This window comes from Vibrio sp. 1167 (assembly GCF_033340375.1).
Classification (GTDB): Bacteria; Pseudomonadota; Gammaproteobacteria; order Enterobacterales; family Vibrionaceae; genus Vibrio; species Vibrio alginolyticus.
This window is the reverse complement of record NZ_JAWOWK010000012.1, coordinates 57,672-99,601: the sequence shown is the minus strand read 5'-3', so window position 1 is coordinate 99,601 and position 41,930 is coordinate 57,672. Positions and strand designations below refer to the sequence as shown.

The window sequence follows — 41,930 nt, the reverse complement described above, 5'->3', positions numbered from 1 at the left end:
ACTCAGAAGTGAAACGAAATAGCGCCGATGGTAGTGTGGGGCTTCCCCATGTGAGAGTAGGACATCGCCAGGCTTTAGTTTTATTTTCACTTTTTCGAAAAGTGAAGACAAAAGCGGACACTTGCTTATTAAAGCGAGTGATACCACTGCGGAGTGGTAGTTCAGTTGGTTAGAATACCGGCCTGTCACGCCGGGGGTCGCGGGTTCGAGTCCCGTCCACTCCGCCACTTATATTAAGCCTCAGTCGAAAGACTGAGGCTTTTTTCGTTTTGGTTCCCCCGACTTACCTTAAACCCACTTTCGTATTGAAACCTTGCATCGAGAGGCCGGCTTCCCTCTGGCGATGCTTTCTAAGCCCTGTTTGAGTGAAGTGGAACGCAGTTTTGTGTGGTTCCTGCAGTCTCGAGCGCTAGTTTTGAGCCTCTTCATTCACCAAAGCTCCTTTTGTTCGATATTAGAAAATCTAGTTATGTGACAGAGTTTAATTGTTTGAGGTGTCACTTGTTCCAATTTTGAAAACAGGACGACTTTGAATACAAGTTTAGTCTCACTGAGATCAAGAGAGAGGGGGACTAAATTTCTGTTAAGGCTTTGATCTACCTGAATGCTAGCTCAGTTTTATCTTGGTGAGATTGCTAACCTGTTTGGGGTCTGAACGCAATCACCCTAAATGTCTCTTTCTCATAAAAATACAAACTCGCTCATTGCTAAGTATTGTGGAAGTTTAGCTTTGATATTTGCGAGGAGCCTATATTGCCAAGAGAAGAGAAGAGAAGAGAAGAGAAGTGATAAATGGGTAAATTAAAAGGCTCGTCTATGAATACTATCTATCGGCAATAGTTAGTATCTATGAAAATGCAGCGTAGCGATTCTTAGTATATTTGAAGGTATATCAAAGAATAAGGAGCACTCGTCCTTGAAGGGGAGTCTGAAAATTAGTTATGAAAAAAGCAGCTAGGTAGCTGCTTTTTATTTATTAAGTTACGTGTCTTTAAGAGTCCACTGGCTCCGTATGTTCCGGAGTGGTTATTGCTTGGTTGTTCTCTTCCATCTTCTTCTCTTCTGCTTTTGCTTTTTCAATCATTGGGGTGATTGTTGAGCCTTGAATGAGGATAGAGAAAACAACGACGGAGTAGGTCATTACAAGAATAATCTCTTTTACATCGATTAACTTATCTTGAATCACCCAAATACCAGATGGAATGGAAAGTGCCATTGCCAATGCAAGGCCCCCGCGTAAGCCGCCCCACGTCAAAATACGTACTGACCACGGGTTATATTTTCTGTAACGCTTAAAGCCAATGTACGAGAGAAATACGCTTAGATAGCGAGCTGCTAGTACAAGAGGGACTGAAATAGCCATCATAATCCAGTCTTCTTTGTGGAATTCAAATAGCAGCATCGACATGCCGATCAGTAGGAATAACACGCCATTCAAGAACTCATCAACAAGCTCCCAAAAATGGTCAAGGTGATCTTCACTCTCTTTTGAAAAGCCAATAAAGCGTGTCCAGTTGCCAATCATAATACCGGATACAACCATCGCGAGTGGGCCTGATACATGGATGTATTCAGCAAATGCGTAACCTGCTGTTGGGACACCAATGGTAAGTAACAATTCCATTGAGTGATCATCGGTGGCACTGATCAAGTAGTGGAATAGCAAACCGAGGACGAAACCATATGTGATACCACCGATAGCTTCTTGGATGAAGAGCAAGGTGACACTACCTACAGTTGGTGCCTCAGTGCCAAATGCAATCGTAAATAGAGTGACGAAGATAACCAAACCGAAGCCATCATTGAAGAGCGATTCTCCTTCAATCTGAGTGGAGATACGTTTAGGAGCATCTAGTTTTTTCACAATAGCCAATACAGCGATTGGGTCAGTTGGCGATATTAGAGCACCAAATAGTAAGCAGTAGACCAAATCAAATTGGATGCCAATTAACTGACAAAACCCATACAGTGCAAATCCAATAAAGAACGTGGAAAACAGTGTGGCTCCAAGGGCTAAAACAGTGATCTCCCACTTTTGATCTTTAAGGTTCGGGAGTTTGATGCCTAGTCCACCAGCAAATAGTAAGAAGCCAAGAATGCCTTTGAGCAAGAAATCTTCGAAGTTAATCCTTGTGACCGTCTCCGTCGCAATTTCGGTGAGATGGAACCAGTTGTTTTGACCCGCAATTAAGATTAGAAGTGAAAGCACCATTGAACCTGCGGTAATCGCAATGGTGGTTTGCATCTTTCCTATCTTGCTGTTTACAAAAGCAATTAGCATCGCAGCTGCGGATAGAAAACATAAAGTATGATAGACCGACATAGAGCTCTCTATTTGTAACATTTTATGAATGGAATTCTCGGCTGATGCTGCTTAAATAGCAAACATTTTTTCGTGATTATTTTGTAAGTTAAGAAGGAGATAAAATAATCATTAATTCCACGTTTAGACGTCTAGACTCCTGAAGTTTGTGTGATAGGATGGAAAGATAACTAAAGGAATGAGGCTGTACTGTGGGAAGTAACGTAAGACAACAGATTGAAGCTCAATTGAAGCAACGTATTCTTTTGATTGATGGTGGTATGGGAACCATGATTCAAGGGTACAAACTTGAAGAGCAAGACTATCGAGGAACGCGCTTTGCGGATTGGCATTGTGATCTAAAAGGTAACAACGACCTGTTGGTTCTAAGTCAGCCTCAACTTATCAAGGAAATTCACGCTGCATATTTAGAAGCGGGTGCAGATATTCTTGAGACCAACACTTTTAACGCAACAACCATTGCGATGGCTGACTACGAGATGGAAAGCCTAAGTGAAGAAATTAACTTTGCAGCTGCCAAGCTTGCACGTGAAGTTGCAGACGAATGGACCGCAAAAACACCCGATAAACCACGTTATGTCGCAGGGGTTTTAGGGCCAACAAACCGAACTTGTTCTATTTCTCCTGATGTAAATGACCCCGGATATCGAAATGTTTCTTTCGACGAGTTAGTTGAGGCTTACTCTGAATCGACTCGAGCGCTTATTAAAGGTGGTTCAGACCTTATTCTTATCGAGACCATCTTCGATACGCTTAACGCTAAGGCTTGTTCATTTGCTGTTGAAAGTGTGTTTGAAGAGATGGGTATTGAGTTACCTGTGATGATCTCGGGGACTATTACTGATGCTTCCGGTCGGACATTATCCGGTCAAACCACAGAAGCGTTTTACAACTCATTACGTCATGTTAAACCGATTTCGTTTGGTTTGAACTGTGCACTTGGTCCAGATGAGCTGCGTCCTTATGTTGAAGAGCTCTCTCGTATATCAGAATCTTTTGTTTCCGCTCACCCAAATGCTGGGCTTCCGAATGCATTCGGCGAATACGATTTGTCGCCAGAAGATATGGCTAAGCATGTTAAAGAGTGGGCTCAAAGTGGCTTTTTAAACTTGATTGGTGGGTGTTGTGGTACAACTCCTGAGCACATTCGCCAAATGGCACTCGCGGTTGAAAATATCGCCCCTCGTCAATTACCTGAACTTCCCGTTGCTTGTCGCTTGTCTGGCCTAGAGCCACTCGCTATTGATAAAGACTCTTTATTTATCAATGTCGGTGAGCGTACGAATGTAACCGGTTCTGCGCGTTTTAAGCGCTTAATTAAAGAAGAGCTGTACGATGAAGCGCTCGATGTGGCTCGTCAACAAGTTGAAAATGGCGCTCAAATTATCGATATCAACATGGATGAAGGCATGTTGGATGCACAAGCTTGTATGGTTCGCTTTTTAAACCTTTGTGCGTCAGAACCTGAAATCTCAAAAGTACCAATCATGGTTGACTCTTCCAAGTGGGAGGTTATTGAAGCCGGTCTTAAGTGCATCCAAGGCAAAGGCATTGTTAACTCGATCTCTCTCAAAGAAGGCAAAGAGAAATTCGTTGAACAAGCTAAGTTGATCCGCCGTTACGGTGCGGCTGTGATTGTGATGGCGTTTGATGAGATTGGGCAAGCAGATACACGTGAGCGCAAAGTAGAAATTTGTACCAACGCTTACCGAATTCTTGTTGATGAAGTGGGCTTTCCACCAGAAGACATCATTTTTGACCCAAACATTTTTGCCATTGCTACGGGGATCGAGGAGCATAATAACTACGCGGTGGATTTCATTGAAGCCGTTGGCGATATCAAACGTGATTTACCACATGCGATGATCTCGGGTGGTGTTTCTAACGTCTCATTCTCTTTCCGTGGCAATAACTATGTACGTGAAGCGATTCACGCGGTGTTCCTCTACCACTGTTTTAAAAATGGTATGGATATGGGGATTGTGAATGCGGGTCAGTTAGAAATCTACGATAACGTGCCTGAAAAATTGCGTGAGGCTGTGGAAGATGTCGTTCTTAACCGTCATGATGACGCCACTGAGAGATTGTTAGATATCGCGGCGGAATATGCAGGCAAAGGGGTAGGTAAAGAGGAGGATGCCTCTGCACTTGAGTGGAGAACTTGGCCTGTTGAAAAGCGCTTAGAGCACGCGTTAGTGAAAGGAATAACTGAGTTCATCGTTGATGATACCGAAGAGGCTCGTGTCAACGCTTCAAAGCCATTAGAGGTGATTGAAGGCCCACTAATGGATGGGATGAACGTCGTCGGAGACTTGTTTGGTGAAGGTAAAATGTTCCTTCCTCAGGTCGTAAAATCTGCACGAGTGATGAAGCAAGCAGTCGCGCATCTGGAGCCCTACATCAATGCAGAAAAGCAGGTGGGACAAACAAACGGTAAGATTTTGCTAGCGACGGTCAAAGGTGATGTACATGATATCGGGAAAAATATCGTTGGCGTTGTATTGCAGTGCAATAACTACGAAATTATCGATCTTGGTGTCATGGTTCCTTGCGAAAAGATCTTAAAAGTAGCGCAAGAAGAAAACGTCGATATTATTGGTTTATCAGGGTTGATCACGCCTTCATTAGACGAAATGGTGCATGTTGCAAAAGAGATGGAGCGTCTCGACTTTAACTTACCTCTTCTCATCGGTGGCGCAACAACGTCAAAAGCCCATACAGCAGTTAAGATTGAGCAAAATTACAAGCATCCAGTGGTTTACGTGAACAACGCCTCACGTGCAGTGGGCGTATGTACTTCTCTTCTGTCAGATGAACGTCGCCCTGAGTTTGTTGAAAAACTTGAAGCTGATTACGAACGAGTACGTGATCAACATAATCGAAAGAAACCGAGAACCAAACCAGTGACATTAGAAGCGGCTCGAGCGAATAAAGTTGCTATCGATTGGGAAGCTTACACCCCTCCAGTGCCTGTTAAGCCTGGCATTCATATCTTCGATGATTTTGATGTGGCTATATTACGTCAATACATCGATTGGACACCATTCTTTATGACTTGGTCACTTGTGGGTAAGTATCCAACAATTTTCCAACATGAAGAAGTTGGTGAAGAAGCAAAACGTTTATTCGAAGATGCCAACGAGTTACTTGATCGAGTTGAGCGAGAAGGCCTGTTAAAAGCGCGTGGAATGTGTGGCTTATTCCCTGCTGCGAGCGTGGGGGACGACATTGAAGTTTATGCTGATGAAACTCGTACCGACGTTGTGAAAGTATTACGTAACTTGCGACAACAGACCGAGAAACCAAAAGGATTCAACTATTGTTTATCCGACTACATCGCACCTAAAGAGTCGGGTAAACATGATTGGATAGGGGCATTTGCTGTCACTGGTGGTATTGGTGAACGAGAGCTTGCTGATGAATACAAAGCACAGGGAGATGATTACAACGCAATTATGATTCAAGCGGTGGCGGATCGCCTAGCCGAAGCGTTTGCTGAGTATTTGCATGAGCGTGTCCGTAAAGAAATTTGGGGTTATGCAGCTGATGAAGATTTATCTAACGATGATCTCATTCGTGAAAAATACCAAGGTATTCGCCCTGCGCCGGGTTATCCCGCGTGTCCTGAACATACTGAAAAAGGACCGCTTTGGGAGTTACTTAATGTGGAAGAGAACATTGGTATGACTCTAACCTCCAGCTATGCAATGTATCCGGGCGCGTCAGTCTCTGGTTGGTATTTCTCTCATCCTGACTCACGTTACTTTGCGATCGCACAGATCCAAGAAGATCAGCTAGAGAGTTACGCCGATCGTAAGGGGTGGGATAGGATCGAGGCTGAAAAATGGTTAGGGCCAAACATTAACGGTTAAATTGATGTTTACCTCGTCCAAATGTAACAACTAATGAAACGACAAAGGGCTGCAAATACGCAGCCCTTTGTTTTATTGAGTTGAACTTACTTCTCAAACAACTCAGTGTGGAGTTTTTGTATGGCTTGTTTCGATACCGATTCATGGAGCAAGAAGCATAAGTTGTGAGGGCTAGCGCCATAACAAATCATGCGTAGGTTAAAATCTTCTAGCGTGCCAAAAACCTGTTTCGCGTAGCCTTTACTCTCACTCATGTTGTTTCCAATGAGAGCAACGAGGCATAGGTCATGTTCAACTTCTACCTTACATAACTCTTCTAACTCTTCTCGTGCAGCTTGCGGCAGCTGTGGTGCTCCGCCAGAGGTATCAGTTTGATCAAGTGTTAACGATACACTGATTTCAGATGTCGTGATCAAATCGACAGAGATCTTATGCTTTGCAAGGATCTCAAAGACCTTTGCTAAAAAACCGTATGCGTGGAACATATTGGCGCTGCGTAGCGTTACCATGGTTTGGTTACAACGCAAAGCTAGCGCACGGAATAACGGTGAGCTTTCGACTTGGTGGCGAATCCAAGTTCCCCCTTTTTCTGGCTCTTTCGATGACCCTACAAATACCGGAATGTCGTGGCGCAATGCAGGTACTAGCGTAGAAGGGTGAAGGATTTTAGCGCCAAAGTTAGCCATTTCTGAAGCTTCACTAAAGCTGATCTCGGGAATTGGTGAGGCTTTTGGTGCAATTCGCGGGTCTGTTGTGTAGATTCCCGGAACATCAGTCCAGATTTCTAGCCCTGCCGCTTTAACGCTCTCAGCAATTAAGGCGGCGCTGTAATCGCTGCCCCCTCGACCTAATGTTGTTGTATTACCGGCTTCGTCAGATCCTATGAAGCCTTGAGTAACAACAACGGATTGTTGGCAAAGTGGTACGAGTTTATCTTGCGCAAGCGTCGAAATTGCTTCAATGTTTGGCTCCGCGCGACCAAAGTTGTCATCAGTACGCAGCACATCGCGGATATCAAAGCGCACTGCTTGAATGCCTCGCTCACACATTAACTGAGTTAGAATGTGCGTCGACATGAGTTCACCACATGCGACTAAATGATCGGTTAACTTCGCACTAGCTTGGATAGATGCAGCCTCGGCCAGGCTGGTTACGGTATCTAATATGCCATACACCTCGGCAGCAGTTTTCGTGCTGTCTTCGAGCTGAGTTAAAATGGCGTCATGAATGTTGGCCAGATTTTGCAGCAGCTCAGTACGGTGCGTTTGATCCTGAACGCCGTTGGCGAGTTCTACCAATAGGTTGGTGACGCCAGAGCAAGCGCTGCTCACGACCAGGCGAGTATTTGGATTGTTTTCGATAATGGTGGCGCAACGACTCATTGCCTCAAAGTTGGCAACACTGGTTCCACCGAATTTAGCTACGTTAAATGCGCTCACTGCGTTCTCCCACGACTTCCTAAAAAATTGTACATCCAATGTTTAGTGAGAAAAGGAACAGAGCAAAAAGAGAGGTATTTAGAATGCTATTTGAAAAATTTACCCTCAGAAGCCCTTCATCAGACTGCGCTGATGACAGTTGATGGGATTCAGCCCAATTCAACCGACAAGTCAAATCCTGCAACTTTGACTTACCTCGGCACTACTCCCCCTCAATGATTGGTGTTGGAATTGCGGTTCCACAAATCATCTACCTGGGTAGCGCTCCTCTTCTACATAAAGCTCAAACATTGAACGGTTTTGAGGCCTTAATGTCAATCAATATTTCAACCTTTATGGTGTTTTTTATTAACGATTTTGTGACACTGGTTTGACCTCCATACTTACGGCTAATTGCTGATAGAGGAAAAATCTATTAGGGTGAAGAACCCTACACCTGAGCCATGTTATTGAATAGAACTTTTAGAATGCTCAGGATAAAAGATAATCAAGGAGCTGACATGTCGATCCAAAGCTTTATTCCACCTCACCGTATTTTAATGGGACCTGGTCCTTCTGATATTTATCCTCAAGTGTTACAAGCACTAAGCCGTCCTACTGTAGGTCACCTTGATCCTCTGTTTATCGGTATGATGGATGAGCTCAAGCAGCTATTGAAGTATGCCTTTCAAACTGACAATGAGTTCACTATTGCGGTTTCAGCGCCAGGTAGTGCAGGGATGGAAACCTGCTTTGTAAACTTGATCGAGAAAGGCGATAAAGTGATCGTCTGCCGTAATGGTGTATTTGGTGAACGCATGCGCGAAAATGTCGTCCGTGCTGGTGGTGAAGTTGTTATCGTCGATGATGAATGGGGGACGCCTGTTTCCATTGATAAAGTCGAGCAAGCATTCGAACAGCACCCAGATACAAAAGTTCTTGCTTTTGTGCATGCGGAAACCTCAACTGGTGCAGTCAGTGATGCTCAAGCATTGGGTAAGCTGGCGAAACAGCATAATGCATTATCTATTGTTGATGCGGTGACATCGCTTGGTGGTGTGCCGTTAAAAGTGGATGAATGGCAACTGGATGCGGTTTACTCTGGTAGTCAAAAATGTTTGTCATGTGTACCTGGGCTCTCACCAGTGACGTTTTCTCCTGCCGCGATTGAAAAGATTCAAGCAAGAACAACACCAGTACAGAGTTGGTTCCTCGATCAGAGTTTAGTTTTGGGGTATTGGAGTGGAGAAGGTAAGCGTAGTTACCATCATACGGCGCCAGTTAATAGCTTGTATGCGCTTCATGAAGCTTTATTGATACTGAAAAATGAAGGATTAGAAAACGCTTGGGCTCGTCACCAACTGATGCATGAAAAACTCAAAAATGGCTTACAAAAGTTAGGCTTTGAATTTGTTGTGGACGAAGCCCATCGGTTGCCACAATTAAATGCGATTTACGTGCCTGAAGGAATTGATGAAGCAAAAGTTCGTGCTCACTTGCTAGAAACCTATAACCTAGAAATTGGTGCAGGCCTTGGGGCATTAGCTGGTAAAGCGTGGCGTATTGGCTTAATGGGTTACGGCGCTCGATCTGAAAACGTTGCGCTGTGCTTAAAAGCGTTAGAAGAGTCACTCACTGAATAAAATCATACAGCAATGAGATAAAGAAAAGCGAAGGTCATCCCTTCGCTTTTTTGTACTTATTACTCTGCACCTGAAGTGGGGGCTGGTGAGGCAGAGATTGCTTGAGAAGGTGGTTGGTAATTGACGTCACTGAAATCAATCTTCGGGAACAAAAACTGCGCTTCAGCTCTAATTTGCTCCGCTTTACTTGAGTCATCTAAGCCTTGGTAGGCCAAAATCAAATTATTATAAAATGCAGGGCGAGGCTTATCTTTGATGATTTTTAGCGACCAATCGATATAAGGCTGAATCAAGGTTGCGTCTTGTTGGTACAGCCCAAGGTTTAAAAACGTGCTATAGACATCCCAATCAAACCTGTCTTTCCAAACCACAGGGTTACTGACTTGATTCAGAATATCAGGGTTAGTTGGTCTAGTGGTCTCAAACTTCGTCAATACATAGTTCGTATGTAATGCGCTTACCATGTAAAACGTAAACGCAACGGGAAGTACCAAACTAAAAACACGCAGCAAGCTTTTGGTCACATTACTAAAGCCGACTTGTCGATAACGAGAGACGCGCTGATCTACCCAGTACAGCAGGATAACGAAGATTAACCAATGCACTAGAGAGTGGTAGAAAGGGTATTCCAGTTGCGAGTGCAATACGATAGGTATAAACAAGGCCAGCAACGCAAGACGAGTTCCGCGTTTGGCTTGATAGATTCGATACAGTACCAGTGCCATCGCTAAGAAGATGCCGAGTATTGGCAGCAAGCCACCTTCTACTCCCCAGTAAAGTAGCTCATTATGCGGATGATCCATGGCTGGCAAACCAGCTGGGTAATTCTCATTTAGGGCATGTTGACGAGCCGTATACAGCATGTACTCAGATTCAAACTTACCATATCCATAACCAGTAAAAGGCTTTTCAATCACCATGTCTAATGTTTGCGGAAAAGTATACGCTCGAGGAGACTCCATATTTACTTTTTCTGCGGCTAACCCACCTCCATCAGGAAAGGCAAGATGCATGACAACGACTGAGAATAAGAGCCCACTTACAAGTGACACAACCCAGCGGATAAAGCGCCCTTTGGTTGCAAAACGGTACATGTATGGAATGACCAACAACACGGCGATAACCGAGGCTAACCAACCAGTGCGTGAAGCCAACGCCACAATTAGTGGTAAAGTTAAAACTGGCACGGCATAGAGAAGGTAAACATCGCTTAACTTACGGTCGTATTTGTAGGGCTGACGTGCAAGTAAATAGCTGGCAATCACCAACCCTGTCGCAAGAAAGCTGGCCATTACATTGGGCTGTTGGAAAATACCATAAGGACGATTGGCCACCGTGTCGTAACCAAACGGATTGCCTGGTTTGAGATACAGATATTGTGTCAGACCAAAAATGGCTTCGATAACAACCGCAAGGACAATGAACCATAATAGGCGTTGGCGATGTTTATTACTGAAATGAAATTGTTGTAAAACAATAAAGAACAGGACACCACACCACAGGCCTATGAGCTTATTGGCTGCCAAGCTGCTATTCGCATTTGGGTACAGAATGGGCACTGTCATGATAAGAGCACTAATGAACAAGCCGATGGTTAGTTTTGAGTAACGTAGCACTCGATTATTCGCGAGTTGGTAACACCCAATGCCTAATGCAAAGCTAAAAGCAATCCAAGTTGTCGCATTGAACGAAAGCGAAAGCCCCGAACCGCCGGGGTTGGGCATGAAAAAGTGCATTGCCAACACAAATAGTGTTGCCAAGGCAATGAGAAACTTGCGATTGAGGGGAACCTGTACTTTTTCGGGAGAAAGCTTTGTTCCACTTACATGTATAGTAGCCATAGTTATTGCGTTGTTTTGAATGAAAAAAGACCAGCACTTGCTGGTCTCGGTACTTTACCTGTTTTTTCTACTTCAACATAGGCTTAAGGAAGTGAGCTGTGTGCGATCCCTCGATTTGCGACACATCTTCCGGTGTGCCTTGAGCGATTATCTCGCCGCCACCTTGACCCCCTTCAGGACCAAGATCGATAATCCAGTCCGCAGTCTTAATGACGTCCAGGTTATGCTCGATCACCACGACAGTATTTCCGTGGTCGCGAAGTCTGTGCAGTACAGTGAGCAACTGCTGGATATCATGGAAGTGCAAGCCGGTTGTTGGTTCATCCAAAATGTACAAGGTTTTTCCTGTATCACGTTTGGATAGCTCTCGCGCCAATTTAACACGCTGTGCTTCACCACCGGAGAGTGTTGTTGCCGCTTGACCCAATCGTATGTACGACAAACCCACATCCATCAGTGTTTGTAGTTTGCGAGCGATGGCAGGAACTGGATCGAAGAAGGTGCGTGCATCTTCGACCGTCATTTCTAGCACTTCATCAATAGTTTTACCTTTGTAACGTACTTCGAGAGTTTCACGGTTGTAGCGTTTACCTTTACACACATCACATGGCACATAAACATCTGGTAGGAAATGCATTTCTACTTTGATAACACCGTCACCCTGACAGGCCTCACAACGACCACCGCGTACGTTAAAACTAAAACGGCCCGGCTTGTAACCGCGAGAACGCGACTCCTGTGTGCCTGCAAACAGTTCACGGATTGGTGTAAAGATCCCCGTATAGGTTGCAGGGTTAGAGCGAGGTGTACGGCCAATTGGGCTTTGATCGATATCGATGACTTTATCGAAGTGCTCTAGACCTTTAATCGATTTATAAGGTGAAGGCTGAGCCGTTGTCGCTCCGTTAAGTTGGGTATGCGCAATTTTAAAGAAAGTATCATTAATCAGCGTTGATTTACCTGAGCCAGATACCCCTGTAATACAGCTGAATAACCCAACAGGAATTGAAAGGTTAACGTTTTTAAGGTTATTACCTGTTGCGCCTAATAGCTCAACCGTTTTTTTCGGATCTCGCGGCGTGCGATCTTTCGGTACTGTGATTTCTTTAACACCACTTAAGTACTGACCTGTCAGAGAATTCGGATTCGCGACTATCTCTTCCATGGTGCCTTCCGCAACAACATTACCACCATGTACGCCAGCACCAGGACCAATATCTATGACATGATCTGCACAGCGAATCGCATCTTCATCGTGTTCTACCACAAGTACGGTATTACCTAAATCGCGCAAATGAGTCAGTGTTTTTAGGAGTCGTTCGTTATCACGCTGGTGGAGGCCAATCGACGGTTCATCTAAGACGTACATGACACCAACAAGACCTGCACCAATTTGGCTTGCTAAACGAATACGTTGAGCTTCACCGCCTGATAAGGTTTCTGCACTGCGTGATAAGTTTAGGTAGTTCAAACCGACGTTAACTAAGAATTGCAGGCGGTCGTTGATTTCCTTCATCACTTTTTCAGCGATTTGGGCGCGTTGACCTTCCAGTTTCAAGGAATGGAAGAATTCCAATGCATCAGCAATGCTGAGTTCAACAATCTCAGGTAGTGTCGTATCAGCAATAAACACGTTACGTGCTTCAAGGCGTAGACGAGTACCGCCACAGCTTGAACAAGATTTAGTGGAGATGTATTTTGCAAGCTCTTCACGGACAGAGTTGGATTCTGTATCACGATAGCGACGTTCTAGGGTATTCAGAATACCTTCGAATGGATGGCGTTTAACGCGAATATCGCCACGATCGTTGATGTATTTAAACTCAATCTCAGTACGACCTGAGCCCTTTAGAATGACATCTTGCGTTTTCTTTGGCAGAGAATTAAAAGGGGCATGGAGGTCAAAACCATAATGATCGGCCAATGAGGTGAGCATTTGGAAGTAGTAGTAGTTCTTTTGATCCCAACCGCGAATCGCACCTTGTGCCAAGCTTAATGAATCATCTTGAATGACTCGGCTTGGATCGAAGTATTGCTGCACACCCAAACCATCACAAGTGCCACATGCACCAGCAGGGTTGTTGAATGAGAAAAGTCGCGGCTCTAACTCTTGCATGCTGTAACCACATTGTGGACAAGCGAAGTTGGCGGAGAAAATAATCTCTTCACCGTCGCCATCCATTGGCGCGACAACTGCAATTCCGCCTGATAATTCGAGTGTTGTCTCGAAAGATTCGGCCAAGCGCTGTTGTAAGTCTGGACGAACTTTAAAGCGGTCTACCACAACTTCAATGGTGTGCTTTTTATGTAGTTCAAGGGTTGGAGGATCGGAAAGATCGCAAGTTTCTCCATCAATACGCGCACGAATAAAGCCTTGAGCCTCTAAGTTCTCAAGCGTTTTAACATGCTCACCTTTACGTTCTTTGACAATAGGTGCCAATAGCATCATTTTGCTGCCTTCCGGCATCTCTAGGACTTTGTCCACCATTTGGCTGATGGTTTGCGCAGCAAGAGGAGCATGATGCGTTGGACAGCGGGGTTCGCCCACACGAGCATACAATAGACGTAAGTAGTCGTAGACTTCGGTAATTGTACCGACGGTTGAACGCGGGTTATGAGAAGTAGACTTCTGTTCAATAGAAATCGCGGGTGATAACCCTTCAATGTGGTCGACATCGGGTTTTTCCATCAGAGACAAAAACTGACGAGCGTAGGCAGAGAGAGACTCTACGTAGCGTCGTTGGCCTTCTGCATACAATGTATCGAAAGCGAGAGAGGATTTACCGGAGCCACTTAGTCCAGTAATGACAATCAGTTTATCGCGAGGGATTGTAAGATTAATGTCTTTAAGGTTATGGGTTCGGGCACCGCGAACTTCTATTTTATCCATCGTTTTTGCTCTATGTATAACCAAGTGGGGCAAGTATTACATAGTGTGAGAAATGTGCAAAGAAAATTACTGGATAAAAAAACAGTAAAGTAAAAAGCCCAGCGTTGTGCTGGGCTTTCGATACAGTAATTTCGTACTACGACGATGCTTTATACAGCTTTTTGTGTTGCGTGCTTACCTAGCTCAGAGGTTTTTTCATCTTTTAGATACAGGTTTTCAAAACAATAGTTAGTTGCTTCGATGTAACCTTCAACGCTACCACAGTCAAAGCGTTTGCCCTTGAATTTGTAAGCCAACACACAGCCCGCTTTTGCTTGCTTCAGCAGCGCGTCAGTGATTTGAATTTCACCACCTTTACCAGGTTCGGTGTTTTCAATCAGTTCAAAAATATCGGGAGTCAGGATGTAGCGGCCAATGATAGCAAGGTTGCTAGGCGCCGTGCCTTTCTCTGGTTTTTCTACCATGTCGTCTACGCGATAGATGTCGTCTTTGATCATTTCACCAGAGATAACGCCGTATTTGTGCGTTTCTTCGGCTGGTACTTCTTGTACTGCAACGATAGAACAGCGGAACTGCTTAAATAGTGCCACCATCTGAGCCAGTACGCCCTCTTGCTCGTTCACACAAAGGTCATCAGCAAGAACAACAGCAAATGGCTCATCGCCTACCAATTCTCGTCCAGTTAGAATCGCGTGGCCCAAGCCTTTCATTTCGCGTTGACGTATATAAGTGAAGTTTGCAGATTCAATGATTTCACGGATATCTACCAACAGCTCTTCTTTGTTGGTACCGCTAATCTGATGTTCCAGTTCGTAGTTCTTATCAAAGTGGTCCATGATCGAGTGCTTGCCACGACCTGTCACAATACACATGCCGTTCATACCAGCTTGGATTGCTTCTTCGACACCGTATTCAATAAGCGGTTTGTTAACGACTGGCATCATCTCTTTTGGCATAGATTTCGTTGCCGGTAGGAAGCGTGTGCCATAGCCTGCAGCAGGGAACAGACATTTTTTTATCATTGGGGGAATATCCTATCTCGTTTTTATCAAGAATCTGCGCATAACTTTAACACGAGAGGTATCAATGAATCATGAATAAAGTAGGAAAAAATGTGAGACTCGGTGCGGAAAAAAGATGAGCGACTCGTCATTTCAGTTATCAGAGCCGCTAACATTGCATCACGACATTAAGTTTTGGTCTGCCCAGGCGATTGCCTGTACTCGGTTCTTTACGGATAGCTTTTTGAATATCTGATACAAGTGCGATTTGATGGTGAATTCACTGACGAATAACTCTTCGGCCATCTGACTGTTCGAGGCGCCAGCTTGTAGGCAACGCAGTACTTGTAGCTCACGAATGGTTAGGTCTACCGTAGCTGGTGCAGTATGAGTATTAATGACATTGCGGTAATAGTGTAAAAGTTGACTGGTTACATTACGCGGCAGCCAGTTTTGACCGTTAACAATGCCTTTTAACCCTTCTCCAATTTGCTCTAGCGTATCTTCAGAATAAAACACACCTTTTAATTGACCAAATGAAAGAAGTTCATCTGTGGTTAGTCTTTTAGGCACGTTGAAGACAACGGTTTCAAAGTTTTTCCATACAAGAGGCAAATTTTTGATCGATTGAACAAGTGATTTATGTTCACTGAAGTCGATCAGTAGAATTTTATTACGGTGTTGTGGCTTGGCTTCCATGAGTGCTGCGGTTGAAATCACCGGGATGCTCATATCAACGTACTTTTCGAGTGCCGCCACTTTTTTTTGCGCATTATCTTCCATACTGATCAGAAATAGCTTTCTTGCGTAAGCCGACTTTCTCACGTGTTCCAATCTCCCTGGGTTCAATAGAAGCCATAAACTGGCATTAAAGAGAGGCCATAACCATCGCTTTACTGAATAAATGCGTTCGAATTCAAAGCTTCACGAAACGATGTCTGCAACGCGAATCAAAAATGCTACACACGTAAGTTGAAATACGATTTGGGTTCTAGAGGATGACTCAATAGATCACAATGGTATTAGACTTTAATCAAAACATTAAAGCGTGCTATTCTAATGCGCTAAAATTTTATATATCCAGAGTGAAACGGAGCACATCATGGCCAGCCGTGGAATTAACAAAGTTATTTTGGTGGGGAATCTAGGTAACGACCCTGAAATTCGTTACATGCCGAATGGCGGTGCAGTAGCAAACATTACTATTGCGACTTCTGATTCATGGCGTGATAAAGCGACTGGCGAACAGCGCGAAAAAACGGAATGGCACCGTGTTGTGTTGTTCGGCAAACTTGCGGAAGTAGCAGGTGAGTACTTGCGTAAAGGCTCTCAAGTTTACATTGAAGGGCAACTGCAAACTCGCAAATGGCAAGATCAAAGTGGCCAAGATCGCTACTCAACTGAGGTAGTTGTTCAAGGCTTCAATGGTGTTATGCAAATGCTTGGCGGTCGTGCTCAAGGTGGCGGCGCACCAATGGGCGGTCAACAGCAGCAACAAGGTGGATGGGGTCAGCCTCAACAGCCAGCTCAGCAGCAGTACAATGCGCCTCAGCAACAGCAACCACAACAACAGGCTCCGCAGCAATCACAGCAGCAGTACAATGAGCCACCAATGGATTTTGACGACGATATCCCGTTCTAAATTCTGCTTATGCTTGAATCGAAAAGGCCGCGAATATCGCGGCCTTTTTTATTGTCGCAATCTAATGATCTCACAGGCTTATCTTGGCAAGGTTAGGCGTAACAATAAAACTTATCAATGAGTGTGATTTTCTTTATGCTCCAGCCTCTCACTATCAGACTAATCCGATTGTTTGATGAACTCTTATCAAGTATAAATATTTCAATAAGGTATATGATGAATAAAAAAGGAATTTGGTATTCATGAGGTATACCCCAACTCTTAAGTTAAGCACACGGCTGGTGGCCTTTGTCACCATGATCGTTATCTGCGCCATGTTTATCTTGTTTGTCGGTGGCACCCTCTCTTTTAAACGTCTTGGGCAGGAATATCTCACCCATTATTTAGAAGGGATCGTAGAGGTGGTCGACAAGGAGATGGAAGATCCTGACGCCGCTTATTCTATGCAGCGCTGGATGCCGAAAATGCTGCAGGCTTCCAATATTGTGGAAATGACGTTGTCGACCAACAACGCCGTTGTTTATCGCTTCAAAGATACTTCTCATCAAATGGAAGCGTCAGTCTTGTTTGAGGCTGAGTACCAGCTGACTCACAATCAAGATTACACGATTCACTTTAAAGCAATTCCCCCTTACTTAGGTTACAGCTACTCAATGCAGGCGCTTTGGTCGATCACGCTTGCCGTTATATTGATCATCTTCTGCTTAATGCGCGGCGTGGCATGGCTTAAGGAACAATTAGAAGGCTCCGAAATGCTCGAAGAGCGAGGCAGAATGATCCTGGCTGGTAGGGTAGAGCAGTATGCCAAAGGTGACAAAAAAGAATGGCCTTACACCGCCAGTGAAGCGCTCGATGTATTAATCGAAGAGTTACAAGATGCGCGTCAAGAGCGAAGCCGATTTGATACCTTTATTCGAACTCAAACCTTCCTTGATAAGCTAACCGGTACCGCTAACCGAGTGTTATTTGATAGCAAGTTGGAATCGGCGTTACTAGAAAGTGGGGCTCGCGGCGCCGTGTTGCTAGTGCGTATTCAAGACTGGAAACTGGTTGAAGAAGAGCAAGATAAGCAAATTACGGATGAGTTTATTGTTGAAGTTGGGAGTTTATTGTCCAATTTAGTTCAACGATACCCAGATGTTGTATTTTCCCGTTATTACGATGCTGATTTTGCGCTTTTTCTACCGCACCAAAGTGCGAAAGATGTGGCTAACCTCGCCTCGCAATGCATTCGCCAGTTAGAAAAGTTAATGCCGCCAGAGCCACTTGATCCAGACAACTGGTGCCATATTGGCATCACCACTTATAAAGAAGGTGAGCGACACAGCCAAATCATTGATGAAGCCGAGACTGCTTTGCGTAGTGCGCAACTACAAAATAACAATAATTGGAGTCGCTTCAAAAAATGGAACCACGATGAAGAAGCTCGCGGAAGTGTGAGGTGGAGAACGTTATTTGACACAGCACTTACACCTGAAAGTGTGATACTCTACGCACAATCTGTGCATCCAATAAGTGACGCGACGCATAAAAAATCATTATATGAAGAGTTAACATGTCGGATTCGCGATCCTGAGAATGGGATTGTTAAAGCGTCTCGGTTCATTTCTGCGATCAGACAGGTTGGTTATGAAGCGCAAATGGATAAGTCAGTTATTAATAAATTCTTAAGAGAGTTTAAGGATAATTTTGATAACTCAAGATCGTATGCGCTCAATTTGAATGTAACGCCATTTTCTAACCGAGAGTACTTTAAATGGTTTCGTGATGAACTCTTACAGTTGTCACGTGAGCAGAGAAAGTGTCTCAGTTTTGAGTTTGTTGAAGCACAATTTGTAAGACACTTAGACTTTATGCGACCAGTCGCTAAAATGCTGGCCGGTTTGGGGTGCCACTTAATGGTTGGGCAGGCTGGGCGTACCATCGTCAGCACTCACTATTTAAAAGAAGTGGACATTCGTTATCTTAAACTTCATCGCAGTTTAGTAGCAAAAATCGACCAACGACATGAAAACCAGCTATTTGTCCGCAGTATGCTAGGTGCGGCGGCAAACAGTAAAACTAAAATTATAGCAGTGGGAATTGAGAATCAGAACGAGCTCAACACATTAATTGAGCTCGGGGTTTATGGTGGGCAAGGGCGTTACTTTTCTGCGGAGCAGCAGTTTCTTCCTCGTCCCCAAGCGTTGCCGAATTCTCAATCAGAATCCCAAGTTAAATTGGGAAGACGAAATCGCTGGCGGAAAAAATAAAGATAATAATCATGGATTTCAAAGCACTATTCGACAAGCTTAAGCGATCATCTAGTGGTGATCGCTCCTGCTTTTTGGTTATTCAGCCAGACGCCGTTTATTTATCATCTTCAATCAAAAGTAGTCGTCCATACCAATTTGATATTTCTGAGTCCAATTGGGAAAAAGCCGTTGAGCAAGCATTGAGCGTTGCAGCGAGTGCGTATGATTCATTAACGGTTATTCTTTCTCATAACTATTACCAGATGTACCAAATCGACAAACCGGTCATGCCGCGTCAAGAATGGCCAGCCGCATTACCGTTTTTGTTGAAAGAACTGATCTCTGAGCGTGCTATCGACATTATTGCCGATGCGGTCGAGTTACCGAATTCAACCAAAGTGCAAGCATACGTCTTATCGCGAAAAATATTGGATAAGATTGTGTTACTGGCCAGTCGAGCCCAATTACCATTAGAAGCCATTCTTCCAGAAGACGATATTTGGGGAGAGACTGCTGGTGAACTAGGAAACTTCCTATTATTACAACGCAGTGTGCGTGGTCATTTCCGTATAAGCGCTTTTGTCGAAAATACTATTGCGTTCCACCGCTCTATTCGCAGTGTGACGCCACCGTTAACGGGGGTTCCGTCTAGCGATTTACAGATGGACAGTCTGTCGTTAGAACTGCAACGTTCGATTGACTATCTTTCATCTCAGTTACGCCATGTGCAATTACATCAATTGAAAGTGTGCTGTGATGAAGAGGATGAGAGCGAGCTTGTTCAGGCTCTGAACTACCGTTTAAGTACTAAGGTTTCACCGTTATTACCACCAGAACATGAGCTATCAGGGCATGTTTTGGCTGACACTGCGGCTACTTCAAATACTCGACGCGTCAACTTATATCCCGATTACTTAAAACCGAAAAAAGAGCTCCTGACGCTAAAAAATATCGCGTTATCTTGGGGCGTTGCGGCGGCTGCAATTCTATTTTCTTACGGTTATGTCACTTGGCAGAGCAGCGGTTTGGAAGATGAGATTGCTATTGTAAAAAGTAAAGGCGATATCATGAAGTCAGAGCTTGAACGTTATCAAGTCAAGCTACGTAAACATCAACCTGACAATAATAAGCTGGCAGCTAAAGCCCGCTTAGAGCGTGAAGTCAAGGCGAAGCGAGACTCGCTTAAAGCTGTCGGGAAATACGATGACTCGCAGCGCACGGGTTACTCTGGCGTGATGCAATCATTAGCGAAGCTAGGAAACCAAGAAATTTCTTTGTCCGAAATTCGAATCAATACCCATACCTTAGACCTGAAGGGGCTAGCGAAAAAACCGAGCTCAGTGCCAAATTGGGTTAGCCAATTTAAAAACGAAATTAGCTTGGTTGGTCGAACGTTTGACGACGTCAAAATAGGTCGAAATGATAAGGATATTGTGACGTTTGAACTAAAAACGCGCGAGGATAAAGAGAAATGAACGAATTCTGGCTCTCATTAGAAGGGCGCTTTGGCGAAATGAGTACGCGTGAAAAAGTGCTCACTGCATTGTGTGGTTTAGTTGTCGTGATCATGTTGCTCTTTACGCTGGTATTGGAGCCAAAGCTTAACGAGATCATCAGTAATGAGAGGCAACTAAGTAATTTAAAGCAAGCCAATCAAAAGATTGAAATCGATACGCTACGTATTCAGGCGCAACTTAAGAAAGATCCAAATGCTGAGATTGATCGCGCGATATCTAATCTGTTAGCTGAGAGTCAGCATCTTTCGATGCAATTAGCGGAGATCATCGAGCATCTTATTACACCTTCGCAAATGGCTGAGCTGCTTGAAAATGTGTTGGAGCAGCAAAGTGGCATTCACCTTTTGTCTCTGCAAACCTTGCCATCTGAGCCAATAACGGAAGATAAAGAAGCATCGCAATACTCTGGTTACTACGTGCATCCTGTTCGTATGGAACTGACTGGTGACTATTTTTCTATTGCTAATTATCTGAATAAATTGGAGAGCCTTCCTGCGAGTTATTACTGGCGCAGCTTTAGTTATAAAGTCGAAGAGTACCCGAAAGCGAAGCTTGTGTTAGAAGTCTACACACTAGGATCTAGAGAGGAGTTTATTGGTGGTTAACAAACTCATCATCTCATTGCTTGTTATGGCAGCGGCAGGAACCGCTTGGGCAAACCAAGACCCAACGGCCCCACTTGGTTGGGAAAAACCAGCGGTTGAAACGTCAGCGAAACCAAAAGTTAAACGGTACCGACTGCCTAAGCTCAACAGTATTGTGTGTAAGCCAAGTACTGATTGTATCGCGATTATGGATAACAAACTTGTCGAAAAAGGCGAGCTATTTAAGGGTTATCGTGTCGCGAGCATTAATAGTGAATTTGTAACTTTAAAGCGTGGTAACCGTCAGTGGGACCTAGAGCTTTTTGATTTAAACGTAAAACAATAATAACCAGAGCCCGATCAGATATGCGCAAATTAGTTGTAGGAATAACGATTGCTTCTTTAATGGGATGTTCAATGGGTCATCGGAATCCAGTGGAAGTTAAAGAAGCGCTCAATGAATCGATCAATCAAGCGAACAGCCGCACATTGGAAGAAATCCCTTCTTCTGTTGAGGCAGACTTGATGCCAAATTTAGACTCGAACGTTGCATCAGAGCAAGGCACCTCGAAGCGTTTTCGTATTCAAGCGAATGCGGTCGATGCAAGAAGCTTTTTCGCCTCGTTGGTGAAAGGCACAGAGTACAGCGTGGCGATTCACCCGTCGGTACAAGGTAATATCACTGTCAACTTGTCAGATGTGACATTGGATGAAGTTCTGAATGTCGTACAGAATATGTATGGCTATGACGTGGTGAAGTCTGGCAAAGTTATTCAAATCTACCCAGCAGGTATGCGTACTGTGACCATTCCAGTCGATTACCTGCAGTTCAAGCGTTCTGGTCGCTCATTAACCAGCATTGTTACGGGCTCTGTAACCTCGGCTGGTACGTCTAATTCTGGTGGTAGCTCAGACAGTTCTGACTCGTCAGACTCTAACAATGGAAACAACAACGATAGCTCGACCACATCTACGGGTGGTACACGCATTGAAACCATCACTGAGAGTGACTTCTGGCCTATGCTGCAGCAAGCTGTTGCGAATCTAATTGGTTCAGGCAAAGGGCAAAGTGTGGTTGTAACGCCACAAGCGGGAGTTATTACGGTTCGAGCATTTCCAGATGATATTCGCGAAGTACGCGAGTTCTTAGGTGTATCGCAGGAGCGCATGCAGCGCCAGGTCATTCTTGAAGCTAAAATCCTAGAAGTGACGTTGAATGATGGCTACCAACAAGGCATCAACTGGTCAAACTTATCGGCGTCAATTGGTAACTCGGGTAGTATCGTAGTCAACCGCCCTGCGTCGACATTACCACCATTGGATGCGATTGGCACGCTATTGGGCGGTCAAACTAACGTGACTATTTCGGATGGTAACTTCAATGCTGTATTGAGCTTCATGTCTACGCAAGGTGACTTGAACGTCCTTTCGAGCCCTCGTATTACCGCTGCCAACAACCAAAAATCTGTCATCAAAGTGGGTACCGATGAGTACTTTGTTACCGAGCTATCGAGCAATGCAGGCAACGGTGAAAACTCAAATGCAGTTCCTGAAGTGGAATTGACGCCATTCTTCTCGGGTATTTCCCTCGATGTAACTCCGCAAATTGATAACAAAGGCAATGTGTTCCTGCATGTTCACCCCGCAGTTATTGAAGTCACGGAAGAAGTGAAGCAATTGAACTTGGGCGGAGATTTCCAAAACATCCAACTACCATTAGCGAAAAGCTCTATTCGTGAATCAGACTCGGTTATTCGTGCTAAAGATGGCGATGTTGTGGTTATCGGCGGGTTGATGAAACAGCAAAATCGTGAGCTTGTTTCTAAAGTCCCATTTTTGGGCGATGTACCAGCACTGGGGCATTTGTTCCGCAACGTGAATAACGTAACTGAGAAAACAGAATTGGTCATCTTGCTAAAACCGACCGTAGTTGGCGTGAACTCTTGGCAGAAAGAGCTAGAGCGCTCTCGTGATCTGCTGCAAGAGTGGTTCCCAGATGCGCAATAAGCGCTGGGAAAGGTTCTGTTTTTCAATAGGTTTGTGATTCGAGTATGTACTTGTCACACTTTGGATTCCGAGTTCAGCCTTTTTCGTTAACCCCAAATACAGAAATGTTCTTGGGGTTAGTCCCTCACTATGAGGCGATCCAAACCATCCTAGCTGCCGTGCAAATGGGAGAAGGGGTGATTAAGGTGACGGGAGAAGTCGGCACTGGAAAAACCATGGTATGCCGTAAGCTGATCGAGCAGATTGAATCTGAAGTTGAGCTTATTTACTTACCCAATCCAGTGTTGAATGGGGAACAGTTGCAGTTTGCTGTCGCCAGAGAGTTGGGTATCGAGAACGATGATCCGCTGCGTATCGTTTCCCTCATTCAAGAGCACTTGATTCAAGTACATGCCTTGGGAAAGAAAGCCGTCTTGATCGTTGATGAAGCGCAAGCTCTTTCCCCACAAGCTTTAGAAACATTGCGTCTATTTGGCAACCTAGAAACGGAACAAGATAAGCTCATTCAATTGGTGTTATTCGGACAACCAGAGTTGGATGAAAGATTGGCTAACCATGAGCTAAGGCAGTTTCGTCAACGCATTACGTTTAGCTGCCAGTTACGTCCTCTCTCTATCGATGAAGGCGTGGCTTACATCAATAATCGTTTAGATAAAGCAGGCAATGGGGCGCACATTTTTTCTATTGAACAGAAAAAAGCGATTTGGCGTTCATCCATGGGGATTCCGCGCTTGATAAACCAAATTAGCCACAAGTCGTTGCTTGCTGCATTTAATGAGCGTTGCACACTATTGAAAAATCATCACGTTTACGCCGCTATGCACGATACGTTTGATGCCCGTAAACCTAAGTTTAAAACACCCGTATTTTGGGGATGGAGTCAACCTTGAGTGCCATCAATAAAGCATTATCAGAACTTGCTGAAAAAACATCGCCGTCAGAGCTTACTCGTGCGGAGATTCCAAGTGTCTCACGCAGTAAACCTTGGCTTTGGCTTGTGGCCGGTTTTTCGTTAAGCCTTGCGGTCGGAAGCTGGGCGGTTTCTCGCGGTCCTGTTCCTTCAGGCGAGCTATCACAATTTCAAATCGACGCTATGCCATTGTCGTCTGTGAATGTCTCACCAATTGTTTCATCGGAGCGCACTCACTCGCCAACGAGTAAAATGACGCCCGATACAACTCAAGTGGTTTACACTAAACCAGCCACACAGCAGGTAGCGCAACAGCCTCACATACAAGAGACTGATAGGTTCACGCCAAGATCTGAGATAAATATCGCCTCTGAAGATGCAGTTTTACTCGCACAGTTAGCAACGATGCCGAGCGAGGAGCAATACGATCACGTAACCCACACGACATCAGAAAACAGCTCAATGCGTATTGAGCAGGTTGAGCTTACTCACCGCCAATTATCTCTTAAAGCGGTTAGCCGAGCGGAAAAGGCACTCGATGCTAACGATATGCAAACGGCGTTATCGGCTTATGCCGAGGCGTTGCGTTATGAGCCAATGAATGCAGACACGCGTCAAAAGTTATCAGCGTTGTACTTTGGTAAAGGTGACACGCGTAAAGCATATGAGATTATTCAAGAAGGCATCAACCTAGATACGAACAACCAAGTACTTCGTTTGGCCTTGTCTAAGTTGTTAGTGAAAGCTAATCAACCTGAAGCGGCGCTGAGCCCGCTTGTTCATTTACCTCCAGTACCAAGTCGAGATTACTTGGCGATGCGTGCGGCATTGGCACAAAAACACAAGCAAAATGACATTGCGCTTGAGAGCTATCAACTCCTCACTCAGCGTGAACCGGAAAACGCGCGCTGGTGGTTAGGTTTGGCTATTCAACAAGAGCGTGCCCTGGCTTTTACTACCGCGATCAACTCTTACAACCAAGCTCTGGGTAAAGTTGGCATTTCGAATCAATCGCAAGCATTTATCCGTGACCGTTTGAGCATCTTGAAAGAGTTGGAGAGCGCACAATGAAAATTCAGTTGAGAAAACGCTTGGGCGATCTTCTGGTTGAGGAAGGTATCGTCTCTGAAGAACAAATCCAGCAAGCACTAAACGCACAACGCAGTACCGGGCAGAAGCTAGGGGATGCGTTAATTGACCTTGGCTTTATTACCGAAAAGCAAATGTTGGACTTCTTGTCTCAGCAGCTTGGTTTGCCACTGATCGATCTTGGTCGTGCGCCTGTGGATGCCGAAGCCGTGCAGATTCTACCTGAGGTACACGCACGTCGCTTACGTGCGATGGTCGTTGCTCGAAATGGGGACACACTGCGCGTTGCTATGAGTGACCCTGCGGATTTGTTCATCCAAGAATCATTGATGAACTTGTTGGGCCAATACAACCTTGAGTTCATTGTGGCTTCAGAGCGTCAGCTCATTTCAAGCTTTGACCGCTATTACCGCCGTACTAAAGAGATTGCCTCCTTTGCTGAGCAGCTGCATGAAGAGCATAAAGATGTACAAAGCTTTGACTACGGTATTGATGAAGCCGATAGTGAAGAGGTTACCGTTGTAAAGCTGGTTAATTCCATGTTTGAAGATGCGGTACAGGTTGGAGCTTCGGATATTCATATTGAGCCAGACGATCAAGTATTGCGTTTGCGCCAGCGTATTGATGGCGTATTGCATGAAACGCTCTTAAATGAAGTGAACATTGCATCGGCTTTGGTTCTTCGACTGAAGTTGATGGCACACCTAGATATTTCTGAAAAGCGCTTGCCACAAGATGGCCGATTCAATATCAAAGTTCGTGGCCAATCAATTGATATTCGTATGTCGACGTTACCAACGCAGTACGGAGAATCTGTAGTAATGCGTCTGCTTAACCAGTCTGCTGGTTTGCGTCCGTTAGAAGAGTCGGGCTTGCCGCCAGACTTGCTTGCTCGCTTACGTCGACAGCTGGCGCGTCCGCACGGCATGATTTTGGTTACCGGGCCGACAGGTTCCGGTAAAACCACCACGCTTTACGGCGCATTGAGTGAGCTCAACGAACCTGGGAAAAAGATCATTACAGCAGAGGACCCGGTTGAATATCGTCTGCCTCGCATCACTCAGGTACAGGTTAACAGTAAGATCGATCTAACTTTCTCGCGTGTTCTTAGAACCTTTTTACGTCAAGACCCAGACATCATTCTTGTTGGTGAGATGCGTGACCAAGAGACGGTAGAAATTGGTCTGCGAGCTGCACTAACGGGTCACTTAGTATTGAGTACTCTTCACACCAACGATGCTGTCGACAGTGCGTTACGTATGATCGATATGGGTGCGCCGGGTTACTTGGTTGCTAGTGCAGTCAGAGCCGTGGTGGCGCAGCGTCTTGTGCGCCGAGTTTGCCCAGATTGTAAAACAGAAGACCACTTAGATGAGTCTCGCCAGCAGTGGTTAGCTGGGCGTTTCCCAAATCAAGTTAGCACCATTTTTTATAAAGGCGCAGGTTGCCAAAACTGTAACTTGACTGGTTATCGAGGCCGAATCGGTGTGTTTGAAATGCTCGAACTTGAGCAAGAGATGATGGATAAATTGCGAGCCAATGATGCGGTTGGCTTTGCGCAAGCCGCGCGCCGCTCAGAAAACTATAAGCCACTGCTTGCTTCTGCAATGGAACTGGCGCTACAAGGCACCGTCAGTTTGGATGAAGTGATGACCCTAGGTGAGGGTGATGCTTCTGGTAAGACTGATCCCATTTTCATATAGGTAAGTGAATGCCAACTTTTCGTTATCAAGGCCGCACGCTAGACGGCTCATCCACTAACGGCAAAATCGAAGCAGTGAACTCTGAAGCTGCAGCGGAAGCATTGATGAATAAAGGGGTCATCCCGCTCAATGTACGGTTAGAGAAAGAGTCGGCAAAAAGCCAAGTGAGCTTGTCTAAGCTGTTTGTGCCTGCTATTCCGTTGGAAGTAATTATTCTTTTCTCTCGCCAGTTGTTTAGTTTGACTAAAGCTGGCGTGCCTTTGCTGCGCTCTATGCGTGGCTTGTTGCAAAATTGCGAAAACAAACAGCTCAAAGAGGCGCTAGAAGATGTCGTTTCTGAACTGAGTAATGGCCGAGGTTTGTCTTCTGCGATGCAGCAACACAGTAAAGTATTCAGCCCACTGTTCGTTTCTATGATCAACGTCGGTGAGAATACGGGTCGGCTTGACCAAGCGCTATTGCAACTGGCGAATTACTACGAACAGGAACTTGAGACTCGCAAACGCATTAAAGCGGCGATGCGTTATCCGACGTTTGTCATTATCTTTATCACCATCGCCATGTTTGTATTGAATATCTTGGTGATCCCTGAGTTTGCATCGATGTTCGCGCGCTTTGGGGTTGAGCTACCATTGCCGACGCGTATTTTGATCGCGACTTCTAATTTCTTTGTTAATTATTGGGTGTTGCTGGTTGTGGCAATGATTGGCGCGTTTACTGTATTCAGAGCGTGGGTGGCGACGGCTGATGGTCGGGAGAAGTTCGATAAGTTTCGGCTTCGGCTGCCAATTGTAGGCGATATCGTTAATCGTGCGCAGCTTTCTCGTTTTGCCAGAACCTTCTCGTTGATGCTGAAATCAGGGGTGCCACTTAACCAGTCTTTGGCTTTGGCCGGGGAAGCCTTAGGGAACCGTTTTTTAGAAAACCGAATTCTTGAGATGAAGTCCGCAATTGAAGCGGGTAGCACCATTTCAGTGACGGCCATCAACAGTAAAATATTCACCCCATTGGTGATTCAGATGATTGCAGTAGGTGAAGAAACTGGTCGTATTGATGAGTTGCTGCTGGAGGTGTCGGATTTTTACGATCGAGAAGTCGATTACGATCTAAAAACGCTGACCGCAAGAATAGAACCATTACTTTTGGTGATTGTCGCAGGCATGGTCATGGTGCTGGCATTGGGTATCTTCTTACCAATGTGGGGAATGCTCGACATCATCAAAGGCGGCTAATAGGTGGTTGAAAATCAAAGCCGAGCAACGCTTATTGTGTTTGGGGTTATTGCTACGATTATGGCGGTGGGTTTGGCGGTCAAATTACGTCCTGTGACCGAGCAAGCACAAGTAACTGGGGCTAAGTTGGCGAGAGTTTGGATGCAAGATAGTGTTCAGCGTTATCGTCAAGCTTGGCTAGTACAAGGCGAGCCAGAGCATATGCTGATGGATGGTTTTAACCTTACTATGACTGAGGACGGGTTAGTGTCTCCCTTTACTCAGCAAGGTGTATTAGATTGTGGTTATTGGCTAGCGGTGCATTACCCCCAACGTAAAATAATGACCAACAAGTTAATAGATATCAGTGGAGCCATCAAAACTGATCGTTATGTCTGTCACTACACTTATGAAAATGGTCAGTCGATTGTAGTTATCTCAACTGCTAATCAACTGAAAATAGACGTCGAAATGTCGGCGGAGTGAATTTTTTGACACCTAATCACTATAATTGGTAATGAAAGTCGGTATAATGCAATCATTACCATAAGTAACAGGCTGTAATCGTGGGTAAACAATAATGTGTTTTTCTCATTGCAGCATGAACTGAATAATGGCGAATCGTCATTCTGCTCAAGCGGTAGATACAGTATCCACTTCACGGTCAGTTTTAGTGAACGTTGCTGCCCCAAACCGTTTTGACAATATCCAAAATGGTCGCGTGACCTAAACGAAACTTTGCAGTTGTACTGCATGCTTACATAGAGAGAGTAAACAATGAAAAGACAAGGTGGTTTCACCCTTATCGAATTGGTAGTGGTAATTGTAATCCTAGGTATTCTAGCGGTAACTGCAGCGCCACGTTTCCTTAACCTGCAAGATGATGCTCGTAAATCTTCACTTCAAGGCCTAAAAGGCGCTATTGATGGTGCGGCAGGCATTGTTTATGGTAAGGCTGCAATTGATGGTATTGAAGCTAAAGCAGCAGGTGATGATGTTAAAGTTGATGATATTACGGTTGCGTATGGTTTTCCTACGGCAGATGAGACAGGTATTATGAAAGCGGTTAATGGTCTAGATGCAGCCACTGGTGACTGGAAAAAGGTGTCAAGCGTGACAGATGAGGGTAGTGAGAGTATTACATTTAGTTTCAAAGGAGCAGCTGATAATACAGCGACATGTGTGGTGAAATATAATCAAGCACAAAGTTCTGCTGCTGCTTCAACTGAGCTTGTGTTAGGCTCTGGCTGTGGCGCTTAATCTAATTGAAAAGGCCAGCTAGTCTGGCCTTTTTCTCTTTATTTTGATTAATCTCGGAATAGTTCATATGCGTAAAACATCGGGTCTTAGTGCGATAGAGTTTGTCGTTGTGCTGATTATCTTAGGTGTGATCGGTTATGTGGTATTACCAAGATTTATCAGCTTCGAGCCAGAAACTTACGAAGCAAAGTGGGAGCAAACTAAGCAAACCGCCGAGCACGTTTCTGAAACGCTGAGCAATAAAGAAACTTACGATCGGATTGAAGAAGAGATTGGCCGTTCAAAAGGGCAAAATAACTAGACATTGGTTGTTTGTTCGTCTGTTCACACTTCGAATCGAAAAGTTACAAACCTATCATTAATCTCATAATTTCATCGTATACTTATTTCGCTTGTTCTAAGCCTAAGGTTGGGTTATGAAAATTCGCAGCTCTGCATTAGGATTCACTTTAATGGAGTTAATCCTCGTGATTGTTCTCCTCTCTATCCTTTCACTTTTTGCAGCCAGCCGTTTTATGGGCTCTGGCAGTTTTTCTGCATATGCATTACAAGAACGTGTGATTTCTGTGATTCGCCAAGTGCAGGTGAATCGTATGCAGTCGAATGTTGAGAAACCTGATGATAACTTTCGTTTGCAAGTTTCTAGCTCATGTGTTGGTTCAGTTGCTGCCTGCGCACTAATAGGTAGTGCACAAGATGCCCGTAGTGACGTGGTTATCGATAAGTCCGCAAAGTTTTCCGTTATCAGCGGTGCCGCAAATACAATTAATTTTAACCTTCTCGGCAATCCTGTAAGTGGTGCTGTAAACATCTTAATTGAAGATAAACATGGTCGAAGCCGCTGCCAAGTTGAAATTAATACTCAAGGCTATGTTTCTAAAGGTACATGCTCATGAAGAAATCTAGTGGCATGACGTTAATAGAAATGATCATCGCGATTGTTTTAATGGGCATTGCGATGGTGGCGTTTACTTCTTTTCTTGTCCCTCAAATTCGAGATTCCGCCATTCCTCATTATCAAACTCGTGCCGCTGCATTAGGCCAAGGTTTTATGTCTCAGATATTGGCGCGAGGCTTCGATGAAAACAGCGACTTTGATGGTGGTTTAGTCCGCTGTGGTGAGACTGTCCTTGGTGGTAAGGATTGTTCCACAAGTCTTGGGGCAGATAGCGATGAATCAAACCCAGCTAGTTTTAATGATGTCGATGACTATATCGGTTGCTGGTATACGAAAAGCACAAAGGCTAAATGTAACTCTACGCCGTTATATGAGCTGAGTAACGTTCTTGGTACGTCTATGGAAAGTGATTACAAGAACTTTCGAGTAGAAGTGAAAGTGCAATACGTTAAATCAGACGGTACGGGTGTAAATAATCCTTCACTGGAAGAGATCACGGCTTATAAACGAGTCACTATGACTATTTACGCCGGACAAACACAGCCTTTAACACTGTCTGCGATAAGGGGAAACTACTAATGAAAAATCGTGGTTTCACTTTAATAGAAATGGTCATCACTATTGTGGTTGGTAGTTTTATCATGCTCGGAATTGCTGGCTATTTGCAGTTAGGAGCAAAGGGCTATGCCGACACTATCGATAGGCAGAAACTACAAACTCAGGCTCAGTTCGTTATTGAGAAAATGTCTCGAGAAATTCGTCATGCGGTGCCGAATAGCTTTTTTATTAATGAGAGTGAAAAAAACTGCCTGATGTTTATGCCGATAGAGCATTCTGGTTTTTATGCGATTTCTGGAAATGATATACAGTTTGTGGTTGGCTTTTTTGGTGACAATGCTCCCGAGCTTGATAGTGGCTTGAAAATGGTGATTAACCCAACACGGCTAAGTGATTTAACCTCATCCACTCATAGTGTTGATGTTGGAGCGCTTTCTCCAGATTCGGATAAAGCATATAAGATTATTGATGGCGCTAGTTTAGTAACCAGTCGCTCCGTTTCTAATCGACACTATCTCTATGATCCATCTAAGTCAGTGAAATATTGCTTTGTAGGCCCACAGATACAGCGTAACGGCGAAATAATTGCCGACAATCTTATTTATGTTGATGATCAATCTCAGAGTTATTTCAAATATGACGATAAATTGCTTCATCGAGGCGGGCTCGTGCATCTGAGGTTCGTGTTTGAACAGTCCGGTGAAAGTAGTGTGTACCAACAAGATGTGCAGGTGCTGAATGTTCCATAATAAGCAAAAAGGCAATGTGTTAATTGTGACGCTCTTTGTCATTATCGTAATGGGGTATTTGGCTGCGTCACTAATGAAAGTGACTTGGTCTAATCAAAGTGGTTTAACGCGTGAGTTTTTGGGTACAAAGGCATGGTTTACTGCTCAATCGAGTAATGACTGGGTGTTAACTCAGTTTTTCCCTTTAGATGAATCTGCTGCTGTTGCAACCCGTTGCGATGCTATCGAGGCAGAAAGCGTTAAGCCCGACAGCGGCTTGTTCGATCAGGCATGCAAAGTGACAACGATTGAATGTCAGAAGGCAGGTAAGCTACCAGGTGACTTTCCTGGTAAAGAAGTGGAGCTATATGTGGTTAAAAGTGTGGCTGTTTGTGGTTCTGGAGTGTCTAAAGTTCAACGTCAGCAAGAAGTTTGGGTAAGGGAGTAAAATACAATGAAAAAAATAATAACATCGTTACTTACGGTAGCGCTTTTCCTTTTTTCGTCAATCAGTTTTGCTGCAGTAAATAACAACCCTCAGTTTGAATTTGGCACTGTGCCAGCAGATAAATGTACTGTAGCAGGGCCAAGTGTGACTTGTGACATCGAGTTTCAGAATTCTTACTCACAACCTCCTCTGGTTTTTGTTATGCCGACGATCGATGCGAGTCGCTCTAACTTTGATAGCAAGACCACAGAATACCCTTCAGATTTGAAAATCTGGTCTATCAGTTCATCCAAAGCAACAATAAAGCAGTTATTACCTCCTCACAGAGCCGCTTGCCGCTATCTAAAATACAATCGTAAAAACGATAAATGGCAATGTAAAAACACTGGCGAGAGAATAACTTATGTTGATGCACCTATGAATGATATTGACTACTTGGTAATGGAACCAGGCGTTATTAAGTTTGATAGTGGTGCCATGCTTGTTGCAGGCAAAGTGAGCTCTAAACATACATTTTCTAATAAGCCTGATGGGACAAATAACATCAGCAAGCAGGTTAATTTTATTAACTTTGGTTTGAACACTGCTTTTTCAAAGCCACCAGGTGTTTTGGTTCAAATTCAAACTCGAAACAATATGGTTGGTAGCCAACCACTTTGGCTAAATACGATCGCTCTAGATCCTACTCGTACAGGCTTTTCATTAATCATTGACCGCTCTGAAGTGACAAAAAATGCGGTACTTGATCAACCTGAAGAAGTGGCGTTTGTGGCAGGCTATGGTGAAGGTTTTACTCAAGGGCGAAAATTTTGGCTAGGTAATGGTTCAACCCGTAATACGCTTAGCGCTCTGAATGATAATGTCATTAAACCAGTTACTGAGGGCTGTAAGCAGCTTAGCTACTTCCCGGTTACTGGCTTCAAATCTGCTCCGGTTTTATTGGCGTCTAAGCGTACTCGAAATGGTAATAACGGTGGTTGGCTAAGGCGTTGTTCTGTGACTAAAACCAGCGTTGCTTTGATTAATGAAGAAGATATGGATAGAGATGCTGAACGTGGTCACGTTGTTGAGCCGTTTTCATACTTCTTATTCGATAAGCCTCCTACAAGTGAAATTTGTGAGTTGTTTCCATCTCCAGTTCAAACTTGGACTGGCAATTCTAATGCGCTTCTAAAGATGAAAAATAATGCTCGGATTTCAGGGGCCCCTTATGTGAACGGTAAGCGTTACGTTGGTTTTCCTCAGTCGAAAATTACTTTAGAAAATAATGCATCATGTGACGATGAAGGTTGTTTTGGTAATGAAGGACTGATGATTAAACGGTTGGAATTAGAGAGTTTTAAGACTAGCTCTAAAGAGGTTGTTGTCGATCATCAGGAGAGTAAAACATTTTCTAGTTATGAGGTACTGGAAAAACTAGAAGTGAAAAACAATGCTAAAGTTACATTTAAAACGGGAACTTACTGGATAGAAGAGCTAAAGGTTGATAACAGCGCACAAATAAATATTCCAGACTCACAAAAAGTGCAAATTCATGTGAAAAAGCTGGAGCTGAAAAACAATGCGAAATTTTATACAGTCGGAAAAGCCGAGCTGATAATCATTGGTCATGGTAACGATAAAATTACTCTTGATAACAGTGCTGAATTGACAGGACTGCTCTATACAGAAGCAAGTGTAGAGTTAAAAAACAATGCAGTAGTTTATGGTGCGGTTACTGCTCGAAGTATTTCGATGGATAACTCGGCAAGTATCATTGCTACAGACAACCACTGTTTTACACCTTCAGATGATTATGAAGTAACGCTATCACCAGCAGCACAATATGCGTTGATGTGCGGAACAGAACAACCTAGTTTTGCAATAGAAACCAAGAACAATGGCTATGCGGAAAGCACTGGCGTTACTGTGCAGGTTTACCCTGATGCAGATAATTTTTCTATAGATGTTGTAGAAAGCACTGGTACTGGCTCTTATCCTAACTTTACGACAAGCAATGTGTCTTCGAAACTTGGTAAGTTGAAACTGCAAGTGAGCGTTAAAGATCAAAGTAGTATTGATCTTGATGAAGAATATACGTTAAAAGTTACAGTGGACAATGACTCATCAAAAACGCAGACATCAACTTTCAAGTTTGTGCCATTTAAATTTTCAGCTGACGACCAGTATGTAATCGCAGGAAAGCTGAAAGAGGTTGAAGTAAAGGCTCAGGCATGCAATGACGATAATGAAGTTGACGATATTGACTATGACGGTAAGCCGGATGTTTCATATCAATGGGTACGCCCTGCATCAGGTGCTGTTGGCTCTTTAACTTACTCCCCATCATTTTCCAGTGGAAAATCTTCTAAAGGTTTAACTCTGGAAGATTCAGGTGAAATGTTAGTTACTCTGACTGATGATAACTTCACTTGTAGTGGTGATGATTGTCCGATTGAAGGTGACGGAAATACGAAGACACTAAAAGGCCAGTTCACCGTCTATTCACGTCCTTGGACATTTGCGATTTGTTCTCCGGATGATACGAATATGGATGGCAGTATTACGGATTCCAGTAGTGCAGCATTTACCGCAGCAGGGAACTCTTTTGAACTCTCTGTCCGTCCATTGCGCTGGGTGTCAGATGGTGATGACAGTGATCCCGAAGATGGAACAACAGAAATAGAAATATCCGGCTATTGTAGTTCACCCGTCACTCAGAATTTCTTTATTGCGGGTAGTGCGATCACATCAACGGTCGGATTGACGCATTCAGTCGCTGAGCCTGATGGTGGAGATGATGGTTCTCTTTCTGGCACTTTGGTCTATAGCAATAGCGCGGGAACCAATAATACCTATCTGTTGTACAGTAGGCTTTCATGGAGCGAAGTAGGGGTATTGAAAGTAACCGCAGATACTCAGGCAAATTATTTGGGTATGAATGTTAACCCCGGCTATCGTGATATCGGACGTTTTTATCCTGCCTGGTTGAGCTTAGTAAGCAATAACTGGGATTATGCGTCTGACCATGATGGCTTCATGTACATGAGTCAGCCTATCAGTTATGACTTTGTGGTCGAAGCACAAAATATGGATGGCGAAGCTACTACCAATTACAGTAGTTTCAGCTCTGATTTAATTGCTGATGTCCAACTGCTGGCTGTGGACACGGATGATAACGAAGACATTAGCGATCGGGTGGAAAATTATTATCTAAACTACTGGGATGGCAGTGACTCATGGTCAGGATCACAGCTGTCAGTATCAAACCAGTCTTTCCAATTTAATAAATCAGAAACCAATAGTTCTCCGTTAACGACTGAAGCAGATGGGCCATTTACAAATGGATTTGGATTACTAGTGGCAGATAAAGTGGATGATGTCGACTTTCTTACTTCAGAAGATACCAACCTCGAATTAAATGACGATATTGGTAAGTCTTTTCCAACTCAACCAGATATTCGCTATGGCCGAATGGCAATGGATGATGTCGGTGGTACTTCTGTCAGTACCATCAATATTCCTCTGCGTACAGAATACTGGAATGGTTCTCGCTTTATCACTAATACTGATGACTCTGCTTCTGATTATTCTTCTGATGAAGACTATGTTTGTTATCAAGAGGTGTGGTCTGAAGCTTCTGGTTCAGACGGTTCGTTGAATGGAGTAACAAAGACAGTTGATTCAGGTGTCAACGACGAACTTTATGCTACTCCATATTCCGAAGATTATAGTAGCTCAATACGCCAACAATTACGCTTCTGGCTGAGAATGGATGATACTAGTACGACATCTCCGCAAACGTTGGAAACTGATTATGTTACTTGTGGAAGTAGCTACATGAGTCAACCTTGGCTCCAATATAACTGGAGAGGGAAAGGAGATGAAGACCCATCCTCCGTCGTCACCTTTGGTATTCATCGAGGTAACGATCGCGTGATTTACCGTGGTGAGCCAGGGTTAACCGGACAGTAACAACTTAGGTTTTTGCCCTTAAGTTAGGAAACTGCAAGAAATTGAGGCTTTCTGCTCATGTTTGTGTACCAATACCTTGCTGTGACAGCGAGGCATTGGTACATTTAGAGCAATTTTTGTCTTCTATATTTTTGCAGGATGAGCGAAGAGTATGTTTAAGAAACTTCGTGGCATGTTTTCTAACGATCTATCTATCGATTTAGGTACAGCCAACACTCTAATTTACGTAAAAGGGCAAGGAATTGTCCTTGATGAACCTTCTGTAGTTGCTATTCGTCAAGATCGTGTAGGTTCTGCAAAAAGCGTTGCTGCAGTCGGTCACGCAGCAAAACAGATGCTTGGTCGTACACCTGGCAACATTTCCGCTATTCGCCCAATGAAAGACGGCGTAATCGCTGACTTCTACGTAACCGAAAAAATGCTTCAGCACTTTATCAAGCAAGTGCACGATAACAGTATCCTAAAGCCAAGCCCACGTGTTCTTGTTTGTGTTCCTTGTGGTTCTACTCAAGTTGAGCGTCGCGCAATTCGTGAATCAGCACTTGGTGCTGGTGCGCGTGAAGTTTACCTAATCGACGAGCCAATGGCGGCGGCAATTGGTGCTGGTTTACGCGTATCTGAGCCGACAGGTTCAATGGTGGTCGATATCGGTGGTGGTACAACTGAAGTTGCCGTTATCTCTCTAAACGGTGTGGTTTACTCATCGTCTGTGCGTATCGGTGGTGACCGCTTTGATGAAGCTGTGATCAACTACGTACGTCGTAACTACGGCAGCTTGATTGGTGAAGCAACGGCTGAAAAGATCAAACACGAAATCGGTTCTGCTTACCCTGGTGATGAAGTTCAAGAGATTGAAGTTCGCGGTCGTAACCTTGCAGAGGGTGTACCACGCAGCTTTAGCTTGAACTCAAACGAGATCCTAGAAGCGCTTCAAGAGCCGCTATCTGGCATCGTATCAGCAGTCATGGTTGCACTAGAACAGTGTCCACCAGAGCTTGCTTCAGACATTTCTGAAAACGGTATGGTACTAACCGGTGGTGGTGCACTACTTAAAGACCTAGACCGTCTACTAATGGAAGAAACTGGTATTCCTGTGGTTATCGCGGAAGATCCACTAACGTGTGTTGCGCGTGGTGGCGGTAAAGCACTAGAAATGATCGACATGCACGGTGGCGATCTGTTCTCTGAAGAATAAAGGTTTAGGTGAAGCTCATGTCGGGCTTCACCTTCATTTCTGCTCTCTCTGTAATTCAAACATGCTCCATACCTAAAAGTATTTAGTTAAGTATTTTTAGGTTGCCAAGTAAGGCTCAATAATCATGGAAGCAATCAGGTCAAAAACAAGATGAAACCGATTTTCGGCAGAGGTCCGTCTCTGCAATTACGTCTGTTTTTTGCTGTCATCGTGTCGGCGAGCTTAATGCTGGCCGATAGTCGTCTAGATACGTTTTCCAACGTTCGATACCTACTAAACAGTATGGTTGCACCGATTCAGTACGCAGCGAATTTGCCTCGTAGTATGTTCGATGGCGTATTTGAACGTTTTAATTCTCATCAGGCATTGGTTGAAGGCAATCGCAGCTTAAAGCGAGAAGTGCTACGCCTGAAAAGCGAGCTTATCTTGCTCGACCAATATAAAGAAGAAAACCAACGCTTACGTAAGTTGTTAGGATCTTCATTTGTCCGTGATGAAAAGAAAGTCGTGACAGAAGTAATGGCGGTTGATACTTCACCTTATCGTCATCAAGTGGTGATCGATAAAGGCCGTATTGATGGTGTTTACGTTGGTCAGCCTGTTATCAATGAGAAAGGCATCGTTGGTCAGGTCACGTTTGTCGCAGCGCACAACGCACGTGTTCTGCTGCTAACGGACGCGAAAAATGCAATTCCTGTCCAGGTGATCCGCAATGATATCCGAGTGATCGCATCGGGCAATGGTGAAATGGATGAAATCCAACTGGAGCACATTCCAACCAGCACAGATATTCAGGTTGGTGATTTATTGGTGACATCCGGTTTAGGTGGTATTTACCCTGAAGGATATCCAGTCGCGACGGTTACCAATGTGGATCACGATACGCGTCAAGAGTTCGCCTCAATCAAGGCTGAGCCGGTTGTGGAGTTTGATCGCTTACGCTACCTACTGCTGATTTGGCCGAATGAAGACCGTCAACACAAAGTACTGCGGTCCAATGTAGATGAAGGGTTAGAGCAAGAACAAGAGGTAACCGATGGCCAATAATGTATTGAGTAGCCGAATGGTGATTGGCGTCAGTTTCTTCGTTGCGCTGGTACTGCAAACCATTCCATGGCCAGGTGTGTTAGATGTGTTACGTCCGTCATGGTTGTTCCTTGTCACGTGTTATTGGGTGTTGGCACTACCGCACCGAGTGAACGTCGGAACTGCGCTAGTGTTGGGCTTATTGTGGGATATCTTGATCGGCTCAACGCTTGGAATTCGTGGCATGATGATGTCGATCGTTATCTACCTTGTGGCGCTGAATTTCCTGTTGATTCGCAACATGGCATTGTGGCAACAGTCGATTTTAATTGCCTTTTTTACTGCGTTATTGGAAGTTTTGATATTCTGTGGGGAATATTTGAACCAGGACGTAGTATTTAATCCATTATCTCTGTGGACGGCGGCAATAAACTGTATACTTTGGCCATGGATGTTTTTATTAATGCGACGAGTTCGTCGTGCATGGCACGTAAGGTAAAGCGGTGAAGAAAAGCTTATCTCTCGTTCTCGCATCGGGTTCTCCGAGAAGAAAAGAGCTGCTTGCTCAACTGGGTTATGATTTTGAGATCGTATTGCCTGATATTGAGGAAGCCAAACAGGCTCATGAGCAAGCACGAGATTACGTGTTGCGTCTTTCTTTGGAAAAAGCTCAGGCAGGCTTAGCGTTGGCTAAGCCTGATTCCGTTGTATTGGGCTCTGATACGGTCGTAGTATGCGATGACCGTGTGCTAGAAAAACCAAAAAGTTTTGAAGATTCAAAGCGTATGCTTACTGACTTATCGGGTCGTCGTCATCAAGTGATGACTGCGGTGAGCGTTGTATCATCGGAACAACAACATTCAGTGGTCGTTACCACTGACGTGTGGTTCAAACCACTGACTCACGAAGAAATCGAACAATATTGGCAGTCAGGAGAGCCATGCGATAAAGCTGGAAGTTATGGTATTCAGGGACTCGGAGGGCGATTTGTCACCCGAATCGAAGGCAGTTATCACGCTGTAGTAGGCTTACCTTTGTTCGAAACCGATCAGCTAATTCAAGAATTTTTATAATTGTTTTGAGGTGTGCACATGAGTGCAGAATTGCTGCTTAACGTGACCCCGAGTGAAACTCGTGTGGCCATGATTGAAGGTGGAGTACTACAAGAAATACATATCGAGCGCGAATCGCGTCGCGGTATTGTGGGCAATATATACAAAGGCAAAGTAAGCCGAGTGTTACCAGGTATGCAGGCGGCTTTCGTCGACATTGGTTTAGATAAAGCGGCGTTTTTACATGCGTCAGATATTGTTCCTCATACCGAATGTGTGGCAGAAAACGAAAAACAGCAGTTTCAAGTCCGTGATATCTCTGAGCTGGTACGCCAGGGACAAGACATTGTTGTGCAAGTGGTCAAAGATCCGCTCGGCACAAAAGGTGCGCGTTTAACGACGGATATCACCTTACCTTCGCGTTATCTTGTTTTTATGCCGGGGGCCAGCCATGTCGGTGTTTCGCAGCGTATTGAAAGTGAAAAAGAGCGCGAGCGTTTGAAAAAGGTGGTGAACCATTACTGCGATGAGCACGGTGGTTTTATCATTCGTACCGCGGCAGAAGGCGCTGATGAAAAAGAGCTATCTCAAGATGCGGCATTTCTAAAGCGTTTGTGGCTAAAAGTCATGGAGCGTCGCTCAAAATACAAAACGCGTTCAACACTTTACGGTGAACTCGGCTTAGCTCAACGCATTCTGCGTGACTTTGTTGGCACAGAGCTCGATAAGATCATGGTCGACTCCCGCCTTGAATACGAGAACCTGAAAGAATTCACTTCTGAGTATGTACCGGAGTTAACAGATAAGCTTGAGCTTTACGAAGGTGACAAGCCAATCTTTGACATGTACGACACCGAAAACGAAATTCAGCGTTCTTTAGAGCGCAAGGTCGAGCTAAAATCGGGCGGCTATTTGATCATCGATCAAACCGAAGCCATGACCACCATCGACATCAACACGGGTGCATTTGTTGGTCGTCGTAATCTCGAAGAGACTATCTTCAATACCAATATAGAGGCAACGCAAGCTATTGCGCGTCAGCTACGTTTACGTAACCTCGGCGGTATCATCATTATTGATTTTATCGATATGGCATCCGAAGAGCATCGTCAGCGAGTACTTACCTCACTGGAAACGGCGCTGGCGAAAGACCGAGTAAAAACCAACATCAACGGCTTTACCCAGCTTGGCTTAGTTGAAATGACGCGCAAGCGCACACGAGAAAGTATTGAACATATCTTGTGTTCTGGCTGTCCTACTTGTGAAGGCCGTGGCAGCGTGAAAACGGTCGAAACCGTATGCTTTGAGATATTACGCGAGATTACTCGTGTGAACCGTGCTTACGACGCCGATAATTTTGTCGTGTACGCATCGCCGTTTGTTGCTGAAGCGCTATTGGGCGATGAGTCTCATGCGTTGGCAGAGCTCGAAGTATTTATTGGCAAGCAAGTGCGAGTTCAGGCTGAACCCCTGTACATTCAGGAACAGTTTGACGTCGTAATGATGTAATTTGGAACATTTGTGAATTCTGGTGTTAACCGTTTTGGGCGTTTTTGTGCGTGGAGTTTAGTTACTGTATTGGTGTTATTAGCCATATTAGTAACCACGCTTCGCGTCACACTGCCGCAACTTAACCATTTCCAAGATGAGATCAAAACCTGGGTCAAACAAGGCACAGGTTTTGACGTTTCTATTGCTAATGTCGCAGGGACGTGGCGCAATAATCATCCCTCAATTGCGTTACTGGGTTTAGAGGCAAATCTACCAAACGTGCAAGATGCACGCTTCGCTGTTGAAGAAGTCCAAATTGAGTTCGACCTTATTCAATCTCTTTTTCAACTTAAACCTGTAGTTGCAGACCTTACCATTCATAACCTCGCTTTAGACATTCACACGGTAGACATTCTGCCGACTTCTCATCGTCAAGATCCGAAGCCTGAAGTGGATAAGAGCGAAGTGAAACTCATTGACCAACTCGACTCACTTCTTTTACGTCAGTTCGAAGACTTCACTATTAGCGATTCACGGATTTGGTATAAGTCGGTGTCTGGTGAAACTCGCCGTTTAGATATTGAGCAGCTTCGTTGGAGCAATCAAGGGAAACGTCACGTAGCCGAAGGCACGGTTAGCATTGCCGATGTTCGCCTGAACTCATTGTTAGTAAGCGCTAACTTTAAAGATCATGGCTCGTTGCGCGATGTATCTGGTGAGTTTTACGTGAGTGCTCAAGATGTCTCGGTCACACCTTGGCTGACCACTTACATGCAAGAAGAGTCAGGAGCAGAGTCGGGTAAAGTCAGCTTAAATACTTGGCTAACGCTCAAACATAGCCAACCGCATGATGCTTATGTTGAATTGCTGCCTTCCGAGTTGGTGTGGAATGAAGATGGACATCATGAGCTGTTTATTGAGTCTGGAATTTTCAATCTTCGACCAGATAAACAAGGCTGGAAAGTAAATGGTCACTCACTTCAAATCAGAACCGATAATACCCCTTGGCCAGAGCTAGACGTCGCGTTTGATTGGCAACCAAACGGCTGGATGCTTAATCTCTCTCAACTCGACATAGAAGCACTCATTCCGCTCATCAAGCTGGCTCCAGAGTCAGAGTCGACCAGTGACCTTATTAACAAACTAGCACCGAAAGGTCGGGTCGAAGATGTCCGATTGTCAATGAACGGTGGTTTAGACACCTTACGCTACTCGGCTGAACTGGATGAACTCGCGATGACACAATGGGAGCTCCTACCCGGGTTTCATCACGTACAGGGCAGCGTATCGGGGGATGTGAATCAAGCTAAAGCAAAAGTCACCGTCATTGATGATGTCTTTCCGTACGGCGATGTATTCCAAGCTCCGCTGAATATCAAACAAGGTGAAGTCGATATTATCTGGCAGCAAGATGATGCGGGTTGGCGTTTGTGGG

Annotated in this window: 32 protein-coding genes, 1 tRNA gene and 1 riboswitch (1 of these 34 only partly in view); of the genes, 27 read left to right on the top strand and 6 right to left on the bottom strand. The window is 44.5% G+C overall.

Annotated elements, in window-relative coordinates; genetic code table 11:
* Positions 1–150: 150 nt before the first annotated feature.
* Positions 151–227, top strand: a tRNA-Asp gene (locus R7Z78_RS20140).
* A gap of 764 nt (positions 228–991) precedes the next feature.
* Here the strand turns inward: R7Z78_RS20140 and R7Z78_RS20135 are convergent.
* Positions 992–2,323 (bottom strand): cation:proton antiporter, encoded by a 1,332-nt coding sequence (locus R7Z78_RS20135; RefSeq protein WP_053306797.1) that lies wholly within the window; start codon positions 2,321–2,323, stop codon positions 992–994.
* Between the two features lie 191 nt (positions 2,324–2,514).
* Between R7Z78_RS20135 and metH the strand changes: the two genes are divergently transcribed.
* Complete coding sequence (gene metH, locus R7Z78_RS20130) at positions 2,515–6,195, top strand: methionine synthase (protein WP_104975642.1); 3,681 nt, start codon at positions 2,515–2,517, stop codon at positions 6,193–6,195.
* A gap of 86 nt (positions 6,196–6,281) precedes the next feature.
* Here the strand turns inward: metH and lysC are convergent, their stop codons facing one another.
* The gene (lysC, locus tag R7Z78_RS20125) at positions 6,282–7,634 is read right to left on the bottom strand and encodes a lysine-sensitive aspartokinase 3 (RefSeq protein ID WP_017821324.1); all 1,353 of its coding nucleotides are present in this window, start codon (positions 7,632–7,634) and stop codon (positions 6,282–6,284) included.
* Between the two features lie 101 nt (positions 7,635–7,735).
* A riboswitch (Lysine riboswitch) is annotated at positions 7,736–7,914 on the bottom strand.
* Positions 7,915–8,134: 220 nt separating this feature from the next.
* On the opposite strand from lysC, the gene R7Z78_RS20120 reads away from it, so the two are divergent.
* Positions 8,135–9,256, top strand: a complete 1,122-nt coding sequence (locus tag R7Z78_RS20120; RefSeq protein WP_104975641.1) for a pyridoxal-phosphate-dependent aminotransferase family protein — start codon at positions 8,135–8,137, stop codon at positions 9,254–9,256.
* A 59-nt stretch (positions 9,257–9,315) separates the two neighbouring features.
* On the opposite strand, the gene R7Z78_RS20115 is transcribed toward R7Z78_RS20120, so the two are convergent.
* From R7Z78_RS20115 to R7Z78_RS20100, 4 genes are all read right to left on the bottom strand, one after another.
* On the bottom strand, positions 9,316–11,097 hold the full coding sequence (locus R7Z78_RS20115; RefSeq protein ID WP_053350598.1) for a PglL family O-oligosaccharyltransferase: 1,782 nt from the start codon (positions 11,095–11,097) through the stop codon (positions 9,316–9,318).
* Positions 11,098–11,164: 67 nt separating this feature from the next.
* Positions 11,165–13,987 carry an excinuclease ABC subunit UvrA gene (gene uvrA, locus R7Z78_RS20110; RefSeq protein WP_104975640.1) on the bottom strand — a complete coding sequence of 941 codons (2,823 nt, stop codon included), beginning with the start codon at positions 13,985–13,987 and terminating at the stop codon, positions 11,165–11,167.
* A gap of 149 nt (positions 13,988–14,136) precedes the next feature.
* Positions 14,137–15,009 carry a UTP--glucose-1-phosphate uridylyltransferase GalU gene (galU, locus tag R7Z78_RS20105; protein ID WP_005381239.1) on the bottom strand — a complete coding sequence of 291 codons (873 nt, stop codon included), beginning with the start codon at positions 15,007–15,009 and terminating at the stop codon, positions 14,137–14,139.
* 159 nt (positions 15,010–15,168) lie between these two features.
* On the bottom strand, positions 15,169–15,813 hold the full coding sequence (locus tag R7Z78_RS20100) for a LuxR C-terminal-related transcriptional regulator (RefSeq protein WP_005381237.1): 645 nt from the start codon (positions 15,811–15,813) through the stop codon (positions 15,169–15,171).
* 277 nt (positions 15,814–16,090) lie between these two features.
* Between R7Z78_RS20100 and R7Z78_RS20095 the strand changes: the two genes are divergently transcribed.
* From R7Z78_RS20095 to R7Z78_RS19980, 24 genes are all read left to right on the top strand, one after another.
* On the top strand, positions 16,091–16,630 hold the full coding sequence (locus R7Z78_RS20095; RefSeq protein WP_005381235.1) for a single-stranded DNA-binding protein: 540 nt from the start codon (positions 16,091–16,093) through the stop codon (positions 16,628–16,630).
* A gap of 242 nt (positions 16,631–16,872) precedes the next feature.
* A complete protein-coding gene (csrD, locus tag R7Z78_RS20090; protein ID WP_005381201.1) occupies positions 16,873–18,882 on the top strand; it encodes an RNase E specificity factor CsrD in 2,010 nt (669 codons plus the stop codon).
* Between the two features lie 11 nt (positions 18,883–18,893).
* Complete coding sequence (locus R7Z78_RS20085) at positions 18,894–20,339, top strand: hypothetical protein (RefSeq protein WP_005387799.1); 1,446 nt, start codon at positions 18,894–18,896, stop codon at positions 20,337–20,339.
* Positions 20,336–20,986: a type II secretion system protein GspM gene (gspM, locus tag R7Z78_RS20080; RefSeq protein WP_005381197.1), complete on the top strand. Its 651-nt coding sequence runs from the start codon at positions 20,336–20,338 to the stop codon at positions 20,984–20,986. Before R7Z78_RS20085 ends, gspM begins: the two co-directional genes overlap by 4 nt.
* Positions 20,979–21,311, top strand: coding sequence for a hypothetical protein (locus tag R7Z78_RS20075; protein ID WP_005381196.1), 333 nt, complete (start codon positions 20,979–20,981; stop codon positions 21,309–21,311). The genes gspM and R7Z78_RS20075 overlap by 8 nt, the downstream gene beginning before the upstream one ends.
* A gap of 20 nt (positions 21,312–21,331) precedes the next feature.
* Positions 21,332–22,972, top strand: a complete 1,641-nt coding sequence (gene mshL, locus R7Z78_RS20070) for a pilus (MSHA type) biogenesis protein MshL (protein WP_005388471.1) — start codon at positions 21,332–21,334, stop codon at positions 22,970–22,972.
* A 44-nt stretch (positions 22,973–23,016) separates the two neighbouring features.
* Positions 23,017–23,862 (top strand): ExeA family protein, encoded by an 846-nt coding sequence (locus tag R7Z78_RS20065; RefSeq protein ID WP_005388464.1) that lies wholly within the window; start codon positions 23,017–23,019, stop codon positions 23,860–23,862.
* Positions 23,859–24,953: a tetratricopeptide repeat protein gene (locus tag R7Z78_RS20060; RefSeq protein ID WP_169644028.1), complete on the top strand. Its 1,095-nt coding sequence runs from the start codon at positions 23,859–23,861 to the stop codon at positions 24,951–24,953. The genes R7Z78_RS20065 and R7Z78_RS20060 overlap by 4 nt, the downstream gene beginning before the upstream one ends.
* The gene (locus tag R7Z78_RS20055; RefSeq protein ID WP_005381188.1) at positions 24,950–26,674 is read left to right on the top strand and encodes a GspE/PulE family protein; all 1,725 of its coding nucleotides are present in this window, start codon (positions 24,950–24,952) and stop codon (positions 26,672–26,674) included. Before R7Z78_RS20060 ends, R7Z78_RS20055 begins: the two co-directional genes overlap by 4 nt.
* An 8-nt stretch (positions 26,675–26,682) precedes the next feature.
* Positions 26,683–27,906, top strand: a complete 1,224-nt coding sequence (locus R7Z78_RS20050; protein ID WP_005388460.1) for a type II secretion system F family protein — start codon at positions 26,683–26,685, stop codon at positions 27,904–27,906.
* Positions 27,907–27,909: 3 nt separating this feature from the next.
* On the top strand, positions 27,910–28,371 hold the full coding sequence (locus R7Z78_RS20045) for a hypothetical protein (RefSeq protein WP_031781206.1): 462 nt from the start codon (positions 27,910–27,912) through the stop codon (positions 28,369–28,371).
* 291 nt (positions 28,372–28,662) lie between these two features.
* A complete protein-coding gene (locus R7Z78_RS20040) occupies positions 28,663–29,145 on the top strand; it encodes a type II secretion system protein (RefSeq protein ID WP_169644026.1) in 483 nt (160 codons plus the stop codon).
* 67 nt (positions 29,146–29,212) lie between these two features.
* Entirely contained in the window at positions 29,213–29,446 is a 234-nt protein-coding gene (locus R7Z78_RS20035) for a type II secretion system protein (RefSeq protein WP_064368798.1), read from the top strand.
* A 115-nt stretch (positions 29,447–29,561) separates the two neighbouring features.
* Complete coding sequence (locus tag R7Z78_RS20030) at positions 29,562–30,041, top strand: type II secretion system protein (protein WP_048626843.1); 480 nt, start codon at positions 29,562–29,564, stop codon at positions 30,039–30,041.
* Positions 30,038–30,622: a prepilin-type N-terminal cleavage/methylation domain-containing protein gene (locus tag R7Z78_RS20025; RefSeq protein WP_169644024.1), complete on the top strand. Its 585-nt coding sequence runs from the start codon at positions 30,038–30,040 to the stop codon at positions 30,620–30,622. The genes R7Z78_RS20030 and R7Z78_RS20025 overlap by 4 nt, the downstream gene beginning before the upstream one ends.
* A complete protein-coding gene (locus R7Z78_RS20020) occupies positions 30,622–31,350 on the top strand; it encodes a PilW family protein (RefSeq protein WP_169644022.1) in 729 nt (242 codons plus the stop codon). Before R7Z78_RS20025 ends, R7Z78_RS20020 begins: the two co-directional genes overlap by 1 nt.
* The gene (locus R7Z78_RS20015) at positions 31,340–31,777 is read left to right on the top strand and encodes a hypothetical protein (protein WP_047103642.1); all 438 of its coding nucleotides are present in this window, start codon (positions 31,340–31,342) and stop codon (positions 31,775–31,777) included. Before R7Z78_RS20020 ends, R7Z78_RS20015 begins: the two co-directional genes overlap by 11 nt.
* Positions 31,778–31,783: 6 nt before the next feature.
* On the top strand, positions 31,784–35,731 hold the full coding sequence (locus tag R7Z78_RS20010) for a DUF6701 domain-containing protein (protein ID WP_169644020.1): 3,948 nt from the start codon (positions 31,784–31,786) through the stop codon (positions 35,729–35,731).
* Between the two features lie 151 nt (positions 35,732–35,882).
* The gene (locus R7Z78_RS20005) at positions 35,883–36,926 is read left to right on the top strand and encodes a rod shape-determining protein (protein WP_005381144.1); all 1,044 of its coding nucleotides are present in this window, start codon (positions 35,883–35,885) and stop codon (positions 36,924–36,926) included.
* Between the two features lie 150 nt (positions 36,927–37,076).
* Positions 37,077–37,973 (top strand): rod shape-determining protein MreC, encoded by an 897-nt coding sequence (mreC, locus tag R7Z78_RS20000; RefSeq protein WP_005381142.1) that lies wholly within the window; start codon positions 37,077–37,079, stop codon positions 37,971–37,973.
* Complete coding sequence (gene mreD, locus R7Z78_RS19995) at positions 37,963–38,451, top strand: rod shape-determining protein MreD (protein ID WP_005381141.1); 489 nt, start codon at positions 37,963–37,965, stop codon at positions 38,449–38,451. Before mreC ends, mreD begins: the two co-directional genes overlap by 11 nt.
* 4 nt (positions 38,452–38,455) lie before the next feature.
* Positions 38,456–39,025 (top strand): Maf family protein, encoded by a 570-nt coding sequence (locus R7Z78_RS19990; protein WP_005381139.1) that lies wholly within the window; start codon positions 38,456–38,458, stop codon positions 39,023–39,025.
* 18 nt (positions 39,026–39,043) lie between these two features.
* Positions 39,044–40,513 (top strand): ribonuclease G, encoded by a 1,470-nt coding sequence (gene rng / locus R7Z78_RS19985; RefSeq protein WP_005381138.1) that lies wholly within the window; start codon positions 39,044–39,046, stop codon positions 40,511–40,513.
* A gap of 12 nt (positions 40,514–40,525) precedes the next feature.
* Positions 40,526–41,930 carry the beginning of a YhdP family protein gene (locus R7Z78_RS19980; RefSeq protein ID WP_104975638.1) on the top strand. The gene runs 2,477 nt beyond the window's last position, so the window shows 1,405 of its 3,882 coding nt (coding positions 1–1,405); the start codon lies at positions 40,526–40,528; its stop codon lies beyond the right edge, outside the window.

Coding starts and splice junctions, on each gene's coding strand:
- R7Z78_RS20135 (WP_053306797.1), bottom strand. CDS start 2,323: ATGTCGGTCTATCATACTTTATGTTTTCTATCCGCAGCTGCGATGCTA.
- R7Z78_RS20120 (WP_104975641.1), top strand. CDS start 8,135: ATGTCGATCCAAAGCTTTATTCCACCTCACCGTATTTTAATGGGACCT.
- R7Z78_RS20115 (WP_053350598.1), bottom strand. CDS start 11,097: ATGGCTACTATACATGTAAGTGGAACAAAGCTTTCTCCCGAAAAAGTA.
- uvrA (WP_104975640.1), bottom strand. CDS start 13,987: ATGGATAAAATAGAAGTTCGCGGTGCCCGAACCCATAACCTTAAAGAC.
- galU (WP_005381239.1), bottom strand. CDS start 15,009: ATGATAAAAAAATGTCTGTTCCCTGCTGCAGGCTATGGCACACGCTTC.
- R7Z78_RS20095 (WP_005381235.1), top strand. CDS start 16,091: ATGGCCAGCCGTGGAATTAACAAAGTTATTTTGGTGGGGAATCTAGGT.
- csrD (WP_005381201.1), top strand. CDS start 16,873: ATGAGGTATACCCCAACTCTTAAGTTAAGCACACGGCTGGTGGCCTTT.
- R7Z78_RS20085 (WP_005387799.1), top strand. CDS start 18,894: ATGGATTTCAAAGCACTATTCGACAAGCTTAAGCGATCATCTAGTGGT.
- gspM (WP_005381197.1), top strand. CDS start 20,336: ATGAACGAATTCTGGCTCTCATTAGAAGGGCGCTTTGGCGAAATGAGT.
- mshL (WP_005388471.1), top strand. CDS start 21,332: ATGCGCAAATTAGTTGTAGGAATAACGATTGCTTCTTTAATGGGATGT.
- R7Z78_RS20065 (WP_005388464.1), top strand. CDS start 23,017: ATGTACTTGTCACACTTTGGATTCCGAGTTCAGCCTTTTTCGTTAACC.
- R7Z78_RS20055 (WP_005381188.1), top strand. CDS start 24,950: ATGAAAATTCAGTTGAGAAAACGCTTGGGCGATCTTCTGGTTGAGGAA.
- R7Z78_RS20050 (WP_005388460.1), top strand. CDS start 26,683: ATGCCAACTTTTCGTTATCAAGGCCGCACGCTAGACGGCTCATCCACT.
- R7Z78_RS20040 (WP_169644026.1), top strand. CDS start 28,663: ATGAAAAGACAAGGTGGTTTCACCCTTATCGAATTGGTAGTGGTAATT.
- R7Z78_RS20035 (WP_064368798.1), top strand. CDS start 29,213: ATGCGTAAAACATCGGGTCTTAGTGCGATAGAGTTTGTCGTTGTGCTG.
- R7Z78_RS20030 (WP_048626843.1), top strand. CDS start 29,562: ATGAAAATTCGCAGCTCTGCATTAGGATTCACTTTAATGGAGTTAATC.
- R7Z78_RS20025 (WP_169644024.1), top strand. CDS start 30,038: ATGAAGAAATCTAGTGGCATGACGTTAATAGAAATGATCATCGCGATT.
- R7Z78_RS20020 (WP_169644022.1), top strand. CDS start 30,622: ATGAAAAATCGTGGTTTCACTTTAATAGAAATGGTCATCACTATTGTG.
- R7Z78_RS20015 (WP_047103642.1), top strand. CDS start 31,340: ATGTTCCATAATAAGCAAAAAGGCAATGTGTTAATTGTGACGCTCTTT.
- R7Z78_RS20010 (WP_169644020.1), top strand. CDS start 31,784: ATGAAAAAAATAATAACATCGTTACTTACGGTAGCGCTTTTCCTTTTT.
- R7Z78_RS20005 (WP_005381144.1), top strand. CDS start 35,883: ATGTTTAAGAAACTTCGTGGCATGTTTTCTAACGATCTATCTATCGAT.
- mreC (WP_005381142.1), top strand. CDS start 37,077: ATGAAACCGATTTTCGGCAGAGGTCCGTCTCTGCAATTACGTCTGTTT.
- mreD (WP_005381141.1), top strand. CDS start 37,963: ATGGCCAATAATGTATTGAGTAGCCGAATGGTGATTGGCGTCAGTTTC.
- rng (WP_005381138.1), top strand. CDS start 39,044: ATGAGTGCAGAATTGCTGCTTAACGTGACCCCGAGTGAAACTCGTGTG.